Source organism: Chryseobacterium piscicola (assembly GCF_900156685.1).
Lineage (GTDB): Bacteria > Bacteroidota > Bacteroidia > Flavobacteriales > Weeksellaceae > Chryseobacterium > Chryseobacterium piscicola.
The window spans coordinates 1-57,671 of record NZ_FTOJ01000008.1 but is presented as its reverse complement, the minus strand read 5'-3'; the positions used below and the strand labels follow the sequence as shown (position 1 = coordinate 57,671).

56 protein-coding genes and 5 tRNA genes (1 of these 61 running past the window's edge) are annotated in these 57,671 nt (G+C 32.1%); 10 read left to right on the top strand and 51 right to left on the bottom strand.

All coding sequences use genetic code 11. The annotated features are described in order from the left end of the window. A protein-coding gene (locus BW939_RS12135; RefSeq protein ID WP_076452280.1) for a DEAD/DEAH box helicase crosses the window boundary here: on the top strand, positions 1–358 show its final stretch. 911 nt of this gene lie to the left of the window's left edge; only the last 358 of its 1,269 coding nucleotides appear in the window; the start codon falls outside the window, past its left edge; it ends in the stop codon at positions 356–358. A gap of 37 nt (positions 359–395) precedes the next feature. Here BW939_RS12135 and BW939_RS16185 read toward each other — a convergent pair whose 3' ends face one another. From BW939_RS16185 to BW939_RS12100, 8 genes are all read right to left on the bottom strand, one after another. Next, on the bottom strand, positions 396–479 hold the full coding sequence (locus BW939_RS16185) for a T9SS type A sorting domain-containing protein (RefSeq protein WP_123891588.1): 84 nt from the start codon (positions 477–479) through the stop codon (positions 396–398). Positions 480–759: 280 nt separating this feature from the next. Then, the gene (locus BW939_RS12130; RefSeq protein ID WP_076452279.1) at positions 760–1,527 is read right to left on the bottom strand and encodes a TatD family hydrolase; all 768 of its coding nucleotides are present in this window, start codon (positions 1,525–1,527) and stop codon (positions 760–762) included. Between the two features lie 6 nt (positions 1,528–1,533). Further along, complete coding sequence (locus BW939_RS12125) at positions 1,534–2,052, bottom strand: DUF4269 domain-containing protein (RefSeq protein WP_076452278.1); 519 nt, start codon at positions 2,050–2,052, stop codon at positions 1,534–1,536. Positions 2,053–2,073: 21 nt separating this feature from the next. After that, entirely contained in the window at positions 2,074–3,030 is a 957-nt protein-coding gene (locus tag BW939_RS12120) for a GSCFA domain-containing protein (protein ID WP_076452277.1), read from the bottom strand. Positions 3,031–3,123: 93 nt separating this feature from the next. Beyond that, complete coding sequence (locus BW939_RS12115; protein WP_076452276.1) at positions 3,124–4,095, bottom strand: polyprenyl synthetase family protein; 972 nt, start codon at positions 4,093–4,095, stop codon at positions 3,124–3,126. A 104-nt stretch (positions 4,096–4,199) separates the two neighbouring features. Continuing rightward, a complete protein-coding gene (locus tag BW939_RS12110; RefSeq protein ID WP_076452275.1) occupies positions 4,200–5,342 on the bottom strand; it encodes an inorganic phosphate transporter in 1,143 nt (380 codons plus the stop codon). Positions 5,343–5,357: 15 nt separating this feature from the next. Next, entirely contained in the window at positions 5,358–5,996 is a 639-nt protein-coding gene (locus BW939_RS12105) for a DUF47 domain-containing protein (RefSeq protein WP_076452274.1), read from the bottom strand. Between the two features lie 233 nt (positions 5,997–6,229). Beyond that, positions 6,230–7,966, bottom strand: coding sequence for a DEAD/DEAH box helicase (locus BW939_RS12100; RefSeq protein WP_076452273.1), 1,737 nt, complete (start codon positions 7,964–7,966; stop codon positions 6,230–6,232). A 273-nt stretch (positions 7,967–8,239) separates the two neighbouring features. Here BW939_RS12100 and BW939_RS12095 point away from each other — a divergent pair, with 273 nt between their 5' ends. Then, positions 8,240–8,908, top strand: a complete 669-nt coding sequence (locus BW939_RS12095) for a DUF2461 domain-containing protein (RefSeq protein WP_076452272.1) — start codon at positions 8,240–8,242, stop codon at positions 8,906–8,908. Positions 8,909–8,978: 70 nt separating this feature from the next. On the opposite strand, the gene BW939_RS12090 is transcribed toward BW939_RS12095, so the two are convergent. Together BW939_RS12090 and BW939_RS12085 are read right to left on the bottom strand one after the other, a co-directional pair. After that, a complete protein-coding gene (locus BW939_RS12090; protein ID WP_076452271.1) occupies positions 8,979–9,905 on the bottom strand; it encodes a WYL domain-containing protein in 927 nt (308 codons plus the stop codon). Between the two features lie 625 nt (positions 9,906–10,530). Continuing rightward, on the bottom strand, positions 10,531–10,731 hold the full coding sequence (locus BW939_RS12085; RefSeq protein WP_076452400.1) for a peptidase: 201 nt from the start codon (positions 10,729–10,731) through the stop codon (positions 10,531–10,533). Positions 10,732–10,871: 140 nt separating this feature from the next. Here BW939_RS12085 and BW939_RS12080 point away from each other — a divergent pair, with 140 nt between their 5' ends. Then, entirely contained in the window at positions 10,872–11,666 is a 795-nt protein-coding gene (locus tag BW939_RS12080) for an FkbM family methyltransferase (protein WP_076452270.1), read from the top strand. A gap of 9 nt (positions 11,667–11,675) precedes the next feature. Then, on the top strand, positions 11,676–13,151 hold the full coding sequence (locus tag BW939_RS12075; protein WP_076452269.1) for a lipopolysaccharide biosynthesis protein: 1,476 nt from the start codon (positions 11,676–11,678) through the stop codon (positions 13,149–13,151). On the opposite strand, the gene BW939_RS12070 is transcribed toward BW939_RS12075, so the two are convergent. The 3 genes from BW939_RS12070 to BW939_RS12060 form a co-directional block, all read right to left on the bottom strand. Next, positions 13,144–14,190 (bottom strand): hypothetical protein, encoded by a 1,047-nt coding sequence (locus BW939_RS12070; RefSeq protein ID WP_076452268.1) that lies wholly within the window; start codon positions 14,188–14,190, stop codon positions 13,144–13,146. The genes BW939_RS12075 and BW939_RS12070 overlap by 8 nt on opposite strands. A gap of 90 nt (positions 14,191–14,280) precedes the next feature. Beyond that, positions 14,281–15,135, bottom strand: coding sequence for a glycosyltransferase family 2 protein (locus tag BW939_RS12065; RefSeq protein ID WP_076452267.1), 855 nt, complete (start codon positions 15,133–15,135; stop codon positions 14,281–14,283). A 125-nt stretch (positions 15,136–15,260) separates the two neighbouring features. Next, positions 15,261–16,286: an N-acetylmuramoyl-L-alanine amidase gene (locus BW939_RS12060; RefSeq protein ID WP_076452266.1), complete on the bottom strand. Its 1,026-nt coding sequence runs from the start codon at positions 16,284–16,286 to the stop codon at positions 15,261–15,263. A 135-nt stretch (positions 16,287–16,421) separates the two neighbouring features. Between BW939_RS12060 and BW939_RS12055 the strand changes: the two genes are divergently transcribed. The 3 genes from BW939_RS12055 (at position 16,422) to BW939_RS12045 (ending at position 16,703) form a co-directional block, all read left to right on the top strand. Continuing rightward, positions 16,422–16,508 (top strand) — tRNA-Ser (locus BW939_RS12055). 14 nt (positions 16,509–16,522) lie between these two features. Then, a tRNA-Pro gene (locus tag BW939_RS12050) sits at positions 16,523–16,597 on the top strand. Between the two features lie 32 nt (positions 16,598–16,629). After that, positions 16,630–16,703: transfer RNA gene (locus BW939_RS12045), tRNA-Arg, on the top strand. A 675-nt stretch (positions 16,704–17,378) separates the two neighbouring features. On the opposite strand, the gene BW939_RS12040 is transcribed toward BW939_RS12045, so the two are convergent. From BW939_RS12040 to BW939_RS12025, 4 genes are all read right to left on the bottom strand, one after another. Continuing rightward, positions 17,379–18,050, bottom strand: a complete 672-nt coding sequence (locus BW939_RS12040) for a chitosanase (RefSeq protein WP_076452399.1) — start codon at positions 18,048–18,050, stop codon at positions 17,379–17,381. 15 nt (positions 18,051–18,065) lie between these two features. Next, a complete protein-coding gene (locus BW939_RS12035; protein ID WP_076452265.1) occupies positions 18,066–18,887 on the bottom strand; it encodes a peptidoglycan-binding domain-containing protein in 822 nt (273 codons plus the stop codon). 27 nt (positions 18,888–18,914) lie between these two features. Then, complete coding sequence (locus tag BW939_RS12030) at positions 18,915–19,427, bottom strand: contractile injection system tape measure protein (RefSeq protein ID WP_076452264.1); 513 nt, start codon at positions 19,425–19,427, stop codon at positions 18,915–18,917. A gap of 212 nt (positions 19,428–19,639) precedes the next feature. Then, on the bottom strand, positions 19,640–20,182 hold the full coding sequence (locus BW939_RS12025) for a Pvc16 family protein (RefSeq protein ID WP_076452263.1): 543 nt from the start codon (positions 20,180–20,182) through the stop codon (positions 19,640–19,642). A 393-nt stretch (positions 20,183–20,575) separates the two neighbouring features. Between BW939_RS12025 and BW939_RS12020 the strand changes: the two genes are divergently transcribed. Next, a tRNA-Pro gene (locus BW939_RS12020) sits at positions 20,576–20,650 on the top strand. Positions 20,651–20,682: 32 nt separating this feature from the next. Then, a tRNA-Arg gene (locus BW939_RS12015) sits at positions 20,683–20,756 on the top strand. A 53-nt stretch (positions 20,757–20,809) separates the two neighbouring features. Here BW939_RS12015 and BW939_RS12010 read toward each other — a convergent pair. Beyond that, positions 20,810–21,472: a DUF3575 domain-containing protein gene (locus tag BW939_RS12010; protein ID WP_228417219.1), complete on the bottom strand. Its 663-nt coding sequence runs from the start codon at positions 21,470–21,472 to the stop codon at positions 20,810–20,812. Between the two features lie 104 nt (positions 21,473–21,576). After that, positions 21,577–22,710: an aminotransferase class I/II-fold pyridoxal phosphate-dependent enzyme gene (locus BW939_RS12005; protein WP_076452262.1), complete on the bottom strand. Its 1,134-nt coding sequence runs from the start codon at positions 22,708–22,710 to the stop codon at positions 21,577–21,579. A gap of 92 nt (positions 22,711–22,802) precedes the next feature. Between BW939_RS12005 and BW939_RS12000 the strand changes: the two genes are divergently transcribed. After that, a complete protein-coding gene (locus BW939_RS12000) occupies positions 22,803–23,867 on the top strand; it encodes a ferredoxin--NADP reductase (protein WP_076452261.1) in 1,065 nt (354 codons plus the stop codon). Between the two features lie 47 nt (positions 23,868–23,914). Here the strand turns inward: BW939_RS12000 and BW939_RS11995 are convergent, their stop codons facing one another. From BW939_RS11995 to BW939_RS11840, 32 genes are all read right to left on the bottom strand, one after another. Further along, a complete protein-coding gene (locus tag BW939_RS11995; protein ID WP_076452260.1) occupies positions 23,915–24,664 on the bottom strand; it encodes an SDR family NAD(P)-dependent oxidoreductase in 750 nt (249 codons plus the stop codon). Continuing rightward, on the bottom strand, positions 24,664–25,710 hold the full coding sequence (locus BW939_RS11990) for a ketoacyl-ACP synthase III (protein ID WP_076452259.1): 1,047 nt from the start codon (positions 25,708–25,710) through the stop codon (positions 24,664–24,666). The genes BW939_RS11995 and BW939_RS11990 overlap by 1 nt, the downstream gene beginning before the upstream one ends. 3 nt (positions 25,711–25,713) lie before the next feature. Beyond that, positions 25,714–25,932 carry an acyl carrier protein gene (locus BW939_RS11985; protein ID WP_076452258.1) on the bottom strand — a complete coding sequence of 73 codons (219 nt, stop codon included), beginning with the start codon at positions 25,930–25,932 and terminating at the stop codon, positions 25,714–25,716. Between the two features lie 7 nt (positions 25,933–25,939). Beyond that, positions 25,940–27,031: an aromatic ring-hydroxylating oxygenase subunit alpha gene (locus BW939_RS11980; protein ID WP_076452257.1), complete on the bottom strand. Its 1,092-nt coding sequence runs from the start codon at positions 27,029–27,031 to the stop codon at positions 25,940–25,942. Next, a complete protein-coding gene (locus BW939_RS11975; RefSeq protein ID WP_076452256.1) occupies positions 27,028–27,672 on the bottom strand; it encodes a PglD-related sugar-binding protein in 645 nt (214 codons plus the stop codon). The genes BW939_RS11980 and BW939_RS11975 overlap by 4 nt, the downstream gene beginning before the upstream one ends. After that, positions 27,672–28,688, bottom strand: coding sequence for a ketoacyl-ACP synthase III (locus BW939_RS11970; protein WP_076452255.1), 1,017 nt, complete (start codon positions 28,686–28,688; stop codon positions 27,672–27,674). The genes BW939_RS11975 and BW939_RS11970 overlap by 1 nt, the downstream gene beginning before the upstream one ends. A gap of 6 nt (positions 28,689–28,694) precedes the next feature. Further along, entirely contained in the window at positions 28,695–29,300 is a 606-nt protein-coding gene (locus tag BW939_RS11965) for a sugar transferase (RefSeq protein ID WP_076452397.1), read from the bottom strand. Beyond that, entirely contained in the window at positions 29,293–30,459 is a 1,167-nt protein-coding gene (locus tag BW939_RS11960) for a glycosyltransferase family 4 protein (RefSeq protein WP_084566652.1), read from the bottom strand. The genes BW939_RS11965 and BW939_RS11960 overlap by 8 nt, the downstream gene beginning before the upstream one ends. Before the next feature lie 28 nt (positions 30,460–30,487). Further along, positions 30,488–31,336, bottom strand: a complete 849-nt coding sequence (locus BW939_RS11955; RefSeq protein ID WP_076452253.1) for a dTDP-4-dehydrorhamnose reductase family protein — start codon at positions 31,334–31,336, stop codon at positions 30,488–30,490. Beyond that, complete coding sequence (wecB, locus tag BW939_RS11950) at positions 31,333–32,454, bottom strand: non-hydrolyzing UDP-N-acetylglucosamine 2-epimerase (RefSeq protein ID WP_076452252.1); 1,122 nt, start codon at positions 32,452–32,454, stop codon at positions 31,333–31,335. Before wecB ends, BW939_RS11955 begins: the two co-directional genes overlap by 4 nt. Before the next feature lie 9 nt (positions 32,455–32,463). Then, positions 32,464–32,871 (bottom strand): WxcM-like domain-containing protein, encoded by a 408-nt coding sequence (locus BW939_RS11945; RefSeq protein ID WP_076452251.1) that lies wholly within the window; start codon positions 32,869–32,871, stop codon positions 32,464–32,466. A gap of 9 nt (positions 32,872–32,880) precedes the next feature. After that, the gene (locus BW939_RS11940) at positions 32,881–33,873 is read right to left on the bottom strand and encodes a polysaccharide biosynthesis protein (RefSeq protein WP_076452250.1); all 993 of its coding nucleotides are present in this window, start codon (positions 33,871–33,873) and stop codon (positions 32,881–32,883) included. A gap of 9 nt (positions 33,874–33,882) precedes the next feature. Beyond that, positions 33,883–34,638: an AglZ/HisF2 family acetamidino modification protein gene (locus tag BW939_RS11935; RefSeq protein WP_076452249.1), complete on the bottom strand. Its 756-nt coding sequence runs from the start codon at positions 34,636–34,638 to the stop codon at positions 33,883–33,885. Positions 34,639–34,641: 3 nt separating this feature from the next. Next, a complete protein-coding gene (gene hisH, locus BW939_RS11930; RefSeq protein WP_076452248.1) occupies positions 34,642–35,256 on the bottom strand; it encodes an imidazole glycerol phosphate synthase subunit HisH in 615 nt (204 codons plus the stop codon). After that, the gene (locus tag BW939_RS11925) at positions 35,253–36,425 is read right to left on the bottom strand and encodes an N-acetyl sugar amidotransferase (RefSeq protein WP_228417217.1); all 1,173 of its coding nucleotides are present in this window, start codon (positions 36,423–36,425) and stop codon (positions 35,253–35,255) included. Before BW939_RS11925 ends, hisH begins: the two co-directional genes overlap by 4 nt. Before the next feature lie 9 nt (positions 36,426–36,434). Further along, entirely contained in the window at positions 36,435–37,445 is a 1,011-nt protein-coding gene (locus BW939_RS11920) for a glycosyltransferase (RefSeq protein WP_076452247.1), read from the bottom strand. Positions 37,446–37,455: 10 nt separating this feature from the next. Beyond that, positions 37,456–38,547, bottom strand: a complete 1,092-nt coding sequence (locus BW939_RS11915; RefSeq protein WP_076452246.1) for an EpsG family protein — start codon at positions 38,545–38,547, stop codon at positions 37,456–37,458. A gap of 183 nt (positions 38,548–38,730) precedes the next feature. After that, the gene (locus BW939_RS11910; protein ID WP_076452245.1) at positions 38,731–39,861 is read right to left on the bottom strand and encodes a glycosyltransferase family protein; all 1,131 of its coding nucleotides are present in this window, start codon (positions 39,859–39,861) and stop codon (positions 38,731–38,733) included. A gap of 39 nt (positions 39,862–39,900) precedes the next feature. After that, positions 39,901–40,992, bottom strand: a complete 1,092-nt coding sequence (locus tag BW939_RS11905) for a glycoside hydrolase family 99-like domain-containing protein (RefSeq protein ID WP_076452244.1) — start codon at positions 40,990–40,992, stop codon at positions 39,901–39,903. Continuing rightward, a complete protein-coding gene (locus BW939_RS11900; protein ID WP_076452243.1) occupies positions 40,977–41,882 on the bottom strand; it encodes a glycosyltransferase family 2 protein in 906 nt (301 codons plus the stop codon). Before BW939_RS11900 ends, BW939_RS11905 begins: the two co-directional genes overlap by 16 nt. Beyond that, positions 41,875–43,227: a lipopolysaccharide biosynthesis protein gene (locus BW939_RS11895; RefSeq protein WP_185115902.1), complete on the bottom strand. Its 1,353-nt coding sequence runs from the start codon at positions 43,225–43,227 to the stop codon at positions 41,875–41,877. Before BW939_RS11895 ends, BW939_RS11900 begins: the two co-directional genes overlap by 8 nt. Continuing rightward, positions 43,227–44,528, bottom strand: coding sequence for a lipopolysaccharide biosynthesis protein RfbH (rfbH, locus tag BW939_RS11890; protein ID WP_076452242.1), 1,302 nt, complete (start codon positions 44,526–44,528; stop codon positions 43,227–43,229). The genes BW939_RS11895 and rfbH overlap by 1 nt, the downstream gene beginning before the upstream one ends. Before the next feature lie 6 nt (positions 44,529–44,534). Further along, a complete protein-coding gene (locus BW939_RS11885) occupies positions 44,535–45,410 on the bottom strand; it encodes an NAD-dependent epimerase/dehydratase family protein (RefSeq protein WP_076452241.1) in 876 nt (291 codons plus the stop codon). After that, the gene (gene rfbG, locus BW939_RS11880; RefSeq protein ID WP_076452394.1) at positions 45,400–46,482 is read right to left on the bottom strand and encodes a CDP-glucose 4,6-dehydratase; all 1,083 of its coding nucleotides are present in this window, start codon (positions 46,480–46,482) and stop codon (positions 45,400–45,402) included. The genes BW939_RS11885 and rfbG overlap by 11 nt, the downstream gene beginning before the upstream one ends. Before the next feature lies 1 nt (position 46,483). Beyond that, positions 46,484–47,260, bottom strand: a complete 777-nt coding sequence (rfbF, locus tag BW939_RS11875; protein ID WP_076452240.1) for a glucose-1-phosphate cytidylyltransferase — start codon at positions 47,258–47,260, stop codon at positions 46,484–46,486. Between the two features lie 9 nt (positions 47,261–47,269). Then, on the bottom strand, positions 47,270–48,310 hold the full coding sequence (locus BW939_RS11870; protein ID WP_076452239.1) for an FAD-binding oxidoreductase: 1,041 nt from the start codon (positions 48,308–48,310) through the stop codon (positions 47,270–47,272). A 517-nt stretch (positions 48,311–48,827) separates the two neighbouring features. Then, positions 48,828–49,820, bottom strand: coding sequence for a mannose-1-phosphate guanylyltransferase (locus tag BW939_RS11865; RefSeq protein ID WP_076452238.1), 993 nt, complete (start codon positions 49,818–49,820; stop codon positions 48,828–48,830). After that, positions 49,817–50,161, bottom strand: coding sequence for a phosphomannose isomerase type II C-terminal cupin domain (locus tag BW939_RS11860; protein WP_076452237.1), 345 nt, complete (start codon positions 50,159–50,161; stop codon positions 49,817–49,819). Before BW939_RS11860 ends, BW939_RS11865 begins: the two co-directional genes overlap by 4 nt. Positions 50,162–50,205: 44 nt before the next feature. Further along, positions 50,206–51,504 carry a nucleotide sugar dehydrogenase gene (locus BW939_RS11855; RefSeq protein WP_076452236.1) on the bottom strand — a complete coding sequence of 433 codons (1,299 nt, stop codon included), beginning with the start codon at positions 51,502–51,504 and terminating at the stop codon, positions 50,206–50,208. Between the two features lie 59 nt (positions 51,505–51,563). Further along, entirely contained in the window at positions 51,564–53,936 is a 2,373-nt protein-coding gene (locus tag BW939_RS11850; protein WP_076452235.1) for a GumC family protein, read from the bottom strand. A gap of 21 nt (positions 53,937–53,957) precedes the next feature. Continuing rightward, positions 53,958–54,686: a polysaccharide biosynthesis/export family protein gene (locus tag BW939_RS11845; protein WP_228417215.1), complete on the bottom strand. Its 729-nt coding sequence runs from the start codon at positions 54,684–54,686 to the stop codon at positions 53,958–53,960. Between the two features lie 228 nt (positions 54,687–54,914). After that, on the bottom strand, positions 54,915–56,858 hold the full coding sequence (locus tag BW939_RS11840) for a polysaccharide biosynthesis protein (protein WP_076452233.1): 1,944 nt from the start codon (positions 56,856–56,858) through the stop codon (positions 54,915–54,917). Positions 56,859–57,671 lie beyond the last annotated feature (813 nt).

Genomic DNA, 57,671 nt, shown 5'->3' with positions numbered 1-57,671 from the left:
AAGAGGTATTGATATTGATGAACTGAAATATGTAATCAATTTTGAACTTTCTGATGTTGCAGAAACTTACGTTCACAGAATCGGAAGAACAGGTCGTGCCGGAGCCGAAGGAAGCTCTATTTCTTTCGTTGATGGTTTAGATTTGCTCAATTTAAAGGATACAGAAAAATTGATTGGAATGAAAATTCCTGTTGTGAAAGATCATCCTTTCCACACAGATAATCTGGTGGTTGAAAAGAGAGATTCTAACAACAAACCATTTACACCAAGACCAAAACCTGCAGGTGGTGGTCAGCAACAAAAATCGGATCACACTAAAAAGCCGAAAAATAAGAGCAATTTTTCTAGAAAAAAATAAATAATAAAGCCTTCCGATGGGAAGGCTTATTTTTTTGTTATTTTTTAATAAATTTTTGACTTGAATTTACTTTGGAAGTTTTAATATCTATAATGTAAACTCCGGAAGGTAGATTTCGCACATCTCATGATTCTTTCAGTTATCATTTTAAATGTAAGAGTTGTAGAAAATGTTTTAAACAAAAAATCTACAGCAGCTTTTTCGCTAAAATAATAAGATTCATAGCTAATACTAAATGATTCATACATCAAATAATCTGGTGGAAATAGAAAATCCTTATGTTTATACTGAAAATGTCTATTTTTATCTTGTTTTTACTTTTTGTAATAAAAAATCTTAATTTATCCGCAAGGTAAATAAGTTTTGCGTCTCATAAAAATTTTGATAAGCTGGCTTTCATGTTAATTATTTTTAAACAATCTCTTGGCATTCTCACTCGTCACTCTATCAATTTCAGTAAAATCTACCCCATAAATATTAACCAGTTTACCGGCAACCAAGCCAAGATATGAACTTTCATTTCTTTTACCTCTGTATGGAACGGGGGCAAGGTATGGAGAATCTGTTTCCAGAACGATTTTATCTAAAGGAATTTCGTTTAAAAACTGATCTATTTTCCCATTTTTGAAGGTAACTACACCACCGATTCCTAATATGAAATTTAAATTTAAAGCCTGTTTTGCTTGCTCAAGATTGCCAGAAAAACAATGGAAAATCCCACGCAGTTTCGGGTGTTTTTTTCTTTCTAAAACTTCAAAAGTTTCATCAAAGCTTTCTCTCGTGTGAATCACAATTGGTAAATCTTTTTCAATAGCCCAATCAATCTGTTGTTCAAAAGCTTTCACCTGAATATCCAAAGTCGATTTGTCCCAGTATAAATCAATTCCTATTTCACCGATGGCTGGGAAATGCCTTTGATCTAGATAATTTTTTATGATTTCCAATTCTTTTTCCCAAGATTCCGGTTTTACATAACAAGGATGCAATCCCATCATTGAAAAAATCTGGTTAGGATATTCGCTTTCTAGCTGAAGCATTTTCTTGTGTGATTCTGAGTCGATGGCTGGAAGGTAAAACTCTGTGATTCCTTTGTCTAAAGCTCTTTGAATTGTTTCTTTTCTGTCATCATCAAATTCTTCTGCGTATAAATGAGTATGTGTATCGATCATTGTTTTTTAAAAATTTAAAAGATCTTGATAAGGATTTTCCAAGTTCAAAAGCATTCCGAAAGCTGGTTCGGTTTTGATTCCTTTTTTCTTGAGATCTATTATTTTCTGTTTAAAATCTTCTCCTTTTTTCTGTATTATTTTGTATTCTGCCATCATGTGCAGATAAGCATTCTGTTGAGCTACTGGCTTATTTTGTCCGAATATTTCGATAGGAAAACCCTCCAATTCTAAATTACAAATCGTTGATTCGATTTCGTTTATTGTAAGCGTTTGGATTTTTAAATCACAATCTGGAAATGTTTGATTTAAAAACATCTCAAACTCAAAATTATCTTGAATCTCACAAATGATATCCAAATCACTTCCTTCAATATCAATTTCTATTGGGATTGTACCTGCTAAAACCGGCGAATAGTTCTGAAGTTTTTCAAAGATTTTATATTTGTTTACCACATCAAATGCCTTTTTCTGCTGCGAATTACCTTGTTTCAAATAATCAATTCTGGTAAAATCAATCGTGTTCATTTCAAAAATAACCTTTGAATTTTAAATCTTGAATATCTGATGTTTTACTTTTAGTTTTTGAGCTTCAATTCTCTGATGTAGTTTTTCTTTAAATTCTATATATTTCGGATCTTTTTCGTCCTCCGTCTTATGTTCTAGAGCTTTATTAATTTTAAAATTCTCTTTAATAAAATCTTCAGTTTCCTTTGAAAAAAAAGCAACTCCAAATTTCTCAAAAATATAATTAATAGCTTGTGAGTTGGGATGAATAAAATCGTCTTTGTAAAATCGATAATCTCGCAAATCATCCATCATAATCTCATAAACGGGCAGATAATGGCAGTTTTCAAATTGAGAAATCACATCATGAACAGCCGTAATGAGCTTTGATTTACTCAATTGATTTTCGGCCATGCCGTCTTTGGTGTGGCGCACTGGCGAAATTGTGAACAAAATCTGAAGATTTACAGGACAAATGTCTTTTAAATTAATAATTGTATCATAAATAGAATCTGTAAGTTCCTGATTTGTTAAAAGTCTTTTGTGAAAGAATTTTTGCGGGATTTTGTGGCAATTGGCAATCTTTTTTTTCTTCGGTTCAAATTCGTAAATAAACGAAGTACCGTACGTGATAATGACCCACCTAGATTCTTGTAGAAATTGGTTGCCCTCAACTAATTTCGTATTTATTTTATCCAAAGTCTGGTGAACGTACCTTGTATCAAAATGGGTGTGATGATCGAGAGATATAAACTCATCTTGATACGCTATGAGTTCATCTTCATGATAAAATTCTGAATCATGCAGCCTTTTTACAGAATTATTAATCGAAAAAGGATTAAAAATTGTTCCAAAAGGATTATTAACCGTTTGAAGCTGACCTTTCTGTAACAAATCTGACATCTCTGATGCAAAACAAGATCCTATTGAAAATATTTTATCTTCAACTTCAATCTTGTTTTCAGATTCTGCAATGTTTACTTCTGTACGGAATTTCATTTTAACAATTTGAAAATAAGTTAATTTGATAATTTAAAAATAAGAATTAAATTGCTGATAATTTTCAAATTGGTACATTATCAAATTTTCAAATTAACTTTCTCTTCTTAAAAGGTAATTTGCCAATTCTGCGAAAGGTTTTTTCTTCTCTTCGTCTATATCAATTTTTTCAAGGTAGCTTTGCCCTATTTCGTTGTGTTTTTCGATGAGTCTTAATGCTTTTTCGTCGACACCCGTTCTTCTGAAAATCTTTTCTACACCGTACACTTTATCGATATTATCGGTTTTTTTAGAATACCAGAAATCCAGTTCTTTTAGTTCGTCTTCGGTAGCATGTTCTTTTGCAAGAAGGTAGAGAACGGTTTTTTTATTTTCATAAATATCGCCTGCATGCTTTTTACCAAACTGAGCCTGGTCTCCGAATACATCAAGATAATCGTCCATAATCTGGAATGCTATTCCGATGTGTTTTCCAAAGTTGAAAATGGCTTTGGCGTCTTTGAAATTGGCTTTGGCAATCATTGCCCCAATCTCGAAAGAGGAAGCACTCAAAACACCTGTTTTGTAGGTAATCATTCTGATGTAATCATCAAAAGTAACATCCTCTTTGGTTTCAAAATTTATATCGTACTGCTGACCTTCGCATAAAAGCAAACCTGTATGCGTAAAAATTCTTACACATGCTTTAAAAATTTCGGGCTCTAAGTCTTCGAAAAACTTATAGGCTTTAAGCATTAATCCGTCTCCGGAAAGAATCCCTGTATTGATGCCGTGAAGGGTATGGATGGTAGGTTTATTTCTTCTTAAAGGCGCTTCATCCATAATATCATCATGAATCAGCGTAAAATTATGGAAAAACTCTATTGCCAATGCTGGCTTTATCGCTTCTTTCATATCGCCACCAAAAAGGTCACAAGCCATGAGTACCATTATTGGGCGAAGACGCTTTCCGCCGTGAGAAATGATGTAATTCATGGGGTCGTAAAGCTCTGCTGGCTTGTCTTTGAAAGTATATTTGGTAATGGCATCAGCAACAATCTGTTGATAGGTGTCTAAGAATTCCATAGAAGATTTTAATTTGAACAAAAATACAATTTTCTGAGGGGTTTTGAAACAAAAAACTTTGCCCGAATGAGCAAAGTTTTGATATTTTGAAGTAAAATTTTCTTTTAAGTAAGAGCAGTAACTAAAAGATAAGTAAGTCCTGCAACGATAGCTGAAATAGGAATGGTTAAAACCCAAGCCCAAAGAAGACTTACCGTGATTCCCCAACGTACCGCTGAGATTCTTTTCGTTAAACCTACCCCGATAATAGAACCGGTAATGGTGTGTGTAGTAGAAACAGGAATACCGAAATGGTCTGTTAAGAACAATGTGATAGCACCAGCAGTTTCAGCACTTACACCTTCCAAAGAAGTTACTTTTGTAATTTTTGTTCCCATTGTTTTAATGATCTTCCAACCTCCGCTCATTGTTCCCAATGCGATGGCTACGAAAGACACCAATGGCACCCAAAGATAATCGTTAGCAAAGTGATCAAAACGGTCAGCAGAAGCAATTTTAATATAAGCTGGATCTACAAGCATCTGAACATGATAATAAATAACAGCTGCACCAATAATTCCCATTACTTTCTGGGCATCATTAAGACCATGTCCTAAACTGAACAAGGCAGAAGATACCAACTGCAATCTTTTGAAAGACTTATCCGCTTTGTAAGGATTTGAATTTTTGTAAAGATGTACAATAATAAAAGTAATAATAATTGAAATAATCATCCCTACTATTGGTGCCATGAAAATAAATAGAAATATGGGAATTACTTTCTCAAATTTCACAATATCTTGTGTAGTTACTTTTAAAAAAGCTTGTTTTAAGGTTTCAAAAGTACCAAAGTCTGGATGTGCAGCTACCACCTCTCTGTAATCCATCATAAATGCGTGCATTAATGCGGCACCTAGAAAACCACCAATCAAGGTATGAGAAGAAGAAGAAGGAATCCCAAACCACCAGGTAAGAAGATTCCAAGCAATTGCGGCCATAAGACCAGAGAAAATTACTTCGAGCGTAATAAAGTTTTCGTTAACTGTTTTTGCAATTGTATTACCAATTTTAAAATCCTTAATAATATATGCCGCGATAAAGAAAGCCGCAAAATTCCAAAGTGCTGCCCAAAGTACAGCCTGAAAAGGAGTTAAAACTTTTGTAGAAACAATAGTAGCAATCGAGTTGGCTGCGTCATGAAAACCATTAATGTAATCGAATATAAGCGCCAAAGCAATGATCACTATAAGTAAAATAGGAAATTCCATTTTTAGATCTCTTGTTTAAGCGTATTTAATCATGATATTTTCGATTGTATTGGCTACATCTTCAGCTTTATCGGTAACAATTTCCAGATAATTCAATACAGAAGAAACTTTGATGATATTAATGGCATCATTGGTTTCAAATAAATCTACCATAGAGTTTGAGAGCAAATCATCAGCAATATTTTCAATAGAATTTACTTTGATGCAAGCTTCTTTCACCTGCTCCATGTTTTTGAAACCTTTAAGATTTTTCATTGCATTTTGAATTTCAATACATGCTTTGTGAATCAATAAAGAAAAATCTGAGTAAGCCTTCATTTCTGGAGACTTATATAAGAAAATATATTTCGTAGAAGCGTAGATATAATCTGCAATATCATCAAGCCCAGTTGCCAAGGTGTGGATATCTTCTCTATCGAAAGGCGTAATAAAGTTTTTCCCCAACTCTATAAAAATCTCGTGAGTCAACTCGTCGTTTTTGTGCTCGTAGTCACTCATTTTCTTCAACATGGTGTCATCATTCACATCAAAATCTTTGATACCATTATTAAACTCTTCAGACATAGCCACAAGGTTGTCAGTTACTTTTTCAAAAAGTACGAAGAAGATTTTATCTTTCGGTTGAAAAGCGTGGAAAATATTACCAATTCCCATTGTAAAGTATTTATATTTTAATTCGTGTGCAAATTTCCTAAAAAAGCTTCTTATCAAAAAGCATCCCGCGTTAATTTTTGTTCACATTGAGATAATATTTGTTCACATCAAAATTTGCAATTTAAAATGAATTTATCAACTTCAATACAACCCCTACAAAATACTGACTTTCAGAATTTTAAATAAAAAAAGCCGACAAAAATGTCGGCTTCAAATATATTTTAGAAATAAGATCAGTTCGCTTCTTCAGCTCTCATATCTTTTCCTTTAAACTTCATAGATTGAATATTTCCTAAAAGTTCATTTTTATAAGATTTTTCAATCTCAAAGAATGAGAATTTTTCAAGAATTTCAATGTTTCCAATTTCAGCTCTTTTGTTTCCTTTGCTGGTAGTAGCCTTGTTGATGATTTCTAATACGTCTAACTTTTTCAACTGGTCTTTTTTACCCAGGTTAAAGAAAAATCTAGTCATATTTTCGTCTCTCTGTCTTGGTTTTCCACCACGGTCAGCTCCTCTTCTATCACCACCTCTGTCGCTTCTTCCGTCACGATCTCCTCTTGGTCCTCTGTCTCTATCTCTGTCTCTTGGTCCTCTGTCTCGGTCTCTCCTATCATTTCTTCCACCTCTGTCATCATCTCTATTGCTCATTTTCTGTTCCAAGATGTCTTGTTTATCTTTGTAGTACAAAGCAAGATCTTTTAGTTGAAACTGAAGCAGTTTATGAACCAATTCTTCTTTTGTGAATTCAGAAAGATCGGGAATCAAGGCATCATCAAATTCAAAGAAATCTTCGTGTACTTCTAATAAATTTTCAAAAACACCGGCAACCTGAGCTTTTACAATATCTTCACCAGTAGGAATTCTAGCTTCAGCAATATCAATCTTAGTAACAGATTTTATCTGCTTCAGTTTTCTGCTTTCTTCAGGTTTAATCAAAGAAATAGAAATACCGTCTTTTCCTGCTCTACCTGTTCTACCACTTCTGTGAACAAATACTTCAGGATCATCTGGTAAAGAATAGTGTACAACGTGCGTTAAAGAATCTACATCCAAACCTCTCGCTGCAACATCTGTAGCTACCAAGATATCGATATTTTTCAGTCTGAATTTCTTCATTACTGTATCTCTCTGCGCCTGAGAAAGGTCCCCATGAAGAGCATCAGCTGCATAGCCGTTTTGCATCAAGAAATCAGCTACTTCCTGAGTTTCCATTCTTGTTCTACAGAAGATAATTGAATATTGATTAGGATTTGAATCGATTAATCTCTTCAAAGCCTCTTTTTTCTGACGGTAACCAGCTACATAATATTCATGCTTGATGTTCTTTTTAACTTCGTTAATAGAACCTACAGAAATTCTGTGTGGTGAGGTCAAATAATTTTTTGAAATTTTCTCTACTTCTTTGCTCATCGTTGCCGAGAACAAGAAAGTTTGCTTAGTTTCAGGAGTTTCTCTAAGAATCGTTTCCAATTCGTCTTTGAAACCCATTGAAAGCATTTCATCGGCTTCGTCTAAAACCAACCAATGAATTGCAGAAAAGTCTAATGCTTTTCTGTTAATCAAGTCGATCACCCTTCCAGGAGTTCCCACAATGATTTGTGGTTTATCCTTTAAAGATCTGATCTGATCCATAATACTACTTCCCCCGTAAACTGCCGTCGATTTTATGTTCGGCATGTATTTCGAGTAATTGCTTATGTCTTTAGCAATCTGAAGACATAGTTCCCGTGTCGGACAAAGCACCAAAAATTGGATTTTGCGACTCGTATCGTCAATCATATCCAAAATCGGAAGCGAAAACGCTGCTGTTTTGCCTGTCCCTGTCTGCGCAAGTGCGATCAAATCGCGAATATCTGAAAGAATGAAAGGGATAGTCTGTTTTTGGATTTCTGTCGGGCTTTCAAAACCCAGTTCGCCAACTGCCTTCAAGATATCAGGACTTAAATTGGACTCCGTAAATAAATTCATTAATTAATATAAAATTTTTGCAAATATACAACTTTTATTTCAATATCAAATTATAAATTATTAAAGAATTGATAATTTTGATTTAGAAAAATGTAACCTTTTTATATTTATACAAAAAAAACTATACTTTTTTTATTTTTACTTTAAAAATCTTTCAACAATAATTACAAATACGACAAAATACGTTTTACATATTAATAATTATGAATTTATGAAAAGATTCTTCTCATTCAATTTCAATAATATTATTTAAATTTGATTAAAAATTAAAGTATGGCATCACAAATCTCAACAAAAGTATTCGATTTTTTGAAACTTATTGAGAAAAACAATACGCGGGAATGGTTTAATGACAATAAAGACTTTTTCCTAGAAGCACAATCGGATTTTAAAGATTTCACTGAAGAATTAATAGGAGAAATGGGAAAATTTGATGAAAATATATTGAAATTGGATGCTAAAAAATCTTTATTAAGAATTTATCGTGATACTAGATTCTCAAAAGATAAAACGCCATACAAAACTTATTTTGGTGCATCATTGGGAATGGGAAAAATGAATTCTAAAGCTGGTTTTTATCTCCATATAGAATCGGGGAAATCTTTTTTAGGAAGCGGAATTTATCTGCCAGACTCACCTATTTTAAAAGACATCAGAAAAGAAATTTCTTTATTTAAAGACGATTTTCTAAAAGCTATTGAAGATAAAGATTTCAAAAAATATTATGCTGAATTGGATCCTGAACACAGATTAAAAAACGTTCCTCAAGGTTTTGAAAAAGACGATCCCATGGCTGAATATTTAAAATTGAAAAGTTTCATCGGCGTTCACAAAGTCACAAACAAAGATCTTTCGGATAAAAATGCAGTAAAAAACATTTCAAAAATATTTGAAGCTGCCAAACCTTTGAATGATTTTTTGGATACCGCTTTGGAAAAATAATCATTTTCAAAACCTATTTCCCTTATACATCTCTTTAGAATTTCACTCAAAGTGCACTATGTTCTCACTTCTACATCATAGGTTTTTGTTTTTTATATCTTTTTTTCATGTTATCAATTTTATCTACAACTTGGTTTTTAAAGTTTTTTGGAGAAATCACTTCTACAAAATCACCATGCGACAAAATTTGCTGAATAAAATCAAAACTGGGAACTAAAAACAATTTTATCACCAGATTTTCTGCGTTTTCGCTCATAATTTCCTGCGTATGATGAAGTGGTAGAGATTTAATGTATTTTCCCTGCACCGCATCAAAAGAGAGAACAATCTCTATAGGATCTTCATCTAAACTGGAAATAATACCGAAAGAATATTTAAAAAGCAACTCTACATCAATTGTCTTTTTGGTAAATGTAGAATGGGTAATTTCCAACGACGAAACTCTGTCTAGACCAAAAGTTTTGAGTTTAAAATCGTCTTTATTTTTTTCGTTTGCCAAAAGATACCAACGATAATTGAATTCCTTTAATGCATAGGGTTCTAAAACTCTTTTCTGGGGAATTTCATCCCAATATTTGGTATAATTGAAAGTGATTATTTTTTTGTTTTGAATAGCGTGAAGAATTCCGTTGAGATGTTCTAAACCTCTGGCTTTTCTTTTCTCGAAGAGCATAATATCTGAATTTCCTTTTGTTTGTCGGTACGCGTCGATGAGGAGAATATTGTCGAAAACGGTTTCGGTTCCTTCCTCTATTTCCATTTCTGTGATTTTAAAGTTTTTTTCTGTTCTAGAGTATGAACTTTCAATACCCAGAATATCAGCAATCTGTTCCCGATCACGCTTAAGAGTCTTTTCACTAAATTTCAAATCAAAGCCTTTATCTCTGAATTTCTGGTCGAGATAATCGTAGGCTTCATCATAAGTAACTCCTTTTTGTTTTCTCTTGAGGAGTTCTGCAAGAAGCATGAGACGGTAGATTTGTTCGCGTTGGGCCATGTTTTAATTAATAGAATTTTGTTGAGTAAGGAATTTCAAAACTATTCTAAGTTTTGATAATGATTTTGACTTCATGAATTTCTCAAACTCAAGATGTGTTTCTTCTACAAAAGAATCAAATTTTGTTGTTGGAGTAGTTTTTAAATTATCAATTATAAAATCATTATAAAATGTACTGGACGCATCTTCAATTTTAACTTTAAATACAGTTTCATCTTTTAAAAATTGCTTAAAAACACTTTTTTCAAATTCAGAAATTTCACCTAATTGGGAATATTTATACCCATCAGTTAAAACTAAAACATTTTTTTTGTGGAAATCTTTAATCTTTAATTTTTAGTATTTTAAAAAAATGGAAAGAAATTCATCTCTAAACCTATCTTTACCATGAGGAGTTAGTAAATCTTCAATAATTGCGGAATGAGTTTATCTATCACTATTTTCCTTCCTTAAAAGATAAATTAGATTAAAATCCTCACTGGTTTTCAAAAAGTCTTTCCTCAATCTTTGTGATAATTTCTTTCACTCCACATCCAATACATCTAAATTCATATTTATTTTTCCTTCAAAATTAAAACTTCTCTCAATAACACATTTGCGGCTTCCCGTATTTAGGGAAAATAAATTATATTTCAACAATCTCAAAAATCGACAAACTCGTTCCGTTAGAAGCTGTTTTATCACCATACTTCAGATTAATTGCTTCAATCACTTCCTTCTGATTCGGTTTTCTTGACGCATTTTTCACGAGAATTTCTACATACATCCCTTTTAAAATCGCGAAACTGTTCCTTTTGGCGGTAACTTTCCATAAATAATTTGCCATTTTTTTTAAAAATTTATTTCTTACAAATTTAAAATCTCTACCACCCAAACCACGTCCGTCAAAAAATAATTTCGAAAAAAATACACTCTTTTATTCCTTCACAATTTCACTATCTTTGCAGGTCATAAAAAGAAAAACTAATGTCTTTATACCAGCAACTCGCAGAAAATCTGCAGTTTATAAGTCCAGGATTTTACAAACAGAGGTATTTTAAGAATCTAAAAAACCTCACCAAAGAAAACTTTTCGGCGAGAAATGTAGAGCCAGAACTGGTTTGGATTAAAGATTATCTAAAAAATGATGCTGTTATTTTTGACATCGGCGCTAATGTTGGAACTTTTCTCTATCAGTTTGAAAATAAACTGAATCATCAAAACATTTTCGCTTTCGAACCCAATAAAAAACTGAATATCAGACTAAAAAGGTTGTTTCCCTCGATGAATATTTCTTCTGTGGCGCTGTCTGACGAAAACACAACAGCTCAGTTTAAAGTTCCGATTATTAAAGGAAAAATGGTTGCCTCAAGAGGAACTTTGAATACTTCTTACAAAGAAAAAGACGAAGAAAACAGTTACACGGAGACCGTAGAAGTGATAAAACTAGACGATTGGGCAAAATCTAAAAACATTAAAAAAATAGATTTCATCAAAATCGACGTGGAAGGAAATGAAATGAAGACCCTTTTCGGCGCAAAACAGACGATACAGAAATTTAACCCTACTCTAATGGTTGAAATGGAACAAAGACACCACGAAACACCCATCTGGAAAGAGATTTCGGAAGTTGAAAGTTGGGGATTTGACGCCAATTATCTCAACCGAAAAACCTTTACACTAGAAAAACTGACCGAAGAAATCTTAATCAAAAACATCAGCGACGAAAAAAACAAAACAGAATACATCAACAATATTATTTTCTTTCCTAAAAATGTTTAAAAACTGAGTATGAGTGTAGTGGCAAGGCAGGGTTTTAAATATTCGGTGATTGGGTACGTCGCGACGTTAATCGGGATGTTTTCTATTTTTATTTTTACCAACAATCTTATTTTTTACGGAAAATTACGATACATCATGTCTGCGGCAGAGATGCTGGTTCCTTTCGTGGTTTTGGGGATTTCCTACTCCAATGTGAAGTTCTTCGGTAAAGCTCATGAAGACGGCAAAAATCAGAATATGCTATCGCTCTCTCTGGCTTTGATTTGCATAAATTTTCTCATTTTTCTGATTGTCTTTTTTCTCATTCCCACATTTTTTCTAGACTTTACAAAAATGAAAATCTGGGAAAGCAAAAAATATATTCTTCCACTCGTTTTTACGCTGTCTTTGTGCGCAGTTTTCAACAGATACATTTCCAATTACAAAAGAATTGTAGTTTCTAATATTTTTGATAATCTTTTACCAAAATTAGCCAATTTGGGTTCGTTTTGTCTGTTTTTTTATTTTCAGTTTTCCGAGCAGATTGCATTGGCATTTTTCTTCGGAATATTTGCTTTGATGCTTTCTGGATACATTTATTACACCAACAAACTTGAAAAAGTAGAGCTCGATTTCAGTACAGATTATTTTAAGAAAGACAATTTCTACAGAGAATTTGCGGCCTATAGTTTCTTCGGATTTCTAGGAACTTTCGGCAATCACATGGCCATTAACAATTACATGATTGGTGAATTTATCGGAGAAGAAGAAATCGCTGTTTACAGTATTTTACTTGCGCTGATTTCGTTGATTTCAATTCCGCAGTTGGGTTTATTTAATATTTCCGCACCTATTATCAGAAAAAACTTGGCCGATGGAGATATGGAAGAACTCGACAGATTTCATAAAAAAACATCGCTTACCATTTACTTTCTGGGGGCTGTTTTATTTGGTTGCATCATGGTAGGATTTCCTTACTTAACGCATTTTATGCCAAAAAAAGGCGATTTGCTGAGGATGTACGAACCTGTCATCTGGATTTGGGGCTCTGCCGTTTTATTGGATTTGGCGACCGGTTTCAACGGAAACATTATTTCGCTTTCAAAATATTACAAATTCAATATCATCGTCATGCTTTTACTGGCGGGTTTAACGATAAGCTTAAATTGGTATTTCATCAACCACACCGATCTTTCTTTGATAGGGATTGCTTTATCTACGGCGATTTCAGTGACGCTTTATAATATGATAAAGGTGATCTTCAATTATTTCGTATTTAAAGTTTCGCCTTTTTCAATTGAAATGATTTTTGTTTCTATTATATGCACTTTAGCGATCACCGTGGCGATTGTTTTGCCTGTTTTCGAGAACAATTTCATCAATTTAGTTTATAAACCTGCAGTTGTTTTATTGCTTATTTTTATAGGAAATCATTTCACCAAAATCTTCCCTATTGAAGATTACATCAACATGAAATTCATTAAGAGTATTTTGAAATTTAAATAGAAATCAATTTATTTAAAAGCGTTTCTGCATCTTTTTGAATTTTTTCACGGCTAAAATCTTTTTGAAAATCAAAAGTCGAATTTTTGAGATTTTGAAATTGTTCAATAATATTTTCTTCTTCAGCTATGATAAACTCTAGCTTAGACAAATAATTCTTAGGAAATACAGCAAACTTCCCATACTTAATGGCATCTCCTAAATTCCCCGTCATTTTTGTTTTCCCGTACATTTCTTTATTGCTGAAAAACTCGGTTTCCTGCTGAATGGGGCACCAAAGAACATCAGCTTTCTTCATCCAATCATCAAAAACTTCCGAAGAAACCCTTTCTGGAAAATAGGTGATCTTAATGTTTTTAGGAATATTTTTAGATACTATTTCCAAATCTTTCAGCTCTTTCCCTTTGGCTTTTCCTAAAAAAACAAAGGTTAAATTTTCTTTTATTGTAGAATTTTTAATGATTTCAAAAACATGTTGATAATCTCTCCTCTTCTGAGAAACCCCACCAGGAATAACGATTGTTAATTCTTCATTTTCTATTTCCTCGAAAGTTTTAGTATAAAATAAAGGCAAAAATCGATATTTTTCAGACGATAATTGTTTATCTAGAACCAAATGAGCACTTGCCTTTTCGTACGTTTTATTTACGTTAAAAAGACCTTCTTTCCACCATAACTTTAAGCGATAAATCAAATCACTTTTGAAAACATTTTTAAGTAAATTTTTCTTTGAAATCTTCGAGAAATTCAGATTATGAACAATAACCGATGTTTTGTATTTCTGATTTATTGCTAAAAAAGTATTGAAATAACGGTGAATCGTTCCGATGATAACCAAATCATATTTTTTTCTCGACAACTGATCTAAAATCATGGAAGAATCTGACACATGAACAAATTCATCACTTTCTTTGATTTGATTTTTAATCTTTACGGAAAAATAATAATCCACAGAAAATGCTTTTGAATCATGCATGACATCCATAAAATCCTGAGCAATTTCTGCGTGGGTATCAATTTCTATGTAGGCGATATTTTTCAATAAATTATTTTGTACGTTTTAGCTAAAGTCAATTGTATGATCACTTTTTTTAAACAAATAAGCAAAAGACCATTCCTATTGGTTTTAAAATCACATTTTAAACCATTTATTTTTAAATTGATCCCAACGGTGTTGATTGATAATTTTTTGTTCTTCTTTGGATATTTTCAACTCAAGATTTAGAGATTTACATTTTTCATAACAACTGATAATTTCGAACAGAAAGAAAGCTGACTTTATTTTCATAGCTTCTTTTGCGGCTGCAACGTACGTGAGAAATCGGTTTAAACCTAAAAAATAAAAATATCGACCGTAGTAATCTGCTGGTTTTATCGTGTAATCTGCGCCTTTTACTTTAATTAATTTCACTTGCAATTCGGGAAGAACAATTTCTTTCCATCCCAAATTCTGAAGCAAAATAGCATCTATATTGTCCCAACCTAAAGTTTCACGCAAACCTCCAATTTGAAGAAAACATTCTTTTCTATATGCTTTCATAGGACCACGCACGTGTTTTTTATTTGAATTACCTTCGTACACCCATTCGCCATTTTTTTCTACATATAGAAGCCCGCCAATTAAGCCGTAATCTGCATTTTTAGCAAAAGAATCTGCAATCATTTGAAGATAATCTTTAGTTAAAATAATATCAGAATCAAACTTACAAATAATGTCAAAACCATCTACATCCTGAGTATGCAAAGCTTCTTTGAATGCAGCCACTACTTTAGAGCCTGGTTGATGAGCTGATTTCTGAAGATTAATGGTTTGAATACGAGAATCCAGATCTGTGTATTTTTTGATGACCTCTGAAGTTCTATCCGTAGACCCGTCATTAACTACTATAACTTTAAAATCTTTAAAACTTTGTTGTAATAAAGAATCTAAAGTAAAAGGCAAATTTTTTTCCTCGTTATGTGCAGGAATGATGATTAGAAATTTCAAGGTAAAAATTTAGTTTTCAAATTTAGTTTAAATCCAATAAAAAACCTTCTCTTCATCAGTAAAAGAATGGAAAGAAGGCTTATTTTTTTTACTTTTAGTAGAATATGTATCCTTTAATAACGAGATTACTTAGTGGGATACTTCAGAATTAAAGCTTGCAAAATTGCCCATGTTTCAACATCCATTACCCCGTCATAATTCTGAGGTCTGAAATGATATTGAAATGCTTCAATGGTTCTTTTTGTAGCATCATCCCATTTATCAGAAAGTTCAATCCCGTAACCAAATTTCTGTAGACTGGTTTTCACTAAAAAAACAAATCCTGGCTCATTATATTTTGTGGTAAAATCTGTTACTGCCAAATTATAGAAATTTTGTTTTGTCGCTTCATCGTACCACATCCCTATCTGATATTCTTCGTACAATTTTTTCCAAGGAAACAATGGTCCCGGATCCTGCTTTCTGGTTGGTGCAACATCAGAATGAGCTAAAACATTGGTTGCCGGAATTTGGTATCTATTCACAATATCTTTTGCTAAAGCGGCTACTTTTTTTACTTGCTCTTCATTGTAAGGAACAAAAGTTTTTTTACCATTAGCATCGGCAGTATACCCAATATTAACGATTTCGATTCCTACAGAATTGTCGTTAAGATTTTTATCTGATCTCCAGGTACTTATTCCGGCGTGATAGGCTCTTTTATTTTCGTCTACCAACTGGTAAATTTCGTTATCACCAAGATTATTAACAAGATAATGGGCGCTTACAGATTTTTGCGTGAGCGCAATGAGTGACCTGTCGTCATTCAAAGCTGTGTAATGTAAAATTAAGTACCGTTGTCTGAAATTTTGCCCTACAGAAGGAAAATAAGTCTTCACAACTTTATAACCCTGAGGTTTTGCAGAAACAATAGAACCATAACTAGTTGTATTGTCATTATTTGTAATGTTGGCAATGTTTTCCCTAAAAAATTCTACTCCATTTTCTGTTTTAACGTGAGGTTTTTTAGCTGTTTCATTATCTTTACTGTCTGCCGTTTTAGTTGTAGTAGAAGCAATTTTGGGTCTATAGGTAGCAGCAACTGTTTTTTTCTTTGCAGCACATGAAAAAATCAAAGTACTTAATCCAATGATATATAATGTTTTACGCATCCGTGGGTGTTTATAGTGAATTATCATGGTAAAAATACACATTTTTTTTGTGAAAAATATTTGCTTGGTAATGAAAACTACTCTATATTTGCACTCGCAATAACAGAACAAAGATCTTCAAAAATATAAGATAAAGGAGAGTTGCCTGAGAGGCCGAAAGGACATGTTTGCTAAACATGCGTACTGGAAACGGTACCAAGGGTTCGAATCCCTTACTCTCCGCTTTTTATCTTTCTCGGGGCGTAGCGTAGTCCGGTCATCGCGCCTGGTTTGGGACCAGGAGGTCGCAGGTTCGAATCCTGCCGCCCCGACAGTTTTAGATAATTTTCACAAAATTACAAATGGGTGCGTAGCTCAGCTGGATAGAGCATCTGCCTTCTAAGCAGACGGTCTCAGGTTCGAATCCTGACGCGCTCACTTTCAACTCACAATTTTTATTGTGAGTTTTTTTTTGTTTTAAAGTTTACCTGTATATCCTTTATTTTTAATAATGTTTAATTTAAAGAAAAACAAAGAATTTCAAATCTAGACCATCTTTTAAGGTATAAAAGGCGTAAACTTAACAAAGAAATACAAAGTTTTCTCAATTATTACACCATGCCGATAATCATAAAAATTTATTTTTAATTTTATCAACATCCATTTTTAGCAATTCTTTCGCAGAAAAAGAACAAGCCGTAGAAATAATTTCAAATTTTATCCAATACCTTCTCCTTTTTCTCTAATTCCTTATTTAATGATAATAAATATTTTCTTTTGATTATGAAATTTTTTTTTACAATTTCTACCTCTTCACAATGCTTCCCTTTTACTGCAAAGCAATTGGTGTGTAACTATTTATTTTAAACTAAATCTTCTACAGACTATAAAACAGAAGATTTGTGTATAGAAACCGGAGATTGATCAATCCTTTTTCGCCAGCCACACATGCTTCTGTCTCAAAAATATCATGAGAAGGCAATATTCAGTTTTTCTTGAATTACAGGCAGAATAATGGTTTCTATTTTCTTCCCACCTCATTCTTTGCACAATGTTCAGTTATATTTTTGAGCCTGAAGTATAATTTCTAATTTTAAAATAAATCATATTAAATCACACAGCAATTCCGTTGGCATTGACAGATTTTGCCAAATCCCAATTATTATTAACAATTTGCTCTAAAAAACATTTTGTTCTATAATTTGTTTTTCGCAAAAGCTGTTTAGAATGGTTTGTAAGCCAAGAATGTCTTGCCTCGGTATATTTTTTAATCCATTTTTTTTCATCCCCTCCATTCAAAGGAACATTCTCAGCAAATTTCTCTCTGATAAACGCAGGGACACTTCCTGAATGTATGTAGCTATCATAAATGACAAGCATACTGAGAGCTTGTGTAAATTTATTTTTTTCAAAAAAATGAAAAGCAGGCTGATAATAAAGTACTTCAAAAAAATCGTCCTGAGATTTTCTCATAATAGGATCTTGCTTTGCCGCTTTTTTGAGCAGACTTTTAAACACAGCATCATCTACCAAAGGTGTTTTTCCTATTTTTGGAAGGTACATTTTAAATTCTCCTCCAAATATGCCTTTGTTGGTGATGTATTTTTCAATAAGTGCTTTCAGATTGCCTTGTTCGGTAGTTTGGCTTCTTCCGTAAGTAATTTGTCTAGAACCACTTACACCATCCGGATATGTGGCAATAAGATCATATTTCCCTTCTCTTGTACCGGTTTCAAATACATTAATAATCTGTATTATTTTGTTTTTTTGTGCAGTTGTAATCATAATCATATATTTAAATTAAACCAGCCAATTATCCATACTAAAAACATCCAAAATAGATTTTCTGAAGTTTCTAACTCTTTTGTAAACACCGTCACCATTGCTAGACCCATCATTATTGGTATTTCCTTCGATAGTAACAAATGCGTCTCCTACTACATCCACAATAATTGCGGTGTGAATCCAATCATTTTGAGATTTCCTTACCAAAAGAACATCTCCCTTTTTTACCAAAGCGGGATTGTTTCTAATTTTTTCGTTTCGGATCAGTACATTTTTTTGAACTCCGTAGGTACCAACGGTATCACAGCTGTAACTGATTGGCATCATATCTGTAATTTTTTTTCCGTGTAATGATGTTGCCTGATCAAGAACTGCTTGCACAAACCCCATACACCAAAGCCAGTTTGCCCCCTCATTTCCACCCATGTAACTTCTTACCCAAGGGCCGCAATTGGTTTGTTGTTTGATAACCAACTCAAACGGAAATCCTTTAAGATGATTATGAGCAACTTCTGAGATTGTATCTCTTAAATTTGTTTTTTTCTCAACAGATTCGAATGACTTTTTAAGGTTTAATGTTAATTTAGAAAATAGCGAAGTCGTTACCACACCATCCGCCGGTAAACCCAAAAATCTTTGATAATTTTTCACTGCAAGTTCGGTTGCCGTACCAAAATCGCCATCAATTCCTGTCATTGTGCCAATTCCGCGGTGTTGTCTTTCTTGCAGACAAAGCCACGACTGAATTTTTTCTACATCTGCCTTTTTATTGGCCAAACCCCTCTTTACAACCTCAGCTGAGAGGCTTAGTTCTTTTAAATAATTCGTTTTTTTCATGATAATTTTCTTTGTATAATGTTTATTTTAGTGATTGAAATGACAGAATAAAAGACCTTCCATCCAGGGTGTTTTCGTGATAGAAATTCCCCACGGGATTTGATTCAGAAGAATGTCAAAAACTTTTCCTTCTATCCAGAGTTCATGGTTTTCATTTTTTAGTTCAATTTTTCCATTTCTCTGCAAAAACATTGCTCTAAGCGAGTCAATTGAAGAATTTCCAATTACACTCCAATGCTTGATAACGGCTTTTAATAGATCTTCACAAGCCTCTTTTTCATCAGAACTCAAAAGAATATTTGTATTGATAACTTCATCTGAAGAGAATCCGCAAAGAATTTTATTTAAAATCATTTTATCTTCTTGGAAAAACTCATCTCCATAGACCAAAAAGTGCATCAGTAAAACAGCTTTATGATCATGGTTTTGAAATTTCCAGTCATTTTTTTCAATTAAATTAAGTTGCTCAAAAAGCGTAGTGAAAAAAGGCTGAAGAATGATAAGGCCTGCATTTTCGATATATATAAATTCTTCTTTCACCGTTTTATTTTTATAATTTCATTATTTTTTTATCAGAATCAAGATTTTTTCCTTTTTAGATAAAATTCAATCTTTGTTTGTTTAAATTTTGTATAGAATTTAAAAACTTTGAAATAAAACCATAATTGTCTGTCTGCATGCTTATTTTATCATATTCAAGAAAAAAATATTTTAGCTTTAGCAATCCTATTGTCTTGTGAAACTGTAGATTCTCAGATCATGCAAAGCCTCATTTTAAAGAGCATAGACGGCATGTATTTGGAGCCGAGACAAGACCACATTTGGTAGAGTTGTTCTGTACTGAGGCTCACAATTTCCATTGTCACTTTTTGGTAAAGTTCTTTTTCAGATTCTTTTTTTTGATAAAAATTTTCTAAAGTAATGAGTTCTCTATCATCGTCTTTATAAAAAAAAGAGTTGTGCTGCTGAAAAAACACTAAAATAGTATTGAGATTATCAATTCCGTCGAGATACTTGTATGTTTCTTTATTGTAAGATGCAAACAATAATGAAAGGACTAAATATTGATTTGGATTTTTATATTTTGAAATTTTATTTTCTGATTTTTTAAAATATTCCGGTTGATTTTTCATCATTCGGTCTTCTTCAACGTTGACAATGGAGAGAATAATTGGAGAAGAGGTCTCAAAAAACTCATCACCATCGTTCAATGTTGCAATATTTAGAGCTTCAATCATAGAGCCGTCGGGATCTACTAATTCGCATAGGGATTCTATCAATTTTCGGAGATTCATGGTGTTGGTTTATGAAGTAAAGTTACTCATTTCCCGCTATATATCATCCGTAAAATAACTATTCTGATTACGTATTTTCCCCAGGTTTTATTTTTTTTAAATACTAAAAACTAAAGAAAACACTTCATAAGAAAGGTTTTGAAAGAAAATGAGTTTGAAAAAAAAATACAAATATGTTTTAAAATACAACCGGATATAAATGAATTTTTTTTAGAATAAAATTTAATTGAACCCGAATAGCAATTTTGATTACTTGATAGTACCAGAGGAATCAAAAAAGCTTTTTAAAAATAAATTTGAAATTAATTGTCATTTTATTTTTAAATTCAAAAAAATATCCTATCTTTGCACCCACAAAAAAGAAGATAATTCTTGTTTTGAGATGATCATCATCGGGGCGTAGCGTAGTCCGGTCATCGCGCCTGGTTTGGGACCAGGAGGTCGCAGGTTCGAATCCTGCCGCCCCGACAGTTTTAGATAATTTTCACAAAATTACAAATGGGTGCGTAGCTCAGCTGGATAGAGCATCTGCCTTCTAAGCAGACGGTCTCAGGTTCGAATCCTGACGCGCTCACTTTTAACTCACAATTTTTATTGTGAGTTTTTTTTGTTACTAAAGCAGCTAATTTATTTAAAAACATAGGAGATCATCACACCTCCTCTTGTAGGTAAAATTTCGCCGCTTTTATTCCATTTTTCAGCCTTATCGTACCGTAAATTGGTATCTGCAAAAAAACCATGATAGAAACCCTGTACCGTACCTACACCAATAAATGCCTCAAGATTAAAATGTTCAGACATTTTCAATTTATAACCAGCATCTACGCCAAGTATATATACAAAACCACGTTGGTATAGACTGGTAATTCTTGGCGTCCCATCATCGTTATACAAAGAAACGCCTTCTTCATTTGTAATATGCTTGTCATTCCAATAATTGTATTTTTGTATATCAAATACACCTCCCGAGATATAAGCTCCCAGAAACCATTTATTTTGTTTTTTTGTGAAATAATAACGTGTTTCTGCTGTACCTAAATAAATTTGCAGATGACGTCCTGTGAATGATTTCCAAGGCGAAACAAATGCTTCTATTTGCAATGATAAATGATTGGAAATTTGTTTTTCTGCCGCGAAATTAATAATTCCGATGGGAGCAAAAACAGTATTACCCTTTACTTCATTTTGCGAATGGCAAATACTAAAAATTAAGATCATAAAAAATGAAATAATTTTAATTTTAGGCGAAGTATAAAAACCCTTTTCTCTGATGGTGGGGGAATATGTCATTAAAATTTATTTAAAAAAAAATGAAAGATACAAAATACACACCATAGCAATAAAAAGCTCGCAGAACATTTGTTTTGCGAGCTCATTTATATTAAGTTTAAAAATTAAGCAAAGAAATTTCTAATAACGATTTCAATACGCTTTCTGTCTTCATCGGTAAGGTTGGATCCTGAAGGCAAGCAAAGTCCGTTATCAAAAAGTTTTTCTGAAACATCTGTACCGAAGTATAATGCGTCTGAAAACACTGGTTGTAAATGCATTGGTTTCCAAAGTGGTCTAGATTCTATATTATCTTCTAAAAAGGCCAACCTGAGTTCTTCTCTATTTTTACCAGTTATTGTTTCATCAACAATAATTGCAGACAGCCAATGATTAGAATAAAAATCTTCTGAAGGCTCAGAGAAAACTTCCACACCGTCTATATCTTTGAATGTTTGAACATAAAAATCGTGCATTTTTCTGCGTGCTTCTACCCTGTTATTTAAAACTTCCATCTGGCCACGTCCGATTCCTGCTACGATATTACTCATTCTATAATTATAACCAATTTTTGAATGCTGATAATGCGGGGCATTGTCTCTGGCTTGTGTAGATAAGAAAACAGCTTTATCTTTATCTTCTTGGGTATGGCAAACTAAAGCGCCACCGCCAGAAGTTGTAATAATTTTATTTCCGTTGAAAGATAAAATTCCAAACTTCCCGAAAGTTCCACAATTTTCGTTTTTGTATTTTGAGCCCAAAGCTTCTGCTGCATCTTCTATAACAGGGATATTGAATTCATTGGCAATTGCCATGATTTGATCCATTTTTGCCGGCATTCCATACAAATGCACCACGATGATTGCTTTAGGCAGTATTCCTTTTGAAATTCTGTTTTCTATGGCTTCACGCAAAGCTTTTGGACACATATTCCAGGTTTCTGGTTCGCTATCGATAAAGATGGGTTTTGCACCGCAGTAAGCAATAGGATTGGCAGACGCAGAGAACGTCATAGACTGACAAATAACCTCATCGTTATGTTTTACATCGCATTCTATTAATGCTAAATGAAGTGCTGCTGTTCCCGCAGAAAGTACGGCCACTTTCACATCAGCATTTAAAAATTTTTCTATATCTGTTTCGAATCCATCTACGTTTGGTCCTAAAGGAGCTACCCAATTGGCATCAAAAGCTTCGTGTATGTATTTTAATTCGGTTCCGCCCATGTGTGGTGATGAAAGCCAGATTTTTGTGTTCATTTTAATTGTTTATTTCGCAAATTTAGTACATATCATATAAAGTAGTAAGGTTTTTTGTAAATTTGTGGGCAATTATTTACATCTATTCCAACATGCAGAAATTCCACTCTTTAGTTATAAAAGAAATTTCTAAAGCAACACCCAAAGCTTATTCATTAGTATTTTACATTCCATCAGAAATGAGAAAATCTTTTGTTTTTAAATCTGGTCAGTATATAACTATAAAACATAGTATAGATGATAAAGAAATCAGGAGATGCTACTCAATCTCATCAGTTCCTTCAAAAACTGACACTTTTGAAATTATAGTGAAATGTGTACAAGGTGGTGTTTTCTCACAATATGTTGAGCAAAAATTAAAAATTGGAGATACATTAGAAATAGCTGAACCTGAAGGCAATTTTTATTATGAAGAAACAGCAGGTAGTTCAAAAAACTTTGTTGCAGTGGCAGCGGGAAGCGGAATAACACCTATTTTCTCTATCATTCAATCGATTTTAACTCACAGTAATGATAATATTGTTTTGTTTTATGGAAACAAGAGTGTAGAGCAAACCATATTTCATAACGAGATTTTAGAATTATCTGAGAATTTTGGTAATAGGTTTAAAATAATTAGATTTTACACTGAGGAAAATATTGATGGGCATCATTTTGGCAGAATAAATCAAAAAGTTATTCTTGATACTCTTTTAAAGAATCATATTGATCTTTCAAATATTGAAAAATTTTATGTTTGTGGTCCCGAAGACCTTATTAGCAGTACAACGAGCAGTTTTTTATCACAAAACATTAAGAAAGAAAATATTCTACATGAGCTTTTCTATTCTCAGCAGTCGCCCGAACAAATCATCAATTCATCTTCTATAATCGCAGGAGAGACTGTTGTAAAGCTTATTTTAGATGGAGATGAAAGCATGATTAAGGTAAATAAAAATGTATTGCTTCTGGACTCAATTTTAGATGCAGGATTCGACATACCTTACTCCTGCCAAAATGCAATCTGTAGCGCTTGTCTTTGTATGCTAACGAAAGGGCAGGTTAATATGGTAAAAAATGAAGTTCTTTCTGAGGAAGAGATTCGGGATGGGAAAATTGTAGTTTGCCAATCTTATCCTGTTTCCGATGAAATTGAATTGAATTATGATAAAATTTAATAAAGAAAAAAACCTTACATTATTTAAATTGTAAGGTTTTTTTTTGATTATATAATTGCTGTTCTGCCACCGTCGAGGATTAGATCTTGACCTGTTATCCACTTGCTTGCTTCTGATAAAAGAAACACGATTGGCAATGCAACATCTTCGGGTTCTCCATAACCTAAAGGATATTTTTTTTTGTCCTCATTAATAACTTCTTCAGATAAAAAATTACCTGCGTCTAGCGTAATTTGCGTATTTACCATACCTGGAGCAACAGTATTTACCCTTATTTTCTTGAATGCCAATTCATTAGCATAGGTTTTTGCCATTATACCCAATGCGGCTTTTGTAATACCGTACAAACCATTGCCTTTCATTCCGTACAATCCGGAGATTGAACTAACAAATACGATAGATGCTGGTTTGTTAAATTTTTTCTTTTTAAGCAGATGAGATATAAAAACCAAAGCCGAATCAAGATTTACTGTCCGAATTTTATTATACAATTCTTCATTAAAAAACTGAATAGGATTATTTTCTACAATTCCTGCAGAGTGCACAAACCCATCTATTTTCACTTCAAGAGAATCTACTAACTCAGGAATGCTTTCTAGTTGTATAACATCTAAAAACCTTGCAGATGAGCCTGTGAGATTATTTTCTGAAATAAATTTATCCAGCTGCTCTGTGTTTCGTCCTAAACCAATAAAGTTCCCTCCAGCATTAATGATTTGTTTACAAACTTCAAATCCTATTCCTGATGTAGCACCAGTAACCAGGATTGTTTTATTTTCAAGTGAAAAAGCATTCATTAATATTCAATTAAATCGTTTATAATTCCTTCCTCAAACTTCATTCGTACGATACCAATGCTTAATCCAACGCCAAAACCGCACATTACAACTTCTGTATTTTCAAGATTTGTATCTTGTTTCGTCATTGTCACAGGAATTGTTGCAGAGCTTGTATTGCCATATTTATCTAAAGAATAAGGAACTTGCTCTGTTGTTAGTTTTAATTTTTTTCTAATCATATCATTCATAAAACGGTTTGCTTGGTGGAAATAAAAATATTTTATTTGCTCCTTATCAATTTGAAAGTGCTCAATAAATTTTTTCAGTTCTTGAGTCACCGTTCCGATTCCGAAAGAAAAAACATTAGTTCCGTTCATGTAAGTGTTGATACCTGAACGTTTATTTCCATCTTTATCTTCTTTTAAAACCAAAGATTCTTCAGTGAAAGGTTTTCTGTAACCACCTTCTGGAACTATAATATCCTCAAACCCGCTTCCGTCTGACCATAAATTAAAATCCATTTTTCCACCTACAGAATATTGTAATGCAGTAGCAGTTCCTGCATCTCCAAATAAAGGGTAAGTAGCTTTGTCTAATGGTGAGCACTGCTTACTGAGCGTATCACCTACCAATAGAAGACCTTTCTTGAGCTGTCCGTTCTGAAGAAAATTTGACAGAATAGATAATCCGTAAATGTACCCACTACATCCAAGAGGGACATCAAAACAAACGGTGCTTTTTGGCAGTCCTAATTTATCTTGAATGATAATTGATGTGTTGGGTACTGGATAATCAGGTGTTTGAGTAACCATGACCACTATATCTATATCCTCTTTTTGCCAGTTTAGTTTTTCTAAAAGGTCATTTGCGGCTTTTATGCATAAATCTGAAGTACATGTCTTACTGTCCACATGTCTTTTCTCAGCAATTCCGGTTACAGAAATAAATTTTTCTGCTTCCTCTCTTGTTGAAAACAAGTCGTTCTCCAGATTATTTACAATATGGGGAGGGACTGCGGATACAACTCCGGCTATACGTACATTTTCAATAGAGAACAATGCCATATTCTATTTTTGAGTTAATTGATACAAATCTGTAAGAGTAGTAGCTTTATTTATGCTGTCTCCATTTAATTTAGCCTCATACTGTTCGTCAAACATTGCGATAAGCATAAGAGCTGTCATAGAGTTCCACTCATCAAGATTTTTGAATTCTGTATCTGGAGTAATTGCGTCTCTATCCGTTTCTTCTAATAATTCGTAAAAGTTTTCTAAAAACTGTTCCATTGTATTTTTATTTATAGTTAATAATATTATTTATATTTTGGTGAAAAGATTTAATTCTAAATTCTTCTTCACCGAATATTTGTTTTTGCTCCGGGATAATACTTAAATTTTTCTGAATTTCCTCCAAAATCGCTCTATCTTCATAAATAACTTTGGTTGATGATTCTAAAGAGGTTTGCGCATAAGCATTAAGTAGCATTCCTTCTCTTTTTGTAAGTTCTGTATATGTAGGTTTTACAAACTGAGCGTGTAATTGTGTAAAATCTGGCTTATCTGGGGTTAATCTCCCGATATAAAACAGATTTCCGACGGTACTTGTAATAAACAGATTGGGGAAGATGTGCCAATGCTGTAATGATTTATGTGGGTATTGAGTTTTAGTAAGAAAAGTAAGTTTACTTTCTCTTTCTGCTTGCATTGCTGTAGTTCTTATCGGATAATCAACTTTATCATGACCACTTTCCCAGAAATGATTTTCCGGTTTCTTTCCTCCAATTCCGATGGGAACTAATGTTTCTTTGTGTACACTGCTGCAGTGATAACATTCTAAAACATTTTCAACTAATAATTTCCAATTTGCTTTATGATCAAGAACTACTGTTTCGTCATTAATAATTTTATCAAAGAATGAAGAAATTTCAATTAATTTATCATAAAAAGACCCCAAATGTTCATTCAGAGAAACAGAATCTTCTTTATTTACTTTAGCAAAAACAAATTTCCCACAAGTTTCTACTTCATATTGTTCTAATTTTGGTCTGTTGCACAATGACAATTCTTCTTTTAAACATTCAGACCTCACCATAGGACTTCCTTTGTCATCATAAACCCAGTTGTGATAAGAACAAATTACGTGCCCGTTACCTTCATTTCCGTTATGAATATTATTAAATCTATGCAAACAAACATTTGAAAAACATTTCAGTTCAGCTCCAAAGTTCTGAACAAATATTGAAACTGAACCACATCTGTAGGTGATATAGTCGTTATTATTTTGGAGTTTATCTGAAAGCCCTACAAAAAACCAGCTTTTATGAAAAATTTGCTCAAGCTCTTCTTGAAGTACATTTTCATTGGTATAATTAATATTCTTAATCATAAGTTTATCTTTTTTGCAGGAATTCCGAAATAGGTATTACCGTCTTTCAGGTTTCGCATAATGCTTGTATTCATCCAGATATTATTATTATTCCCTATATTTTTGTTTTGTAAAACAGTGGAATTGACGCCAAAATCATTCATGCTTCCAATTGATACGGCTCCAGAAATTGCTACTCTGGGACCAAAGCTATTGATGTCTTCAATTTTACAATCATGACCAATCCCTGTGTAAGAATTAAAAATATTGAAATTGCCTATTTCCAGCTGAGTAGAAAGAATTACATAATGCATAATAATATTACCTTCTCCTATTTTAAGATAATCATAATCTACAATAGCAAAAGGTGAAAATAAATTGGGAAAGTTTATTTTCTGATTAGCTTTTAATTTATTAATTATAACCTCTCTTGTTTTAACATTATTTATAGTAATAACAACATCTACTTCAAAATCAACTGTTTCGAAAAACTCTAATCCTGCAAGAATTTTCACAGTGCGAAGTTCGGTATTATGAATCTTGGGATTATCGTCAATAAAAAACACTTGGTTCCATTGTTTTTTTTCTTTCTGAATCATTTCTACCAAATGTAAAATCTCTGTAGAAAAGCCGCCAGCTCCAATTAAGTATAAATCTTTCATTACAATTTTCTATCAACACTAATTACGGTTCCTCCCCAAGACAATCCTACACCAAATCCCACTAAGGTAATATTTTTCACGGGAAATTCGCCAGAATATGCATCACTCCATCTTTTCAAAGCAATTGGGATTGTACAAGAGACTGTATTTCCTCCATCTTCTAGATCGATATAGAATCTTTCTTTTGGCGCTTTAATTTTTTTTCTTAAAAAATCTAGCATAAATTGATTTGCCTGATGAAAGATAAACAAGTTGCAATCCTCCATTTCGAGATTATTTTTTTCCAGCAAGTTTAAGGTAAATTTTGGAATTACTGCACTTGTAAAGTTAAATATCTCAGGACCATCCATATACAGTTCATTGTCTGTATATTTGTTTCCGGAACCATACTCTTTCACTTCAGAGTTGGTTTCTATTTTATTTTTAGCTGCCCCGTTTTTAATAATCAGTTTATCATACCCCAAACCGTCTGTTCCAAACAAAAAGTTTTGAATATTATTCTTCTCATCATCAAAAGAAACCAGGGTAGCTGTTGCTGCATCACCAAAAATCCCTCTATTTGATTTATCGTCTGAATGAAGATACTTTGAATATGTTTCTGCAGTTACCAACAGTACATTTTTTGCTTGTTTGGTCTCTACCAAACCTTTCGCCATGCTCAGTCCATAGATATAGCCACTACATCCTAAATTAAAATCAAAGGCGCCAACTGAAGTGTTTAATCCAAGTCTCTGCTGAAGAATGCAGGCAGTAGTAGGTAAAATATATTCTGGGCTTTGGGTACAGTAAATGATAAAATCTACATCATTTTTATCAAAGTACTGAAAAAGTTTTAAACATGCCTTTTCAGCCAAATCTAATGCTGTTTCGTTTTCGTTAACCCAATATCTTTTTTTAATTCCAACTTTAGTATCAAATTTACTAAAATCATAATCTGGAAATTTTTTGGATAAATCATCATTTGTATATGCTCTATCCGGAAAGATATACTCGACGTGTTTTAATACTGCTCCCATTAATTTTTAATTACTTCCATTAAAAGCTTCGGTTGTAGCCTGCCCTTCTGCCGCAATCCCTTCTCTTACAAATACTTTTTTTATCGTTTTAAAGAAAATTTTCGTGTCCAAATTTAATGATATATTATCCACATACCAAACATCTAATTGAAACTTTTTATTCCAAGAAATAGCGTTTCTGCCGTTTACTTGTGCCCAGCCAGTAATCCCTGGACGGACGAGGTGCCTTCGCTTTTGTTCTGTACTATACAAAGATAGGTATTGTGGTAAAAGAGGTCTTGGCCCAATTAAAGACATATCTCCTTTTAAAACATTTATTAATTGTGGCAACTCGTCTAATGATGTTTTCCGCACAAATGCACCCACCAGCGTTAAGCGTTCTGAATCTGGTAAAAGATTTCCATTAGCATCTTTTTTGTCATTCATGGTTTTGAATTTTATAATCCTAAAAATTCTCTCGTTAAGACCAGGCCGTGACTGAAAAAAAAACGGTTTACCTTGATTCGCTATATATAGACCTATAATAACGACAATAAAGATAGGCGATAATACCATTAGCCCAACAAAAGCAATAGTGAAATCGAAAATCCTTTTGAGGGTGTTTTTATACATTTTCCACAAGTTTGATAATAGTTTGATAAGATTTGTAGGCAGATAAATTTTCTTTACAAAATTCTTTTCCATTTTGGCCTAGCTTTTTACGTCTTTCTTTATCCTGATAAAGTTTTTTAAATGCATCAAACAAATCTTCTGGAGTATCTGCATAAGCAAATTCACCCATTTGGTTTTTTTCTAGGAGAAATCCTAAATCATTACTTCTATCTATTGAAGCCAGTACTGGTATTCCTGCATTAAGATAATCGTTAAGCTTCATCGGTGTATTTGGAACTGTAAAATTTTTATGTAAACTTATAAGACCTACATTACAATTTGATAGTAACTGAAAATATTCTTTTCTGGGAACTTTTTCCACAAAATTGATATTTTTCAAACCTTGCTGAGATGCATCTACTTTCAAGGCATCTACTTCAGTACCCGAACCTATGATTAGAAAAACAACATCAATAAATATTTCACATTTTTTTGCCAGTAAAAGTACATTTTCTAATTGCTGAGGTTTTCCCATATTTCCTCCGAAAACTACAACATATTTATCTTGTAAGTTGTATTTTATTTTGATATTATCATCTTGAGAAAATTCTAATAATTTTGTACTATTATAAAGTAATCTCATGTTCTCTTTAATAAGAAAATCATTATTTTGTAGCAAATATTCTATGTTTCCAGGAGAAGTACATCCAATAAAATCGGCAGTTTTCAGCAGCTTTAATTCGTGCTTTTTAAAAAAATTATAGGTAATGCCATTTTTTTTCATGTATCCTAAATCTACCGCATTTTGAGGAAAAATATCTTTTTGCATAAGCAGTGTCTTTGCTTTATGTTTCTTTTTAAGAAATGCTACAAAATCTGCAAACATTACGGAAGGTGTTGCAACTACAATTAAATCTATTTTCTTATCTTTCCAAAACTTGTTGTAACTATTTTTAAATTGATGAGAAAGCAAAAGGTTTGCAAAGCCTTTTTTAAATTTATTTTTACTAAAAACATCTAAAGTTTTAACTCTTAAAACTTCAATTTCATTTTCTTTTGAAATAAAAGATGTTTTTTTCCCCACTTCATTGATGGGAGCTATTGGAAAAACTTGATGCCCATTTTCTCGAAAAACGTTTACCATATCGCTATACATAGAAGATTGCGACAGATGAGACATTGTAAAAAAAACAAATAAAATATTCAATTTAGTAGGTATAGAGATTAGAGAATTCTTTCATCCACAATTTCTGCTCTTGAAGCATTTTTTGATAATCTGGAACTTGATGAGCTAATATTGTTGACTTCTGTAAAGATTTATCTACATTTTTACCATCATAAGGTATTATTTCAACATTGTTTTTATGCCAAATATTTTTAAAAAGAGTAATTAAATCAAATTTATTTATAGGATTTCCATTTGTAAGATGCAATATTCCTTGATATGAATTTTCAAGAACATGCTCTACCGCTTTTGCGAGCTCTAATGTGGTTACACCGCTCCAATACGCAGATGTATACCCATTTACTTTACCGTTTTGATTCATAAACCAGTGAAAAAGACCAATCCCGTTATTGTTTAGTTCGGGCCCGATAATAGATGTTCTAATAGTAAGATCTTTTGTATTATCAATCTCCCCCAATGCTTTAGATTGTGCATAGAAACCTTCACCATCTTTCACATCTTTTTCACTATAATTTCCTTTCTTACCATTGAATACGCAATCTGTACTAATGTGGATTACTTTTGTTTTGGTATGTTTAGTAATCTCTTCTAATAAGTGTGGAAAATAGCTATTAAACCATATTGCTTTTGCAGGATTATCTTCTGCATCTTTATTTAATATTCCAATGCAATTGATGATTGAATCAAAGCTATACTGAGTAATAATCTCTTTAAGTTTCTCAGTTTCGGAAACATCTAAAGAAATCTCATTTCCATTTGCATTAATATTTCTGGCAATTCCCCACACCTCATGTTGGTTTTTATCTTTAAGATTTTTGTAGATAACATGCCCAGCCATTCCCTTAATTCCTAAAACAAGTATTTTTTTCATTTTTTGTCCCAAATTACTTTATTTACAATTGCTGTATAACTTTGAATAGCTTTAATAACCCTGTCTGAAGTATTAGTTACTTCGTACTCAAAAGGTAATTTAATTTCAGCATTAAACAATCCTTTTGAAATCTCAATAGCATTAAGCATTTGATCTTTTGAAATCCCTCCTAGAACAATTGTTCCTGCATCTATTGCCTCTGGTCTTTCAGTACTTGTACGAATGCTTACAGCAGGAAAACTCATCATTGCAGATTCTTCGCTTATGGTTCCGCTATCTGAAAGAACTATGAACGATTGACTCTGCAGTTTAACGTAATCAAAAAAGCCAAGAGGTGCAACATTTTTGATTAAATGATGAAATTGAATTTTATTTTTTTCGATTCTATTTTTTGTCCTTGGATGTGTTGAGAAAATGATTGGCATCTGATACTTTTCGGCTACTGCATTAATTGATTCTACCAATATTTCAAAATGGTTATCAAGATCTATATTTTCTTCCCGATGTGCGCTTACAACAATAAAATTATTTTTCTCTAATGATAAACGTTCAACTACATCACTGTTTTCAATTTTTGTTTTATATTTATTAAGTACTTCTTGTAGAGGAGAACCTGTTACAAAAACATGATCTTTACGAAAGCCTTCACTCAGTAAATATCTTCTACTATTTTCGGTATAAGTGAGGTTGATATCACTAATATGATCTGATATTTTTCTATTAATTTCTTCGGGTACATTTTGATCATAACATCTGTTACCTGCTTCCATATGAAAAATAGGAATTTTCAGTCGTTTGGCTGCAATGGTACTCAATACACTATTTGTATCGCCTAATACTAAAAGTGCATCTGGTTTTTCTTGTGACAGGATTTCAAATGATTTAGAAATTACATTACCTATCGTTTCACCGAGATGATTTCCCGCAACATTCAAAAAATAATCAGGTTTACGTAATTCTAAATCTTCGAAAAAAATCTCGTTTAGTTCATAATCGTAATTTTGCCCTGTATGTATCAAAATATGATCAAAATATTGATCGCATTTTTTTATACATTCTGTTAATCGGATAATTTCCGGTCTGGTTCCTAGTATAGTAACAACTTTTAATTTTTTCATAATTTTATTTTACTTCCAATTTTGTGAATCAAACTTATAATAATCAGACAGTTCTCCGAAATGGTAATCTGAAAAAACAACTAATTTTGCATCATTTTCCAATGCTTGTATAGAAGTAGCAAAACCAGAATCCACAAACATAGAATCCATTGATTTTGAGTCTAATACAAAGTTTTCTATGATTAAATTTTTAGAAGGATTTTCAAAATCGTCTATTTTAATTAGCTTAATCCTAAAAGAACCTTTTGTGGCTACAAACCATCTTTTTTCAATTTTATGTGCTTGCCAAGCTCTACAAATATCGGTATTAATATTCTCTATTACATACATTCTTTTTACAAGGCTTAGGTCTAAATCATTACTACAGTAGAGCTTTCCTCTATTATCCTCAAAACATTGGCCTTGTAAAAAATCCATATTCTAATTCTAAAATAAATCTAATTTTTCAAGTAATTTTTTAACTCCTTCCACATCTTCTCTTTTTGTATTATGTGAATTGTAGTCTTCGATAGTTTTTTCTATATGGCTTCCTTGGGAAAAATATTTAGCATAATTCAAGTCTCTGTTATCTGCAGGGATTCTATAAAAATCTCCCATATCTTCAGCATTCATCATCTCTTCTCGTGTGCAGAGAGTTTCATATAATTTTTCACCGTGTCTGGTTCCTATAATTTTTATTTTGCTATTTGCATTTTTCAGTTCAAGCACAGCCTTTGCCAAATCGCCGATTGTGGCTGCAGGAGCTTTGTTTACAAATAAATCTCCCGGGTTGCCATGTTCAAAAGCAAAAAGAACCAATTCTACTGCTTCGTCTAATGACATTAGAAAACGAGTCATATTAGGATCAGTAATGGTTATATCTTCATTATTTTGTATTTGATTCAAGAATAATGGGATTACCGAACCTCTGGAAGCCATTACGTTTCCGTATCGGGTAAGGCAAACAACAGTATCTACAAGATTTCTGGCTTCTGCTACAGCTACTTTCTCCATCATTGCTTTGGAAATCCCCATTGCATTGATTGGATAGGCCGCTTTATCTGTTGATAAGCAAATTACTTTTTTTACTTTATTGGCCGCTGCTGCACGAATGACGTTTTGAGTTCCTTCTACATTTGTTTTCACTGCCTGCATAGGAAAAAATTCGCAAGAAGGCACTTGTTTTAATGCTGCTGCATGGAAGACATAGTCTACATTTTTCATGGCGTAGTCTACGCTATTAAAATCGCGCACATCCCCAATAAAATATTTTATTTTATCATTTTTATAAAAATTACGCATATCATCTTGCTTCTTCTCGTCTCTCGAAAAGATTCTAATTTCTTTAAAATGATCTGTATGTAAAAATCTATTGAGAACTGCTGTACCAAAAGATCCTGTTCCTCCAGTAATTAGCAGAATGCTATCTTTAATTTCCATAAATATGTTTTATAAGTTTTTCTTATCTTCTTTTGATGGGTAATTAATTAAAACTGCTTTGTATTTGCCTTTAAAAACAAATAAACTTCCTGCAGCTACACCAATTATCCCATATTTGTTAATGACTTTTTTTATATCTTCTAAACTTCCTGCGCCACCCAAAACGGTAAGTGGTAAGGAGGTTGCGTTTCTTGCTTGGTCAATAATATCATAATCAAAACCATTCATTTTTCCGTCTTGATCTATGGAATTGAGTATAATTTCACCAACTCCCATTTGTTTTGCTTGTGTAATGATTTCAAAGGGATCTGCATCAATGCTTTTTAATCCGTTATGAATCATAATATTATATTTTCCGGATATATTTTTTTTAAGATCTAAAACCAATACTACACTTTGATTTCCAATTTTAAAAGCTATTTGTTGCAGTAGCTCTGGTTTTTCAAAAGCTCCTGAAGACAATGCTATTTTTTCTACTCCTAATTCAGATATCCTGTAAGCCTGTTCTATAGTTTTTACACCTCCACCGTAGCAGATTGGCATTCTTGCTTGCTTAGCTATTTTCTCAATCAGCTGATAATTGGGTTCAGTTCCTTTAACTGAAGCATCAATATCAAAAACTGATAATTCATCAACTTCTTTTTCATTGAAAATTCTAACCGTATTGATAGGATCACCAATGTAGACAGGGTTTCTAAAATTAACTGTTTTTACAAGACCATTATTCTGAATAAGCAGGCTTGGTATAATTCTAGGTCTTAGCATTACCTAAATTTTTGCAAAGTTACACAATAATACTTCTCCATTACGATGACTTTTTTCTGGATGGAACTGTATTCCATAGATATTGTTATGATTCACTGCTGAAGTAAAATTGCCACCATATTCTGTAGTGCCAATACTATTTGAAAAATCATTACAGCTAAAATAATACGAGTGTAGAAAGTAAAATTCTGGATTATTTTCAAGACTTTCAAAAAGTTTTGTTTTTTGATTCACTTCAACACAATTCCACCCCATGTGAGGTAATTTTGTGATCTGATTAATTTTTGTTTCATCAATTTTTTTCACAACAGCATCCAGCCATCCCAATCCTTCCAGTTTTCCTTCTTCGCTTGATTTGGCCATCATCTGCATTCCTACACAAACGCCTAAAACTGGAATTTTCTTTCTTAACACCAGTTCATCAAGTGTATCTTTCATTCCAGATTCATTGAGTTGTTTCATCGCAAAATCATAATGGCCTACTCCTGGAAGCAGGAGCTTCTGGGCGTTTTCAAGATCACTTTTATTTTGTGCAATTTTCGTAGGGATATTTAGCCTTTTGTAAAGATTTACAAAAGCCCTTAAATTTCCTACACCGTAATCTACTATTGTAATCATCTGAAGAGTCTTTTTTCAAATCCTATACTTCTCATAGTTCTTGCACCAAAATCTATAATTCTCTTTTTATTTTTATAATTGTGGTACGTTTTGTTTTTACCATTAAATATTTTTTTGAAATCTTCTACAGAAATATCTAGTTTTTGTGCAACAAACTCGAATTCACTCAATAAAAACTCTTCGGAATACTCTGGTTTTTCTATTCTTTTGATGGCTTCATCTCTTGTCATTTGTTCTGTAAGTATGAGACTAGAGAAATGGGCTCTTCTTCTATCAAAACCAAATTTTTTCGGGAACCAAAAATCTTCTAAAAATCTTGTAAAAATTGATTCTTGGTGTTTATGATTAAATTTTTGCCACCCAAATTTTTCGTGAAGCAAGTTTTCGGCATCTTCTTTTTTGTATTGAATGTAATTTAAAGGTTTCACGACCTGCATTCCTAAAAAATATTTGTAATATATTTTATAGTTTAATATATCGATAAGAGGAAATGTTTTGAGTTCCTTTTTTCCAAATTTTTTGTGAATATCAAGAATTAATGTTTTGTCAATCCCAGGATATGCACCCCATTCTTCTGGTTCTCTACAGCATTCTGTAGAATAATTGGCACCAGTAAGAACATATTTTATTTTGTTATTTTTTGCAAATCTATATAAGGCCGAAAAGAAAGCAATATCTTGGCAATCTTGATCAGGAATTTGTGCGTTAAAAAAAGCGAGTTGTAGATCTTTCATTTCCTCCCAGTTGATAACATCTGTATAGAGATCAACTTTTAAATGATGAATTAACTTTTCTATATTGCTGACTGCTTTTTCAGAATTCCATCCTGCATCTACATGAAATGCCAGGGGTCTTAGTCCCATTATTTCTTTAGCAACATATAAAAGATACGAGCTATCTAATCCTCCGCTAACCCCTATTATACAATCAAAATCTCTTTTTTTTCCTTCGTATTTAATCTTTTCAGCTATTTTGAAAAGGTCATCTGTAATTTTTTTGGTATTATCCCAAGATGGTAAAATATGGGTTACAAAATTTGTATAATAGTCACTTTCTCCGAATTCATTAAAGCTGATTCCAGAGTCTGAGGTATCCATAATAGTCTTTGTACAAATTTTATATTCGAGACCCATTTTAGAATCTTTTTTATCGTTTGTGTTATTGTTCAATATTTATTTTTATGTTAAAATCTTCAATACATCATCTATTTCATCATAAACTTTAGCTATTGAATCATTTAATTTTTGATTAACCGCCTTGGTAAGAGCTTTTTCTATAGAATCTTCATCCAAAGGATTGAATACTAAACTTGGCTCGCATACGGAGTATAAATAAGGTAAGTCTGAACCAATAACTTTACAATCATTTTGAATGGCTTCTACAATACCAAGACCAAAACTTTCTGCTAATGAGGGAAAAACAAGATATTCTGATTTTTGATATACGTTGGTTAATTGGTCTCTGTCAATAAATCCTAAGTTATGAATAGGATACCCAGACAACTGCTTATTCTTAATCAAAGTAATGAGCTCTGTAAAGTTATCACTTATTGAAAGAGTAAGGCTACCTGTTTTATTTTTATCATAAAAAAGGCAAAAAGCTTTTATTAATCTTAAATGATTTTTATGAGGTGGTGCATTGCTTATATATACAAAAGAGTTTTTTATTTTCTGCGTCTTCACATTAGATTGTAATGAAGGATAAAAGGGTAATATTAATACATTAGACTCTTTAAATTTAAACTTTTTAAGAAAATCATTTTTAATTTGCTGTGTCTGCAATGCCCAATAATCAGTATTATTAAATATCGACTTCAAAACGCGTCTTTTCAGTAGCAACATCATTCTTTGTTTAAAAGGAACTGTTTTGGGAACCTTTATATACAGTTGCTGATGGAAATAAGTGTAGACTGTTGCATTTTTTAATTTTATACTGGGAGGAAGATCCCCGAAACAAAAAACTGTTGAGAATTTATCTCTATTTTCTTTGTAAAATTTATGTCTATTTATAAAGGATGCTTGTAAGAATAAAACATTATCGCTAACCGGAAGATATGGTGTAGAATCTTCAACTCTTTTATCAAGGAGATAAAAGACTTTCTTATCTGTAGCTAAAAGATTTTGAATAAGATAATCTAATAATATCTTACCTCCACTATTGTTGATATAAATTGCGTCTAATAGAATCATTTCAAAATATTTAAAACTTTACTGGCAAACTTTTGTTAAATATAGATTTGTAGGGAATGTAGAGATCATAATATCCACTAATCATACTATTGAGCCTTATAAAGAAAAATGCAATCATAATGAAAAGTACAACATTTTTGATCTCTTTGTTTTTAAAAAATAGTATAATGTAGGGGTATAAAAATAGCTGTGCAATCTCATAATACGCAGCAAAACGTATAAGAGCTACAGATATGGGCACCATTATAATAAAAAGTAATACTCCTACCAAATAAATATTAAAGAATCCTCTGTACATTTTGTCTTTTACGTAAAGATCGTAAAAAGATAATCCAATAATAATGACAACCAATCTATATCCTATCCCCCTCACCATAGTCTCCATTGGAGAGAAAGCTGAGCCAAATGAATTTTTCCCTTCTTTTAGATACATATCACTTCTCTCAGAAATACTTGCTATGTTTGCGAGTGACAAATAGCCGAATAATGCTTTTGCAACGAAAGTAAGCCCAAATGAGCATACAACTATAAGAATAATCTGTTTTCTGGAAAAGGTGAGATTATATACAAAATAGGCAGGTAAAAACACAATTGCAGATCTGTGAAACATGAAAGCTGCCAATACCGTTACAAAAAAGTACAGAAATTTTCTTTGGATTATAAAATGTAGTGCAAATAAACATAAAGAAATAGCTACACTTTGTCTTACGAAGAAAATAAATCCTAATGAAGTACAGAATAGTACAAATATTGATAATATTGGACCTATTGAATATTTTTTTATGATATTATAGGTACATGCAAAGATTATACAGGCTGCCGAGAAAAGAAATACGGAATAACTGTCTGTAAAAAAGCGGAGTATTTTATTGAGACTTACAAATAAAAATTCATAATTATCCTGATAATACTTTACTTTAAATATATCAATAAACATATCATGATACGCCTTCCAATCTGTACCTCTTTCCCATCTTAAAAAAGAAAGAGTAAAAAAAACAACTATGGGAATTATAAGAATCTTTTTGGAATATTTTCTTCCAAAATTCAGTTCAACAATACAGAGTAAAGCCAGAATAAAAAATATTATATATAAATACATTTATGTTTAAAAACAGTTTTATAGTAATCCGCGATTACCTGATTTATAATCACTTTAAAGTTGGATTTTAAATATAAACAAAGATAATTTAATCTTTAGATTATATTCAGTTTTAAGAATATAGTTTGCTCAATATTTCTCTATACTTCATAATATCGTCTTTCAAGTATTAATGGACAGCATTCAGGGTAAAAGAATATTTTTGTAATCGTATCTGGATTGAATCTCTTCAAACTCAGCATCTGTAGAATAAAAACTATTTTTACCAGATATTATTTCCTCAATTACTTTTTTCATTTCACCTATATTATTGCAAACTATCCCAATATTACTATCGCCTAAAACAGATCTAAAGTAGTCATTATCTAAGCTTATAATTTTCTTTTTATTGTTTATTGCATCAAAGATTGCTCCGCTGGCAGTTAATTTATACATAGTACTGTTATAAAAAAATAGTACAGCATCTAGTTTTTCAATCTCATTATTAAAACGATCTATGGTTAACTTTTCAGACTTATTAGCAATAAAATTTACTAAAGGATAATCTGCTATATTATAATTGTGTGAGCCGATTATATTCAATTTAAGATTTTTCTTCTCAATATCTTCCCGAAGATATTCTGCAAGAAGAAAAAAATCGTCTATCCCTTTTTCTTTTGATACAAACCCTACTACGCCCAAATTAAGAATTTTGCTTTTTTCTTTAGGCTTTGTGTTGTTTTTCTTAAAAAAATAAGGATGGTTCATTACAGAATATCGGTTGCTATTTTGAGGAAATAAGGCAACAAGATTGGTCCGGATAGAATCTCCCAGCAGCAGCAGCGTAATACCTGGATGAATCTTTTTCTGAAGAAATGAAAAAATAAGTTTCTTGTATATTCTTAATGGTTTAAACAACGGAATATCTTTTTTTATTACATATTCTAGCTCACCGTGGCAAACTATATTGATCTCCGTTTTTAACACTCGTGAAACTAGATTTAGATACGGTGTAGAAAATGAATTAAGTGATCCTAGAAATATTTTGTTTTTTCTGAATCTTATAATAAGAAAAAATGTCTTGATTGCTCCATAAAGATTTCTTAGCATAATCTGCCATGATGTGCTACCTTCTGGAACATAAATCTGTTTAAAAATAATGTTTTCCGGTGTTGGGTTTGATGAAATTTTAGACTTCAGATTTTCAATTGAAGATTTGCTGGCAAAATATTCAACCCTCTCAAATGATTGCGACATGATATATAAAAGAGAAAGGTTGAAGATTTCATGGAAATTTCCTACAGACTGAGTATCTATAAATGCTACTTTTTTCATTAAGAAAAATATGAATTAAAAATTCTTTTCAAGTATTCTTTATTTCTTCAAATTATTGTGTAGGTTCTTTTTCAAAACTTCTAAAAATTTTAGTCCCCATTTTATATCCGGCTCCATGTAATTTCCTTCTGCCCACTCATTCCAAGATTTAATGAAAACTATTTTGTGTTCATCTGGCTTATTTTCCACAATTTTAAGTACATCCTGTACGTGTGTATCAAAGTTTTCGGGCGTAAAATCTGTTAAAACCAAACCTTCTTTATGACTTCTCGGTGTATGATCCCATCCTGAAACAATAGACGGATAAACATTGTCTTTTGTATCTATTTCTGGTGCTACAAAAGACTTAGAAACTTTTTTGTAACTGTATCTTTGGGCTGTACTTAAAAACTGCTTACGTAGATTTTGTACTAAACGTTCAAATTGTCCTCTCTCTTTAATTTGATAATAATCTAATCTTACTGTATTTACTGCATCTACACCGGTTTTAAGTACATCTTCCACAGATACTGTTGAATTATTACTATGCCCAATGAAATAAAAATCTTCAAGACCATTTTCTTTCGCTAGTTTTCTCCATACTTTAATGAAGGTTTTAATTTCTTCACTTGCCAAAGGTTTATAAATCATAAAAAGTGGCTTACCCTGAACTTGAATATACCTTTTATCTTTAAATGCTGGCAGTAATTCATAAAAATGATTTGTGTAATCTTCTTCACCAGGATAAAGCTGCTCAATAAGCATATTTCTATTTTTCAAGCCATGGTCAAAACCTTTCCAAGATTCATTAGCCCAGGCTAAACAAAATGGGAAATCTGGCTCTCCTGAGTTGACTACTTCATTAAAAGGTCTTTCTATAAGTCTTTTGCCATTACCAAACCAATAATGCCAATAACAAAATCCTTCTACACCATATTCTCTAGCCATATCTGCCTGCGCTTTTCTGGTTTCCGGAACACGCAAATCATAGTAACCTAAATCTTTAGGTACTCTAGGCTGATAGTGATTTTTAAATAATGGTTTTGCTTTTCCTACATTCGTCCACTCGGTAAATCCTTTTCCCCACCATTGATCGTTTTCTGGAATAGGGTGATATTGTGGTAGATATAGTGCTATTACTCTTGCTTGCATTTATTTGTGATTTTTTTTATAATAAACATAACTAAAATTGGATAAATATATAAATTATACCAATATTTTGAAAAAATGATTTTGGCAACTCCCTTAGTTTCAAAACTATATTCACCTTTATTAACTATAAAAAATACTACAAGATAATTATAGATGAAATGCCGAAACAATCTGAACTTTTCAAGTTCATAATTCAAAATACCGATTCTTTGTTTTTTTACAATGTATAAATACTTATTTATGAAAGTATTAAAAAAGTTATATCCACCTTTATTAGGTGGTTGTAATGTCTCGAAGATATTTGAAAAATATATGACTGTTTTTTTACCATTTTCTACAATTCTATAATTCCATTCTAACTGAGGAAACTGCAAATAACTATAAAGATTTTTATTCTCAATTTTTTTAAAGTCTTCCAACCAAAATCCGGTATTTGCAATCCATGTACTATAGAAGCTTACTTCCTTAAAATATTCTTTTAGCGTAGATATAGTAATATTTGAATCTGAGTGCAACCATGTGTTTTTGTAGAAAAATAAATTTACATTAGCTTTTTCGTATTTTTTGATAGTACGAAGCATACACTCTAACTCACCAAAATTAAAAAGCAAAGTATCATTAAATAATCTTACATATTTTGCTGTACCATATTCTATTGCCTTTGTAAAGTTATAATCCTTTATATTTTCATCATTACAATAATATTTTATATCAGGATACATTGCAACAACTTCTTTTGTATTATCCGTTGAACAGTTATCAGAAATAACTATTTCTATTAAATCTGGATTATAATCAGGATTAGTTGTTAGACTTCGTAGCGTACGATTTAATATATCAGCCCGATTATAAGTAGGAATACAAATGGATAGTAGTTTTTGTTTATCCATGCCAATTATTCTTTTTTGTTTTAAAAATGTACAGGGCCCACATAAAGCTTACAATTACTGTTAAAAAAGCATATCCTCCTACAATACCATCGATTCCGTAAAGATGCCCAAATAGAAAAATAGATCCCGCAGTAAGCAATCCCATTACAATAGAATAAACTAAAAACGGCTCCTTTTTATGACATCTGAGATAGGTTGCTAAAGCATTAATTAACTGTGTGGTAAATGTACAGAGCGCTAAAAGTATCACAAGATATAGTGGTAAAAATCTATCTCCAGATGGGGTATTGTAATATTTTAACACATAAACCCCTCCTATGAAAATTAATATACAAAAAAGACAAACTGTGGAAGCCTGAATTAATGTTTTGTAAAAAACACGATCTAGAGTAACATAATTCTTTTGAGCAATTAATCCTGAAAACAAAGGAACTTTTGTACTTACCCAGCTTAGTGCTACCGATAAAACTCCCCCAAGTACAGATAAAGTCATTCCCATTTGCCCAGCAACTTTAGCCCCTTCAGTTGCAAAAATAACTGGATTAAAAAGCTGAAACATAAAATATCCACTTATCCAACTTAAAGCTATTCTCCATTGAAAAGGAAATATTTCTTTTCTGTAATCTACTTTCCATTCTCCAATAGAGACCCACAGGTTTTTCAATATTTTTTTTTCGGATCTGAAAAATAATAGAAATATTGGTACAATAAGTGAAATTAAGACTGAGATGGGGCTTGCAAAAAGTTTGGCTCCAAATATTAACAGTGCAAACATGATGAGCAACTGTACACACTGCTGAATTAATCTAATTTGTGCTATTTGCTTCACTTTCCCTAATCCTTCTAAAAATGCAAAGATGGGTGACATTACCAAAGTTATTGCTGTATAAAATGACATTATAAACCAAGGCATCCTCCATTCTACCGAAGAATTACCATCACCGTAATTTTCAAAAAAAGAATAGCCAGCAAGCAGTAATCCCAAAAACAGAGCTACTGAGAGTACACCAAACCATTTAAGACAAAATCTTAAAAGAGAAGACATTCGCGATAAAGCTTTTTGGTCGCCAATTAAATAGATTTCATCCTTCCAGGTTAATAGTGCCTTCTCATGAGCTACATATTGAGTTATTATACCAGTAAATCCCAACTCAAAAAAAATTTGAATTGCTAGTATGCTTCCAAAAGTGTAATAATATCCTTGTTCTACCTTCGATAAATATCTGGCAATAAACACTATAGAAATAACACCTCCACCTGCCTGCAAAACTTTAGACATCACTGTGAAAAACACAGCACCATCTATTCCTATTTTGGAAATAAGATTTTTTGCTTGTACAATCATTATGAGTTCAGGTATTCCCTTATTACTTTGGCTATGTAATCATAGTGAGATTCATTCAATCCTGGCCATACTCCTAGCCAAAAAGATTGATTCATAATTGTATCTGTATTTTCTAATGTACCTACAACTCTGTGATTGATATCCGCGTAAGCCGGCTGTCTCAGTAGGTTACCACCAAAGAGAAGACGTGTACCAATTTTGTTTTTCTCTAAATGCTGCACCAGCATGTGTCTATCATTAGAATCTCCTTCACGCAATGTCAATAAAAAACCAAACCATGATGGTTCTGTGTTGGGAGTGGGTTCTGGTAAAATAAAAATTTCCTCAAATTCTTTCATTCTTTCATACAATGCTGCATAATTTTCTTTACGTTTTTGAACAAAAGCATCAATTTTATTGATTTGAGACAGACCAAAGGCAGCTTGCATATCAGTAACCTTCAGGTTGAATCCTATGTGAGAATAGGTATATTTATGATCGTATCCGTAAGGTAGTGTGCCCAATTGCTGTCCGAATCTACAACCGCAAGTATCGTCTTTTCCTGGTTCACAGTAGCAGTCTCTACCCCAATCTCGGAAGCTCTCTGCAATTTTTGATAAAATGGGATTATTTATTAAAACAGCTCCTCCTTCACCCATGGTAATATGATGTGCAGGGTAAAAAGAAAAGGTAGATAAATCACCAAAGGTTCCTGTTTTTTTACCTTTATAGGTAGCACCGAGTGAGTCGCAGTCGTCTTCTACAACCCAAAGGTTATATTTTTTTGCAACACGCATTACTTCATCCAAATCAAAAGGGTTTCCTAAAGAATGTGCAATCATTATTGCCTTTGTTTTTGGACTTACTGCTGCCTCAATCATATCTGCTTTTACATTATGCGTTGCAATATCTACATCTATAAAAACAGGAATTGCTCCAAACTGAATAATTGGATTGACTGTAGTAGGAAAACCGGCAGCAACGGTGATTACTTCATCTCCGGGTTTTATAGCACGGTCTCCCAATTTAGGAGATGTAAGTGCATAGAATGCAACAAGATTTGCAGATGATCCTGAGTTGACTAGCAAAGATCTATGAGCGCCAAAATACGCTGCAAAATCAGCTTCAAATTTATTGGCAAACCTTCCTGCAGTAAGCCAACCGTCTAGTGCTGCGTCTACTCCCATTAATATATCATCGGCATCCAAAACTTTACCTGTTACGGGTATATAGTTTTCTCCTGCAACTATATTCTGTGTTGTTTTGTTTTGTGCAATACTCCTAAGACTTTCTATGATATTTTTATCTTCAATATTTTTCATTATTTTCTAATTTTCTAATTTTAATATTCTTTCTAATGCAGCTTTATGGGTATAAATAGGATTCCAACCTAAGTTTTTAAGGGATAAGTTATTTGCTTTTGAATCTTGAATTTCATTTATTCTAGTCGTTAATTTTCCGAATAACAAATTAGATTCAGATTTTGTAGTGCTATACATTTTTTCTACAAATTCTCTTACAGATAGAGAGTGACCAGTCCCTACTTCAAATGTTTCAAAAAAAGGTAACTCATTCTCTTTCTCAAGAATTTTCATGTATGCGCTTACTACATCGGCTACATATACAAAATCTCTTTTTTGCTCTCCCGCACTCAATTCTATATTTTCTACATTATTAATCATCTGTTTCATTACAGAGGTAATAAATTTACTATCTGAATCAAATTCTCCATATATATGCTCTAGCTGGAGATTAATTACTTTCACATCTTCAATATCTTTCAGATAGTCAAGAAATATTTTTTTGGTTTTTATGTAAGGTTGTAAATATTGATAATCTGAGAATTTACTGAAAAAACTATCTGTGTTTACAAACAATTTAAGATGAGTCTTATTAGATGCTTCCAAAAGTTTTATCGGTAACAAAACATTGGCCTCAAGTACTTTTGAAAAAGATAAATTTCTTCCGTACTCTGTAGCCAAATGGATAATTGTATCTATTTTAAAGTGAGTAAACAACTCATTAAAATTCGAATAGTCTTTTTTTAAAGTAAAAACAGAGAAATTTTTAAGATTTTCTATTCTATAAAGATTAGATTCTTCTCTTTTTAAAATAACAACATTATATTTTTTTTGTAACAGTTCTTTAAGAATATGACTTCCCAGAAAACCACTAGCTCCTGTGAGCAGAATGTTACTGGCCATATACTAAAAAACTTTTTATTTGTTCTTCTGTAAAGAGATTCATCTCACCTTTATTTATAAAAGCTTTATACCAATCTATTGTAAGTTTTACGGCATTTTCAGCATTTAGTTTAGGCATCCACCTTGTTTCCGCAATAATTTTGCTGATATCCAGCTTCAGGAGGCCTGCTTCGTGGGGTTGATTATCTGTACTAAAAATTTCGTAAGTACCGCTTCCAAAAGATTCTATAGCATATTTTACCATGTCTACGACAGGAAAAGTATCAGAAGTATTTGGACCTAAGTTGTAAGCCTCTGAATATCCTAAAGGAGTATTGTATAACTTTGCACCTAACAAAAGATACCCTGTGATGGGTTCTAAAACGTGTTGCCAAGGTCTTACAGCATTTGGATTTCTTAGTATTACAGGCTTATTATTCATTAAAGCTTTTACAAAATCTGGAATCAATCTATCTTCAGACCAGTCTCCTCCACCTATTACATTTCCTGCTCTTGCTACAACTAAAGATTTTTTATGAGAATTATAATCTTTAGGATTAAAGAATGAATTTCTGTATGAGCTGATAAGAATTTCACAGCAGGCTTTGCTTGCACTATAAGGATCGTAGCCACCTAAGCGGTCATTTTCTCTATAAGGATATTCCCATTCATTATTATGATAAACTTTGTCTGTAGTAATGAGGACTATCGTGCAAGATTTTTTTAATTGTCTAGCACCATCCAGTACATTAGCAGTACCGATTACGTTTACATCGAAAGTTTCAGCTGGTATTTCGTAAGACACTCTTACTAAAGGCTGTGCCGCCAAATGAAAAATAAAATCTGGCTGAAAATCTACAATTTGCTTTTCTAAAACTTCTTTATTTCTTAAATCAGCTATTACAGAATGACAAATCTCGTTACCTTTAATAAGGTAAAATAAATCTTCGCTTGTTTTAGGTTCCAATGCGTATCCTTTCACTTCAGCGCCCAGCATCGAAAGCAGTTTAAGCATCCAAGCTCCTTTGAAGCCAGTATGCCCTGTAAGGAAAACTTTTTTCCCAGAATATATATTCTTCAGTTCCTCAGTCATATTACCAAATTTTCCATTTAGCATTACCAGAACTCCAAAGTTGCTCTAGTTCAATTCTATCTCGCAAAGCATCCATTGGCTTCCAAAAACCATGATGCTTATATGCAGACAATTGCCCATCATTAGCAATCTCTATCAAAGGTTTTTTTTCCCATTGTATATCATCCATATCCCCTTCAAGATAATTAAATATACCTGGTTCCAGAACAAAAAAACCTCCATTAATCCACATTCCGTCTCCTTGAGGTTTTTCTACAAAATAATCTACATTACCTTCATCATCCATCTCAATATTACCAAATCTTCCAGGAGTCTGTATACTCGTCAATGTAGCTAGTTTGCCATGAGTTTTATGAAACTCTACCAAGTTTGTAATATTCACGTCTGATACTCCGTCACCGTAGGTAAGCATGAAAGTTTCATCTTTGACGTATTTTTGAATTTTTTTTATTCTACCCGCTGTGTTTGTCATCAAACCTGTATCAACAAGAGTTACTTTAAAAGATTCAGAATTTGAAAAGTGCACATCAACTTTATTTTTTTCTAGTTCTATGGTAACGTCTGAATTATAAAGATAATAATTAAGAAAATATTCTTTAATTGATTGTGCTTTATAACCAAGACATAAAACAAAATCGTTGTACCCATAGGTCTCATAGATTTTCATAATATGCCATAGAATTGGTTTTCCTCCAATTTCTACCATTGGCTTGGGACGTGCTTCTGTTTCTTCCATAAGCCTAGTTCCTAAACCCCCTGCTAAAATAACTACTTTCATATAATGATGTTATATTCTAATTAAAACTTTATTATTTAAAGGATAAGCACAGCATAAAAGTAATTCGTCATCAGAAAGACTACTACTATGTGATTCTTTAAGGCCAATCATTTTGGCATTACCATCTATTAAGTTTCCTTTACAGATACTGCAGTTTCCTGTCTGGCAAGAATAAGGCAAATCTAATCCTGCATCTAAAGCTGCTTCAAGAATGCTTTTTCCTTTTATTATTTCAATATCTGTTCTATTTCCTTCATATTCAATCCCAATTACCGTAGTTTGAATATCTTTAAAGTCTTCTTCATTTTTTATCATTTCAAAATCTTCGGTATAAACAGCTTCTTCAGATAATCCGCACGAGAAAAGTGCTTTTTTCACTGATTCTTTCAAACCGAAAGGACCGCATATATAATGAATCTGTTCATTAAAATTTGGATGTTCTGAAAGTATTTTCAAAGCTTTTACTTCATCAATTCTACCCTGCACTATATGCGGAAAGTTTTCTTCTACGGTAAGTAAGGTATGAAAATGAATTGCTTCGAATCTTGAATGAAATGTTTTTTTTAGAAAATCAATTTGATCAAGAAATATAGTTGTTTCAAAATTTCTATTTCCATAAATGAGATGAACTTTCGTATCCGATAATTTATTCAATGCAAACTTTGCTATTGATATCAATGGGGTTATTCCGCTTCCAGTACCCCAGAGGAAAATATTCTTTCCTGAGAAATCTTCAGTCACAGTAAAATCTCCCATTGGTGAAAGCACCTCAATAGTATCACCTACCTGCACTACATCATTGATATGATTTGAAACAATTCCGTATGGAACTCTTTTCACAGTAACTTCCAGATGCTGATCTATACCAGGAGCCGAAGAAAAAGAATAAGGTCTGAAATATCTTCTCCCGTTTATTCTCATAATTAAGGTGATATACTGACCTGCAAAATATTTAATTTTCTTTAATGCAGGTTGTTTGAAGCAAAGAGTAACGGTATCTTCTGTTTCTCTTCTTATCTCAACAACTTTTAAAGTAAATGTACTCGTCATCTTTTTTATAAAAATAAATATTTTATTAATAATTGTTTATTCAGCAAATATCAGTTATTTTTTGTTTTAACAAAAAATAAAAATATGTTTTATGATTTATACTTTTCTTTAGTACATTTCATATCCTTCAAATGATTTTTTTTTACCAAAGAGTAGTTTTTAGGTTTTGTTCTCACATTTTTTTCAAATTTCCATGAAGGAAAATGAATCAAAATATAATCTGGTTTATGAAGAAAAATCCGACCATCTATATTATGCTAAAACAAAAACAAGCATTATCTCTGGATTTCAGCAAGCTAAAAATATCTTGCTTAAAAATGAGTATCTCCAAAAAAATATTTTTTGATATAAAATTTGATCAAAACTATTATTTCTGCAAGTAAAATAAAGAGATTATCAAATCTATTTTTAAACTCATAATTTTATACTTTTCACTTTAGTTTATATATTACAATTCAACTCTATTATTCTATTCTAGGTATTCCTAATATTGTGCTTTTAGATAATAAGTAACTTTTTATCTCAATGTAGATTGATACTTCTCTAGTTGGCTATAGATTTTCTTCACATCCTGAGATTTTTCTTTTTGTAAAACCAAAATTGCATCTGGTGTATGAACAAAAATACAATTCTTCATCCCAACAAAAGCAGTGAAGATTTCAGTTCCGATAACCATATTACCATTTTCGTCTGCAGGATGGCCAATTGAGCGAAGATAATCGTATAAAGATTCAAAAGATCCTAAATCATTCCATCTGAAATTAGCTGGAACAACTTTTATCTGCTTGGAGCGTTCCATTACAGCATAATCAATGCTTATGGAAGGTATTTGTCTGCAAGATTCTTCATCTAAAAGATTATCTTGAGATTTTTCCCAAGCTTCGGATGATTTTTCAAAAACTTCTGGCTGATATTTTCTCAGTTCCTGAAGCATAACCCCCGCTTTAAAGCAAAACATCCCCGAATTCCAAAGAAAGGTTCCTTTATCTAAAAATTCTTGGGCAGTTTCTGTATTGGGTTTTTCTCGGAATGAAAGAACGTCTTTCCCTTCATATTCTATATAACCATACCCTGTTTCTGGTTTCGATGGTACAACCCCAAAGGTTACCACAAAATCTTTCTTTGCAAGTTCTACGGCATCTAGTAAAGATTTTTCGTAAGCTTCTTGATTCTGAATTAGGTGATCTGAGGGTGTAATAATCAAAATATCATCAGCCTCTACTGCAAGAGCAGCAAAAGCAATTGCCGCTGCGGTATTTCTTGCAATTGTTTCTGTTACAAATATTTTGGGTAAATCTATATCTTTAAGTAAATCTCTACTCCATTCAATATGATCTGAATTCCCTACAACCATTAGCTCATCTACCACAGATTTGTTTCTTTGTGCTGTAAGCTCGAAGAGAGATTTCCCTTCAAAAATTTTGAGGAATTGTTTTGGATGGTTTTTTCTTGAAAGTGGCCAAAGCCTACTTCCCACACCTCCGGATAAAATTACATTGTATATTTTCATGCTCGGTTATAATCATCTTCTACTCTCACAATATCATCTTCGCCAAAGTAAGATCCATACTGTACTTCAATGAAAACTACTGGTTCATTAGTTTTATTTTCTATTCTATGATGTGCACCTAAAGGAATTTGTGCTACTTCTCCCACTGTAAAATCTTTGATGGTATCATCAATTGTAATGGTGCCTACACCCGAGACAATAGTCCATACTTCAGCACGATGATGATGATACTGAAGAGAGAGTCTTCCACCGGGATTTACCAAAATTCTTTTTACCTTGTGAGTTTCAGAATCCTCCAAAACCCAATATTCTCCCCAAGGTCTACTATCATGTTCTAACATTTGCTATTTTTTATAAAAATTTAAAAAAAATGTAATATATTAAATTACAATCTCCTATCTGCCAATTCTTTGCTTAAACAACCCTTCACATCGTATATAATACCATCAGTTATAAGATAGTTTTTAAGATTTAAATCTAAAAATTCTTGATGTGAAACGGTGAGAATGATTGCGTCATATTTTTCAGTTTCAGATATTTCATTCAAAAGCTGAATGTTATATTCTTCTAGCACTTCTTTGGGGTTTGCCCAAGGATCATAAGTGTCTACTTTTACTCCATATTCCTCAAGATTAGCAATCACATCTACTACTTTTGAATTTCTGATATCTGGGCAGTTTTCTTTGAATGTAACTCCTAGATTAAGAATTTTCGCTCCTTTTACAGAGATATTCTTTTTAATCATTAATTTTATGACTTGTGCAGCCACGAAAGCTCCCATAGAATCGTTTAATCTTCTGGCACTCAAAATCAATTCAGAATAATACCCAATTTCTTGCGCTTTTTGAGCTAAGTAAAAAGGATCAACACCAATACAATGCCCTCCTACAAGACCTGGTTTAAATTTTAAGAAATTCCATTTTGTTCCTGCTGCTTCTAAAACATCATGGGTATCAATATTCATCAAAGAAAATATTTTTGCCAACTCATTCATAAATGCAATATTCACATCACGTTGTGAGTTTTCTATTACTTTTGATGCTTCAGCTACTTTAATGGTTGGCGCTAGATGAGTTCCTGCAGTGATGACAGATTTATACAGATCATCAACAATTTTTCCTATTTCAGGTGTAGAGCCGGCAGTTACTTTAAGAATTTTATCTACAGTATGCTCTTTATCTCCCGGATTAATTCTTTCAGGAGAATATCCTGCAAAGAAATCTTGATTGAATTTTAAACCAGAATTTTTTTCTAGTACCGGTACACACTCTTCTTCAGTAACTCCTGGGTAAACCGTAGATTCATATATCACAATATCTCCTTTCTTTAATACTTTACCTACCGTTTCGGAAGATTTGTATAGTGGCGTGAGATCTGGTCTGTTATACTTATCTACAGGTGTAGGAACCGTAATGATATAAATATTGGCGTCTTTAATTTCATCTATTTCAGATGAGCAGTATAGTCCATTTCTATTTTCGGTAAAAGGGTTTATACTTGTCAAGACAGATTTCAAAAGCTTATCATCAATTTCTAAAGTAGAATCTTTTCCTGCATTAAGTTCATCAATTCTTCTCTGATTAATATCAAAACCTACTACCGGATATTTTGTAGCAAGAAGCCTGGCAAGAGGTAAACCTACGTATCCAAGACCTATTACTGTAATTTTATGATTTGCTTTCATATTTTTTGTAAATGACTTTAGTTTTTATAAAATTAGAAAATCTGTAAATGATTTAATTTTTAAAATTTAAGCCATTCTCTCCATTTTTTATCTTGTTTGGTTCCGTATCCGTAGCCGTATTTATAGCCATATCCGTAACCTCTATTTTTCTTACTTACATCATTCAACACAAAAGCTACATTTTTAATTTTCTTCTGCTCTATTTGCGAATTTGCAAAACTGATTAGTTCTTTTTCAGTATAATTTGATCTCGTTACATACATTGTAACATCTGCAACATCTGCAATAAGGAAAGAATCTGTAACTAGCATAAGCGGTGCAGTGTCTAAAATAATATAGTCATAATCTGGCTTCAGTGATTCCACCAACTCTTCATAACGACCATTAGAAAGCAACTCCGTAGGATTTGGAGTGATAGCTCCAGAATATATTACGTCGCAATAGGGATTGAATGTGGTTTGATGAATGATTTCTTCTTTTACTAAAGTATCATCATACATAAATTCTGAAAGTCCTACAAGACCTTTTCTTTTATCATTATATCTCTGTAACTGAGGGTTTCTAATATCAGAACCTATAATAATAACCTTCTTCCTCGGCGTAGCCAAAGTAAGTGCTAAATTTACTGAGGCAAAAGTTTTCCCTTCTCCTTTTACGGTGGAAGTAACAAAGATTACGTTACCTTTTGTATTTTTAGGTAGCATAAAATTGATATTGGTGATCAAAATCCTAAATGCTTCAGCAAGTGGGGACATATCATTTAATTGTACTAATTCAGAATCTCCTTTTAACAAACTAGGGAGCTCACCAATAACTGGTTTTCCTCCAGAAAGTTTTTCTAGATCTTGTTTAGACTTTATTTTATTATTGAAAAGCTCAATAAGATAAATAGCTGCAAGAGGAAGAAGTAAACCAATTGCTAATGCTCCAAGATATATCATCTCTTTCTTTGGTGACACTGGCTGTGGTGAAGTGAGAGCATCATCTACTATTCTTGCTTTCGGTGCTGCTATAGCTAATGATATTGCAGCTTCTTCTCTTTTCTGAAGTAGTAAAAGATACAGCTCTTCTTTGATTGTTTGTTGTCTTTCTATACTTCTAAATAACTTTTCTTGTATAGGAACTTTAGAAATTCTTCCAGACAATCTATTTTGTTCAGATTCAATCGCATTTCTATTGATTTCTAAAGCTGATCTGCTTTTGTTAAGACTACCAGAAATTGCGGTACGCATATTGCCAATTTGTTTACTAATATCTTGCACTAATGGGTTTAGTGTAGTAGAACTTTCTAACAATCTGTTTCTTTCAGATATCAATTGGTTATAAACTGCAATATCAGCAGATGTATTAGAATCTTGTAGGCCTACATTTAAAGGTAATATTTGATAACTACCTTGCTTATTCAAATATCCTAAAAGGCTGTTTACCAACTCTAGCTGAGACTCATTTTGAACTTGTGTTTGTCTTGTTGCTAAAGAAGATTGTAAAGAAAGCTCAGCTTCTGTTTTAATATCAGCAATATTATTTTTTAATTTAAAATCTTCTTTTTGATTTTCTACGCGACCAAGCTCTTTGCCAATCAAAGTAACTCTGCCATCGATAAATTCCGCAGTTTTTTGTGCTTCAGAATTTTTATCAATAATGGCTTCTCTGTTGTAATTTATTGCAAGTCTATTTAAAATATCTTCAGATTTCTCAGGAATTGGGTAATTCATTGAAAGTTTAAGAACGGTTGCTTCTTCTTTTACCAATTCTGTAACCAATTTGCCCAACAAATCTCTTGTACGATCTATTGCTGATGAAAATGCTAAACGAAATTTAGGCGACTCTTTTGTAGAGATAACATATTGAGGGTTTTTCTGAAACATTACAACGCCAAAAGGCATTGTAAAAGCTTTATTAAAATCTGTAGTTATTGGTTTTGGGAAATCCTCAGATTCTAACACAATTTTACCTCCCTTTATTGTTGCATAAACTGATTGTGAAGGATATCTGCCTTTTATTTTTTCGCTTATTATTCTAACTATGAAAGGTGCCTTTTCTTTATAAAGCTCTGTTTCTTTTATTTTACCTTTAGAATAAATATTAGTCTCTAATCCCAATTCTTTTACAACAGATGTCATCAATTTTTTAGATTTTAAGATTTCTATCTCATTATCTACAGAATTGGTTCCCATACTCCCAATTCCTCCTATTTCTGGCATCATAGACATTTCAGGCTGTCCTGCCGTAGATTTATTTACTTCTTTTATTAAAAGAGTAGATTCTGTATTATAAACCGTTATTGAATACCTCAAAAAGAACCAGGCTACAATAACAGATAAAAAAACACCAATTATAAACCAATACCATCTAAAAATATATGGATTGATAATTTGTCTTAAGCTAAAAGTTTCTTTTTGAGATTCCTCTTCTAAATAATTTTGACTCATTGTGTATATTATATTTCGTAATTATCTTCTTACTAAGGCTAGAATACCAAGTACCAAAGTGCCCGCAAGCGATGCTATAGATATGTACAGACCTGTATTGGGATCTGTACGTGCTGCTTTTTCTCTATTAGAATTAGGTTCTACGTAGATAATGTCATTCTGCTTTAAGTAGTAGTAAGGAGAATTAATAAACTTTGCACTTGTAAGATCCACTCTTTCTTTTGTAAATTTCCCATCTACATTTCTAAGTACCAATATGTTTTTTCGTATTCCATATGCCGTGAGATCTCCAGCAAGGCCCAGAGCACTAATAAGTGTTGCATTACCATCTGGAACAACATATGTTCCTGGTCTTGCAACCTCACCCACAACCGAAACTCTAAAATTTATCAATTTTACATCAACTATAGGATCTTTCACATATTTTGATATAAGCTCCGTCATTTTTCTTCTAAAAGATTCAATATTTTCTCCTTGTACGCTTATTTGCCCAATCTGAGAAAAAATAATATTGTAATCACTATCTACCAAATAATTAGGACCGCTTACAGGAAGCTGTTGTTGTATATTGTTTGAACTAGGAGAAGAATATTGTGAAATAGTGTTTGTAGAAGAGTAGTTTTGGTTAAATGGCTTCACTACATCCATATCTCGTGCGGATACTGTAATAATTATTTGATCACCAGGTTGCAAATTGCTTCTGCTATTCTTGATAGAATTATCCAAAACAATATTGTCTATATCCGTCATATAATTAATTTCCTGTCTAGGAGTACAAGATGCTAAGATTACTATAGTAGCACCAAAAATAAATTTTTTTCTAAAATTCATGTCTAATATTTTCACAAAAATAAGATTATTATTTTTTAAACAAAATTTGTCTAAAAATTAAACTATTAATAATAATTAATAAAGTACTTAAAAAAAAAGCAAATTAGATAATTTTTCAAAATAAAAAGTTAATATAAATACAATAGCTTAACTAATTGTTTTCTTATCAAGAGATTCAAATTCAGAATTATTACTTATAAATTCTGGTACTAAAAATTTAAGAAGAGACACAACCTCGTTTTTATCTCTTCGTACTGCAGATCTCACAATCTTAGCAAAAAAACGATTTACGGTATCAAAATCTTCACAAACATCTTTACTAATCATTATTTTCTGATTATGTGTAGGAATATTGATACTATTTTCACTCAAAAGTTCTTCGTACAACTTCTCACCTGGTCTTAGACCAATAAAAGTTATTTTAATATCTTCATCAGGTATATATCCTGACAATTTAATCATTCTTTTTGCCAGATCAAGAATCTTTACCGGCTCTCCCATATCGAAGACATATATTTCACCACCATCACCCATTGTTCCAGCCTGCAACACAAGTTCACATGCCTCGGGAATAGTCATAAAATATCTTATAATATCTGGATGAGTTATTGTTACAGGTCCACCTTTTTGAATCTGTCTTTTAAAATGTGGAATTACAGATCCGTTAGAACCCAATACATTGCCAAATCTTGTGGTAATAAATTTTGTAATATTTCCTTCTGTATTCTGCAGCGATTGTACAAAAAGTTCTGCAGCTCTTTTTGAAGCTCCCATCACATTTGTGGGATTTACTGCTTTATCTGTAGAAATCATAACAAATCTATTCACTTTGTACTTTTTTGAAAGCAATGCTACATTCTTTGTTCCCAAAATATTTACAAAAACAGCTTCGTGTGGGTTATCTTCTATCAATGGAACGTGTTTGTACGCCGCAGCATGATAAACCATAGAGAAATTATATTCCTCAAAAATTTTCTCTAGCCTATAACGGTTTGAAATATCAGCTAAAATAAATTTAAACTTTTGATTGGGATACTTCTCCAAGAGTTCAAGTTCCAAATCATAGAGTGGAGATTCTGCTTGATCAAGTACTACAATCAGAGAAGGATTAAATTCTGCAACTTGTCTCACAATCTCACTACCAATAGAACCTGCACCTCCCGTTATAAGAACATTTTTTTCAAAATGCCTTTTTTTAACACCTTCATTTTCTATTTTAATAGGCCTTCTATTAAGTAGATCTTCTATTTGCAAATTTCTAATCCCTCCTACCAAATCTTGATCTCGCATCTTACCTATTGAAGGAGCTTTAAGTACTTTAAGACCACTATCCAAAGACAGATTCATCCATTCTTCAAGCTCTTTCTTACTCATAATTTCTTTAATAATTAGAACTGCATCAAAATTTCTTAGAATTTTTGGATTGCTGAAAAAAACTTTTTTATTATATATATTATGCCCCAACAAAACTGCTCTTTTAGAATCTGTACGGTTCGTAACAAATGCACCTAATCTGTATGGATAACTTGGATTGTGCATAATTGCTCTGGCTAATGCTACTGAAACATCTTCAACTCCTACTACAGCAATATTCATCGTAGAAGGAGCTCTTCGAAAATCTATTAAAACATTAAAAAATCGCTTTGTAGCCATTCTAAAGAAAAAAAGAATAGAAACAGAAACAAAGAAAAAAAGAAAGATATTAGGATATAGAAATAGTGGTTTACCCTTTATAAGATAAATTATGTAATTAAAAATGTTTAAAGTAACTAAACTACTTCCAGAAGACAATAGTATTTTAAAGAAATCAAAAAATGTAGAATGCCTGATAATTCCAGCGTAAGTTCTGAAAACAAACATAAATATAAGATTAACAACAAGTACTAGAGCTATTTTTATTGCAATCAGATTTTCAAAATTATCCCTTACATGTAATTTAAATAGAAAATAGTATGAAATGAGTAGGGAAAAGAAAACTAAACCAATGTCAAAGAACAAAACCATCCACCTTGGAATGTATCTTACACGTGTGATTTTCAATATATTATCACCAGCGTATAAAGCTCTGAAACCATCATATAGTTTATTCATCAAAAGTATTTAAATTTGTTTTTAGTTACACGCAAATGTATGAATATTATTGTTAATTTTTATTTTTTTGTCTTATTTTAACAAGATAACTAAAAACACATATATTTTTTTGATTTCTAAATAGATAACATAAATTTCTAAATTTAATTGTATATAATAATTCTCATCAAAAAGATTAAACTTAAAAATATTGTACTGCATTGTTAGTTTTGGAAATAAAAATATTATAAATCTAGAAGTAATACACAATATCAATTCAACCTACAACACGATTGGTATTTCGCAATCAATACATCTAGAATGACAAAGGATTTTCCATTCCAGTAAATAAAATCTAATGATAACAAATCACTCGTTGTGAAATTATTGCAAAATGTACGGTGTGCATAATTGTAAAATTTAAAAGGGAATATAAAAAAATGGTCGCTATTTAAAAAAATGGAAACAAAACCAAATTACGAAAATTGAATTCTTTTCATAAAAAACATATCGGAAAAACTTTCTTTGAACAAAATTGTGATTTCTATTGCTGAATTGTACACGACTTACAAAAAACAAGAAATAAATTCAAATAATACCAATAGATGAAATTTTGGCTCTGCAATATTCATTTAAAAATCAAATTACGAAGTGCAAAAATCGACAAATAAAATTCTAAAAAAAAATTGCAAGTAGAGTTTTTTCTAAAAGTGATTCTAAACAAATAACACCTGAATATTTCTTTTTAAGGAGCTATTTCCTGCTATCCGCTTCTACTCCTCGCTCCAAAACTCTCCACCGCCAAAACCCATGCGCTCCAACCCTTGCTGTGGG

Bases quoted from the DNA above. Each gene is read 5' to 3' on its own strand.
- BW939_RS12130 (WP_076452279.1), bottom strand. From the start codon at position 1,527: ATGATCGATACACATACTCATTTATACGCAGAAGAATTTGATGATGAC.
- BW939_RS12125 (WP_076452278.1), bottom strand. From the start codon at position 2,052: ATGAACACGATTGATTTTACCAGAATTGATTATTTGAAACAAGGTAAT.
- BW939_RS12120 (WP_076452277.1), bottom strand. From the start codon at position 3,030: ATGAAATTCCGTACAGAAGTAAACATTGCAGAATCTGAAAACAAGATT.
- BW939_RS12115 (WP_076452276.1), bottom strand. From the start codon at position 4,095: ATGGAATTCTTAGACACCTATCAACAGATTGTTGCTGATGCCATTACC.
- BW939_RS12110 (WP_076452275.1), bottom strand. From the start codon at position 5,342: ATGGAATTTCCTATTTTACTTATAGTGATCATTGCTTTGGCGCTTATA.
- BW939_RS12105 (WP_076452274.1), bottom strand. From the start codon at position 5,996: ATGGGAATTGGTAATATTTTCCACGCTTTTCAACCGAAAGATAAAATC.
- BW939_RS12100 (WP_076452273.1), bottom strand. From the start codon at position 7,966: ATGAATTTATTTACGGAGTCCAATTTAAGTCCTGATATCTTGAAGGCA.
- BW939_RS12095 (WP_076452272.1), top strand. From the start codon at position 8,240: ATGGCATCACAAATCTCAACAAAAGTATTCGATTTTTTGAAACTTATT.
- BW939_RS12090 (WP_076452271.1), bottom strand. From the start codon at position 9,905: ATGGCCCAACGCGAACAAATCTACCGTCTCATGCTTCTTGCAGAACTC.
- BW939_RS12085 (WP_076452400.1), bottom strand. From the start codon at position 10,731: ATGGCAAATTATTTATGGAAAGTTACCGCCAAAAGGAACAGTTTCGCG.
- BW939_RS12080 (WP_076452270.1), top strand. From the start codon at position 10,872: ATGTCTTTATACCAGCAACTCGCAGAAAATCTGCAGTTTATAAGTCCA.
- BW939_RS12075 (WP_076452269.1), top strand. From the start codon at position 11,676: ATGAGTGTAGTGGCAAGGCAGGGTTTTAAATATTCGGTGATTGGGTAC.
- BW939_RS12060 (WP_076452266.1), bottom strand. From the start codon at position 16,286: ATGCGTAAAACATTATATATCATTGGATTAAGTACTTTGATTTTTTCA.
- BW939_RS12040 (WP_076452399.1), bottom strand. From the start codon at position 18,050: ATGATTACAACTGCACAAAAAAACAAAATAATACAGATTATTAATGTA.
- BW939_RS12035 (WP_076452265.1), bottom strand. From the start codon at position 18,887: ATGAAAAAAACGAATTATTTAAAAGAACTAAGCCTCTCAGCTGAGGTT.
- BW939_RS12025 (WP_076452263.1), bottom strand. From the start codon at position 20,182: ATGAATCTCCGAAAATTGATAGAATCCCTATGCGAATTAGTAGATCCC.
- BW939_RS12010 (WP_228417219.1), bottom strand. From the start codon at position 21,472: ATGACATATTCCCCCACCATCAGAGAAAAGGGTTTTTATACTTCGCCT.
- BW939_RS12005 (WP_076452262.1), bottom strand. From the start codon at position 22,710: ATGAACACAAAAATCTGGCTTTCATCACCACACATGGGCGGAACCGAA.
- BW939_RS12000 (WP_076452261.1), top strand. From the start codon at position 22,803: ATGCAGAAATTCCACTCTTTAGTTATAAAAGAAATTTCTAAAGCAACA.
- BW939_RS11995 (WP_076452260.1), bottom strand. From the start codon at position 24,664: ATGAATGCTTTTTCACTTGAAAATAAAACAATCCTGGTTACTGGTGCT.
- BW939_RS11990 (WP_076452259.1), bottom strand. From the start codon at position 25,710: ATGGCATTGTTCTCTATTGAAAATGTACGTATAGCCGGAGTTGTATCC.
- BW939_RS11985 (WP_076452258.1), bottom strand. From the start codon at position 25,932: ATGGAACAGTTTTTAGAAAACTTTTACGAATTATTAGAAGAAACGGAT.
- BW939_RS11980 (WP_076452257.1), bottom strand. From the start codon at position 27,031: ATGATTAAGAATATTAATTATACCAATGAAAATGTACTTCAAGAAGAG.
- BW939_RS11975 (WP_076452256.1), bottom strand. From the start codon at position 27,672: ATGAAAGATTTATACTTAATTGGAGCTGGCGGCTTTTCTACAGAGATT.
- BW939_RS11970 (WP_076452255.1), bottom strand. From the start codon at position 28,688: ATGGGAGCAGTATTAAAACACGTCGAGTATATCTTTCCGGATAGAGCA.
- BW939_RS11965 (WP_076452397.1), bottom strand. From the start codon at position 29,300: ATGTATAAAAACACCCTCAAAAGGATTTTCGATTTCACTATTGCTTTT.
- BW939_RS11960 (WP_084566652.1), bottom strand. From the start codon at position 30,459: ATGTCTCATCTGTCGCAATCTTCTATGTATAGCGATATGGTAAACGTT.
- BW939_RS11955 (WP_076452253.1), bottom strand. From the start codon at position 31,336: ATGAAAAAAATACTTGTTTTAGGAATTAAGGGAATGGCTGGGCATGTT.
- wecB (WP_076452252.1), bottom strand. From the start codon at position 32,454: ATGAAAAAATTAAAAGTTGTTACTATACTAGGAACCAGACCGGAAATT.
- BW939_RS11945 (WP_076452251.1), bottom strand. From the start codon at position 32,871: ATGGATTTTTTACAAGGCCAATGTTTTGAGGATAATAGAGGAAAGCTC.
- BW939_RS11940 (WP_076452250.1), bottom strand. From the start codon at position 33,873: ATGGAAATTAAAGATAGCATTCTGCTAATTACTGGAGGAACAGGATCT.
- BW939_RS11935 (WP_076452249.1), bottom strand. From the start codon at position 34,638: ATGCTAAGACCTAGAATTATACCAAGCCTGCTTATTCAGAATAATGGT.
- hisH (WP_076452248.1), bottom strand. From the start codon at position 35,256: ATGATTACAATAGTAGATTACGGTGTAGGAAATTTAAGGGCTTTTGTA.
- BW939_RS11920 (WP_076452247.1), bottom strand. From the start codon at position 37,445: ATGATTCTATTAGACGCAATTTATATCAACAATAGTGGAGGTAAGATA.
- BW939_RS11915 (WP_076452246.1), bottom strand. From the start codon at position 38,547: ATGTATTTATATATAATATTTTTTATTCTGGCTTTACTCTGTATTGTT.
- BW939_RS11910 (WP_076452245.1), bottom strand. From the start codon at position 39,861: ATGAAAAAAGTAGCATTTATAGATACTCAGTCTGTAGGAAATTTCCAT.
- BW939_RS11905 (WP_076452244.1), bottom strand. From the start codon at position 40,992: ATGCAAGCAAGAGTAATAGCACTATATCTACCACAATATCACCCTATT.
- BW939_RS11900 (WP_076452243.1), bottom strand. From the start codon at position 41,882: ATGGATAAACAAAAACTACTATCCATTTGTATTCCTACTTATAATCGG.
- BW939_RS11895 (WP_185115902.1), bottom strand. From the start codon at position 43,227: ATGATTGTACAAGCAAAAAATCTTATTTCCAAAATAGGAATAGATGGT.
- rfbH (WP_076452242.1), bottom strand. From the start codon at position 44,528: ATGAAAAATATTGAAGATAAAAATATCATAGAAAGTCTTAGGAGTATT.
- BW939_RS11885 (WP_076452241.1), bottom strand. From the start codon at position 45,410: ATGGCCAGTAACATTCTGCTCACAGGAGCTAGTGGTTTTCTGGGAAGT.
- rfbG (WP_076452394.1), bottom strand. From the start codon at position 46,482: ATGACTGAGGAACTGAAGAATATATATTCTGGGAAAAAAGTTTTCCTT.
- rfbF (WP_076452240.1), bottom strand. From the start codon at position 47,260: ATGAAAGTAGTTATTTTAGCAGGGGGTTTAGGAACTAGGCTTATGGAA.
- BW939_RS11870 (WP_076452239.1), bottom strand. From the start codon at position 48,310: ATGACGAGTACATTTACTTTAAAAGTTGTTGAGATAAGAAGAGAAACA.
- BW939_RS11865 (WP_076452238.1), bottom strand. From the start codon at position 49,820: ATGAAAATATACAATGTAATTTTATCCGGAGGTGTGGGAAGTAGGCTT.
- BW939_RS11860 (WP_076452237.1), bottom strand. From the start codon at position 50,161: ATGTTAGAACATGATAGTAGACCTTGGGGAGAATATTGGGTTTTGGAG.
- BW939_RS11855 (WP_076452236.1), bottom strand. From the start codon at position 51,504: ATGAAAGCAAATCATAAAATTACAGTAATAGGTCTTGGATACGTAGGT.
- BW939_RS11850 (WP_076452235.1), bottom strand. From the start codon at position 53,936: ATGAGTCAAAATTATTTAGAAGAGGAATCTCAAAAAGAAACTTTTAGC.
- BW939_RS11845 (WP_228417215.1), bottom strand. From the start codon at position 54,686: ATGACGGATATAGACAATATTGTTTTGGATAATTCTATCAAGAATAGC.
- BW939_RS11840 (WP_076452233.1), bottom strand. From the start codon at position 56,858: ATGAATAAACTATATGATGGTTTCAGAGCTTTATACGCTGGTGATAAT.